A 55966-nucleotide genomic window follows, 5' to 3' on the forward strand; every position below is an offset into this window, starting at 1 on the left:
ACACGCCCGCGGCAATGTCAGGGCCGGCGATATACTAGTGGATTGTTGTGTTTCCCTAAGGGGTCCTTCAAAGCGCTTTCCCACTCGCCATCGAGGACTTTCAGGGAGCCCACGGATAAAGAGGTCTGACGCTACACGGAACAGCACGCCCTAACCAAGCGTACGTCCGGTGGCCGAAGCCCGGAACACAATAGTAAAGGTAGAACCACAGTGAAGACTTTCACTCCGAAGCCAGCTGATCTGACTCATGACTGGTACATCGTCGACGCCACCGACGTGGTGCTCGGCCGTCTTGCCTCCCAGGTGGCCACCGTGCTGCGTGGCAAGAACAAGCCCACCTACGCCCCGCACGCCGATTCCGGCAACCACGTCATCGTGATCAACGCCGACAAGATCGCGCTGACCGGCAACAAGCTGGGCAAGGAACTGTACTCGCACTCCGGTCGTCCCGGCGGTCTGCGTCGTGATTCCTACGCGCACCTGCTCGAGCACAACCCGGAGCGCATCATCACCTCCGCCGTCAAGGGCATGCTGCCGAAGAACCGTCTTGCCAAGGTGCAGCTCGGTCGTCTGCACGTCTTCGTCGGCTCCGAGCACCCGCACACCCCGCAGAAGCCGCAGGTCCTTGAGATCCAGCAGGTTTCTCAGCAGGCCAAGTGAACCGAAGGGAGATAGAGAACATGGCTGAAAACACCAACAACTCCGCGGTTCAGGAAACCGAAGAGGAGCTCACCAGCTACACCACCGAGACCAACGCCGGCGCCGGCACCGGCACCTCCGCGATCGAACCGGGCTACGGCACCGGCCGTCGCAAGGAAGCCGTCGCTCGCGTGCGTCTGATCCCGGGCACCGGCAAGTGGACCATCAACGGCCGCACCTTGGAGGAGTACTTCCCCTCCAAGCTGCAGCAGCGTGAGGTCAACTCCCCGATCGTGCTCCTCAAGCTCGAGGGCAAGTTCGACGTCGTCGTCCTCGTCGACGGTGGCGGCACCACCGGCCAGGCCGGCGCCATCCGTCTTGGCGTGGCCCGCGCGCTGAACGCGATCGACCGCGACGCCAACCGCGCCGCCCTGAAGAAGGCCGGCATGCTGACCCGCGACGCCCGCGTCGTCGAGCGCAAGAAGGCCGGTCTGCACAAGGCTCGTCGCGCCCCGCAGTTCTCCAAGCGTTGATTTTTCGCGCTGGTTCTGCGACCTGCGATACACGGAACCCCGTCACCGTTCGTTCGGTGGCGGGGTTCCGTCGTTTTCGGGATTCCGGTTTCAGCCCAGCTGCTTCATCAGGGTGATGCTCAGTGCCGGGAAGGTCCACACGTTCTCCTCCAACGGGGTCTCCTCGGCCTCGCCGTCGGCCCTGCCGTTCCCGTCGGCCGGTGACGTCGTCGCGGCGTGGTCATCGGAGAGACCAGCGGACGTCGGGGAGACGGAGGTCGGGGAGGCGGAGACCTTCCTCGCGGACGGCGACAGGATGGACCGGTCATGCCGCGTGACCGCCGATCGCGCGGCCTGCGCGGCTTCGGCCGCTTGGGCGGCCTGCGCCTCCGCATGGGCGATCGCCTTGATGTCGGCGTCGAATGCATCGATGAGCTGGCGTGTGGTGGCGCCGTCGACGCCGCCCTGCATGCGTTCCACCAGATCATGGATCTCGCTGGACTCGGGCACGCTGCGCGTCCACAGGGTCTGCTGCCCGCTGAGCTCCATGTCCACCACCTTCGCCCCGTGCCCGGGCATGTGGCCGGTGCTTTCCGCCGAACACCACGCCGGGGTCCAGTCGTTGTCCGAGGGCAGCCGGAACCGCATGTCCTCGGGCACGCCGTTGATGACGATGAGGATGTCGGTCTCGCTGGCGTCCAGCAGCTGCATGGCGAAGCTGCGCTGTCCCAGGTCGAACCAGTCGCGTTCCATCGGCGTGGTGCCGTTCGGCAGGAACCATTGGATGCGGCTCGAGGGTTTGAGCAGTCCCAGCTGCGTCAGGCGGGTGAAGAAGCCCTCCTGATGGTAGAGGTCCAGGGATTTGCGCAGGGCGATGAGCTTCGACGTCGTCTCCAGACGGTGCATGTGCCAGCTCTTCTCCGGCTGGTACAGCCAATCCCATTTGAGATAGCTGATGGGGCTGTCCTGGCAGTACGCGTTGTTGTTGCCGTCCTGCGAGTTGCCGAATTCGTCGCCGGCGAGCATCATCGGCGTGCCGAGGCTGAGCAGCAGCGTGCCGAGCATGTTCATCGCCGCGCGTTCGCGCCGCGCCACGATGGTCACGTCGTCGGTCTCGCCTTCCACACCGAAGTTGGTGGAGTGGTTCACGTTCGAACCGTCGTTGTTGTTCTCCCCGTTCGCCTCGTTGTGCTTGGAGACGTATCGGGTCAGGTCGGTGAGAGTGAAACCGTCGTGGCATGCCACGAAATTGATGGAGGAGGCGGCGCCGCGTCCCGGATCGGTGGCGTACAGGTCGGCGGAGCCGCACAGTCTGGTCGCCATCTCCTGCATGCCGATGCGTCCCACGCGGCCGCCGGCGTCCACGTCGGTCAGCCAGAATTCGCGGACCGTGTCGCGGAAGCGGTCGTTCCATTCGGCGAACGGCACGGAGAACTGGCCGGTGCGCCATCCGAGGTTGCCCAGGTCCCAGGGTTCCATGATGAGTTTGAGGTTGCCGAGCAGCAGGTCGGAGCGCAGGGCGTACAGGAACGGGTGGTGTTGCGTGAACTCGCCGTTGAGGCGTGCGAGCGAGACGCCCAGGTCGAAGCGGAATCCGTCGATGCCGATGCGTTTCGCCCAGTAGCGCAGCGAGTCCACGGCGAACGTGACCACGTGCGTGTTGGTGAAGTCGAGCGTGTTGCCGCAGCCGGTGGTGTCCTCGAGCCGTCCGATGTTGTTCTTCTGCCGCCGGTAGGTGGCGATGGCGTCGAGGCCGCGCCAGCAGACGGTCGGTCCCTCCACGCCGCCTTCGCACGAATGGTTGTAGACCACGTCCATGATGACTTCGAAACCCGCTTCGTGCAGGGCGCGCACCATGTCGATGACCTCCTGACGCACGGCCTCGGCGCCGGCGCGCTGCGCCGCCTCGGTGGCGTATGAGGGTTCGGGCGCGAAGAATCCGAGTGTGTTGTAGCCCCAGTAGTTGACGCGGCCGCGTTCCTGGAGGAAGACCTCGTTCTGTTTCGCCTGGATGGGCAGCAGTTCGATGGAGGTGATGCCGAGCCCCTGCAGGTAGGCGAGCGTGGTGGGGTGGGCGAGGCCGGCGTAGGTGCCGCGCAGCTCTTTGGGCAGCCATGGCGCCTGCGCGGTGAATCCTTTGACGTGGAGCTCGTAGATGACGGTCTTGCTCCATGGGATGTGCGGGTGCTTGGGGTCGGCGTCGTGCTTGCGGTCGTCGCGGTCGTCGATGGCCACGGAGATCGGCATGTGGCCGAGCGAGTCCACGGTGCTCATGTTGCCGAACGCCGAGCCGTGCACGCGGCCGTCCTTCACCTCGCATTCGTAGGAGAAGGCGGCGGGGGAGAGCTCCATCGTCCCGTCGATGCCCTTAGCGTACGGGTCGAGCAGCAGCTTGTACGGGTTGAATCGCACGCCGTGGCGCGGGTCCCATGCGCCGTCCACGCGGAAGCCGTAGTGCATGCCGCTCCACGCCTTGGGGATGTGCACGTACCACAGGCCGTAGTTGGGGCCCTGCATGCGGAACAGCGTTTCGCGCACATACTGGTCTTCGATGATGCGCATGCAGACGGGGAATTCCCGGATCTGGTCGACGAACGGGACGTTCGGCACGTCGAACAGCCGGATGGCGTCCTGATAGAACGCGGTGGGATCGTCGAGGGATTCGACGACGCTCAGCCACACCTGATCGGCCGTTTCGGAGCGGACGACGACGTCGGCTCCGCCGTCTTCGGTGAAGTAGAAGCCTGGGCGGGTGGCGTAGCGATGCAATGGCGGGTTTCTCATACACCCATTGTAGACGTGTCTGGTTTACGCGGGTTCCGCGGTGGTCCATCGGGGGCGGAACCCGCCGCAGAGGTCGTCGAGGTAGGGTTCCACGTATCGCAGGGCGGCACCGACGAGGCTCTGGTCCTCCGTGCCGCGGCTTCGGCGCAGGACGAATCGTTCGGTGCCGAACGGGCTTCGCGCCACGATGCGGCGACGGAGGTCCTCGAGGTCCGTGTCCTCGAGGTACAGCGCCGCCTCGCCGCCGACGACCACGTCTCCGGCGACCACGGTGCGTGCGTTGGCGATGGCCTGCGCCACGTGGTCCAGCCATGCGTCCATGCGCTCGCGATGGTTCGTCTCGCCTTGTTCGAGGACGCTGAAGAATCCGGGGATGCTTTCGTAGTCCTCCGGCAGCGTTTCGAGGGAGCAGTAGGCGTCCATGCAGCCGCGTCGTCCGCACAGGCACGGCCGTCCGTCCGGTACGAGCGTCATGTGCGCGATGGCGCCGTTGCAGCGGTTTTCGCCCTGATGCAGCCGTCCGCCGACGGTGAGCGCCCCTCCCGGACGGCGGTCGAGGTATATGCAGACGGCGTCGTCGAGCGTGGGGTCCGTCCAGAGTTCGGCCGCCGCCAAGGCGTCGCATTCGCCTACCAGCATGCACGGCCGATGCACGGATTGGGCGATGGTCTCCAGCGTGGGGCCGGCGTGGCCGGAGTCGTCGAAGACGATGGAGGCGCCGTCGGGGGAGACGATGCCGCGCACGCAGAACGCGACGCCCAGCACGCGTCCGTAGCGTTGTTCGATGCCGTCCATGAGATTGCCGATGATGGCGCCGACGCGTTGGTAGTACGTGTTCTGGTTCCGATAGGACATCGTCCGGTCGAGCGAGCCGATGACCTCGCCGTTGAGGTTGACGGCCCTGACACGGACCGTGTTGGGGCGCATCGTCACGCCGATGGCGATGCGATGGTTCGGGTCGATGCCGTAGGCGGCCGCCTTGCGTCCTCCGGTGGATCCGCGCATGGCGACGTTGCGTACGATCCCGTCCGCTTCGAGGCTCCGCAGGTTCCGGGTGATGGTGGGCAGGCTCATGCCGAGGTCGCGTTCGATGTCCTGCCGGGTGGCTTCGCGGCGTTCGATCAGGTATCGGGTCAGCGTGGTTCGGCCGGTTGTTCCGATTGCGGTGGGCGGCATTGCCTTCATGGGACCTCCAGTGACGTTACGTCACAGTGTAGCGGGGAACGGCGTGGAGGACAGCATTATTCGCATGACGTAATAAGAGAGACGTAAAAAAAACGGCATGCATATAACGACTTTCGGTAAATCCCTTTCTGAAAAGGGGTGCAGCTGATGCGCTTTTGGAAAGGTGTTTTATGGAAGTGTCGCCGAGCATGTTCCGTAAATGATGTGTCATTGCGTAAAAAGTGAACAAAAACTCTCAATTCAGGCATGGATGTGTGAATTTGTTTGATAAAACGCTCAATATCGCACAAAACACGCACGAAAACACACGTGAAACGCCGACTGTTTTGTGCATATGCAGGGCGTGATTCCCTCCGCTATATTGTGACCCAGGCCACATGCGGGCACCGTTCAGGAGTTGGAATGCCGCATGCTGGAAGCTAGGAAACCATCATTTGCATCGAGCATATCGAGGAGGATTCATGGCAGACGCAAAGAAGTCCGAGGCTCCCGCCAAGCCCAGCCCGGAGGAGAAGCAGGCGGCCGCCCAGGCCGAGGTTGACGCCCTCGTGCAGAAGGGCCTCAAGGCCCTCGCCGAGTTCGAGAAGCTGGACCAGAAGCAGGTCGACCACATCGTGGCCAAGGCTTCGGTCGCCGCGCTGAACAAGCACCTCGTGCTCGCGAAGATGGCCGTCGAGGAGACCGGCCGCGGACTCGTGGAGGACAAGGCCACGAAGAACATCTTCGCCTGCGAGCATGTCACCAACTACATGGCTGGCCAGAAGACCGTCGGCATTATCCGCGAGGACGACGTCATGGGCATCGACGAGGTCGCCGAGCCCGTCGGCGTGGTCGCCGGCGTCACCCCGGTCACCAACCCGACCTCCACCGCCATCTTCAAGTCCCTGCTGGCGCTGAAGACCCGTTGCCCGATCATCTTCGGCTTCCACCCGGGCGCCCAGAAGTGCTCCGTCGAGGCCGCCCGCATCGTGCGTGACGCCGCCATCGAGGCGGGCGCCCCCGCGGACTGCATCCAGTGGATCGAGCACCCGTCCATCGAGGCCACCGGCGCGCTCATGAAGCACGACGGCGTCGCCACGATCCTCGCCACCGGCGGCCCGGGCATGGTCAAGGCCGCGTACTCCTCCGGTAAGCCGGCCCTCGGCGTCGGCGCCGGCAACGCGCCCGCCTACGTGGACACGGACGTCGACATCGTGCGCGCCGCCAACGACCTCGTGCTCTCCAAGCACTTCGACTACGGCATGATCTGCGCCACCGAGCAGGCCATCATCGCCCACAAGGACGTCTACGCGCCGCTCGTCAAGGAGCTCAAGCGCCGCAAGGCCTACTTCGTGAACGCCGACGAGAAGGCCAAGCTCGAGCAGTACATGTTCGGCTGTACCGCGTTCTCCGGCGGCACCCCGAAGCTCAACTCCGTGGTGCCGGGCAAGTCCCCGCAGTACATCGCCAAGGCCGCCGGCTTCGAGATCCCGGAGGACGCCACCATCCTGTGCGCCGAGTGCTCCGAGGTCTCGGACAACGAGCCGCTCACCCACGAGAAGCTCGCCCCGGTGCAGGCCGTCCTCAAGGCCGACTCCAAGGAGCAGGCCTTCGAGATGTGCGAGAAGATGCTCAAGCTGGGCGCCGGCCACACCGCCGCCATCCACACCAACAACCAGGAGCTCGTGCGTGAGTACGGCCTCAGGATGCACGCCTGCCGCATCATCTGGAACCAGCCGTCCTCCCTCGGCGGCATCGGCGACATCTACAACGCGATCGCCCCGTCGCTGACCCTGGGCTGCGGCTCCTACGGCGGCAACTCGGTGTCCGGCAACGTGCAGGCCGTGAACCTGCTCAACATCAAGCGCATCGCTCGGAGGAACAACAACATGCAGTGGTTCAAGATCCCGCCGAAGACGTACTTCGAGCCGAACGCCGTCAAGTACCTGCGCGACATGTTCGGCATCGAGAAGGCCGTCATCGTCTGCGACAAGGTCATGGAGCAGCTCGGCATCGTCGACAAGATCATCGACCAGCTGCGCGCCCGCGCCAACAACGTCACCTTCCGCATCATCGACTACGTCGAGCCGGAGCCCTCCGTCGAGACCGTCGAGAAGGGCGCGGAGATGATGCGAGAGGAGTTCGAGCCGGACACGATCATCGCGGTCGGCGGCGGCTCCCCGATGGACGCGGCCAAGATCATGTGGCTGCTCTACGAGCACCCGGAGATCTCCTTCGGCGACGTGCGCGAGAAGTTCTTCGACATCCGCAAGCGCGCCTTCAAGATCCCGCCGCTGGGCAAGAAGGCCAAGCTCGTGTGCATCCCGACCTCCTCCGGCACCGGTTCCGAGGTCACGCCGTTCGCGGTCATCACCGACCACAAGACCGGCTACAAGTACCCGATCACCGACTACGCGCTCACTCCGTCCGTCGCCATCGTCGACCCGGTTCTGGCCCGCACCCAGCCGCGTCGTCTCGCCTCCGACGCCGGCTTCGACGCCCTGACCCACAGCTTCGAGGCCTACGTGTCCGTGTACGCGAACGACTTCACCGACGGCATGGCCCTGCACGCGGCCAAGCTGATCTGGGAGAACCTGGCCGAGTCCGTCAACGGCGAGCCGGGCCTGGAGAAGACCAACGCGCAGGAGAAGATGCACAACGCCGCCACCATGGCCGGCATGGCCTTCGGCTCCGCGTTCCTCGGCATGTGCCACGGCATGGCCCACACCATCGGCGCCCTGTGCCACATCGCCCACGGCCGCACCAACTCCATCCTGCTGCCGTACGTGATCCGCTACAACGGCCAGGTGCCGGAGGAGCCGACCAGCTGGCCGAAGTACAACAAGTACGTGGCCGACGAGCGCTACCGCGACATCGCCCGCAATCTCGGCATCGACACCGGTAAGAACGCCGCCGAAGCCGTCGAGAACCTGGCGAAGGCCGTCGAGGACTACCGCGACAACAAGCTCGGCATGAACAAGAGCTTCCAGGAGTGCGGCGTGGACGAGGACTACTTCTGGAGCGTGCTCGACCAGATCGGCATGCGCGCCTACGAGGACCAGTGCACCCCGGCCAACCCGCGCATCCCGCTCATCAACGACATGAAGGACATCGCCATCGCCGCGTACTACGGCGTCAGCCAGGCCGAAGGCCACAAGCTGCGCGTCGAGCGTGAGGGCGAGGCCGCCACGGAGGAAGCCTCCGAGCGCGTCTGATGACCTCATGACGATTCGGTGATCATCCAGGAGCCCCGATTCTCTGCCCGGGAATCGGGGCTCCTCCCATCTACGGCGTCGATTTCCGGTAGATATCTACCGGTCGCTCCGTCCGTCCCGTATGGTGGGGTCCATGAGCAACACCGGAAGCAGCAGGCGCGGCGTGCGCGCCACCGTCAAGTCCACCGTGCGCCGATGGGTGCCGGACCAGCCCGGCGCGTGGGTGATGGCCACCGCGCCGGCCCTCGCCGGCCTCGTCGCCGGTACCGAATACGGCCGGCCCACCGTCGCCGCGTTCTGGCTGCTGGTCTGTTGGATCCTGTGCTATTGCGTGCAGTTCACCGTCGCCCGATGGCTCAAATCCGGGTTCTCGCGTCGCTATCGCGGCCCCGCGCTCGTCTATTGCGCCGTCCTCGCGGCGACGGGCGTGCCGTTCGTCGCCCTGCATCCGGGCGTCCTCGCATGGGCGCCCGCGTTCGCGGCCCTCGCCGTCGCGTCGTTCGTCGCCGCGTACCGACGGCGCGAACGCTCCCTGTGGTCGAACGGCGTGGCCGTCGTCGCCTCCGGTCTGATGCCGTCGCTCACGTTCGCCTACGGCGCCCTCGGCGCGGACGATGCGGCCGGCGTCGGCCATGCCGCGTCCTTCTCATTCACGTCCGGAGGCCCGATGTCGTCGATTCCGCCCCTGACGGCCGTGGGGACGGCACTGTTCTTCTATTTCGTCGTCACGCAGTTCGGCTCCGTGCTCTTCGTCAAGACGATGATCCGGGAACGCGGCAGCCGCGCCTATCTCATCGCCTCGTGGATCTGGCATGCGGCGCTCGTCGTCTGGGCCGTCATGGCGCCCGTCGTCGCGCGCATCGGCGGATTCGGCAGGGAATCGCCGCTGGCATCCGCGATCGGTCAGGCCGGGCCGTGGCTCGTCGTCGTGGCCGTGCTGCTGCTGGCCCGGGCCGTCGTGTTCCCGATGCTCGCACGGTTCCGCCCGATCCGTCCGCTGGTGACCGGTGCCGTCGAGGGCGTGTCCAGCATCGTCGCGTTCGCCGGCGCCTTGGGCCTGACGCTCGCCTGAGCGGATGGACGCGGACGAGCCGGACCGGACCGGCTACGGTGCCGGCCGCGCGCCACGCCGTCGGGGCTACTTCGCCGTATCGCCCTCCGCGTTGGTGATGGCCTCGGCGATGTTGTCCCGTGAGAAATCGTGGTTGCGGTAGTCGGGGTTGTCCACCGGCAGGTGCGTGACGAGCGTGTCGAACACCTGGCTCAGGATCTCGCCCCGTTCGAGCACCGCGTCGAGCACATGCCCGCCGATGGAATGGTCGTCGGCGAGGAAATGCTCGTGGAATCCCGCGACCGCGGCGCCGTGGAACATCACCGGGGAGAAGTAGCCGAGCATCGTGCCGCGCACGTCATGGCCGAGGAAGATCGCCTGACGGTCGGCCACCTCCTCCAACGTGGGATAGGGGGCCTGCTGTTTGATGACCGCGCGCGTCTTGATGAAGCTGAACGTGCCCCGCACGATGACCGAGAAGAACGTGTTCGCACGCCCGTTGGCCTCTACGATGCGCCGGTTGAGCTCCTCGAGGCCAATGTCGCCGCGCTCGCACTGGTATTGGAACGCCGCGCGGTGCATGTTCGCGAACGGCAGCGTCAGGTCGTCCGGCACCGCCTCGACCTCGCCGGTCCGTCCGACCTTCCACGCCTTGCCTTCGAGGATGATGATCTCCCCGTCGAGGCCCTCCCCGGTGCCGATGCCGGTGTCGCCATGGGTGAGCAGCTCGCCCATCGTGGTGGTGCCCTCCAACAGTCCCGGCACCAGCAGCGCCAGCGTGCCGTGCTGGTAGAGCACGTTCGCCCGGTGTTCGTGGATCGGCTCGATGGCCTTGCCTTTGAGTTCGCTCACGATTCGTAATATAAGGAACGGTCCGTTTCCCCGGCAAGGGCCCGTTCGGGGCCGCGGACGTGACTTCCCTCACAGCGAACGGGCGCGGATGCGCTCCGGCGATTGTGCAGAGGTGGGTATAGCGTATTCGCGTGCTTTCCGGGGGCGGGAGACCATCGCAGCGGCGTGATGGATGGGCGCCCCGACGTATGGCACGGGAAGAAGTATGCGTCATATGGCAAGGCAGATGAAGCGGCATCCCGGCAGGACCCTGACCCGCGAGGAATCGTACGTCGACGGCAGGCTCACGCACGTCGCGTTCGTCTCGCTCGCCATCCTCACGTTCATCACGTTCGTCGGCAACTTCACGCAGCTGCAGCTGAGCGCCGCGCTGCCGTCCATCGTCGACGAGTTCCATATCAACGTCACCACCGGGCAGTGGCTCACCTCCGTCTTCCAGCTGGTGATGGGCGTGATGGTCCCGTTGACCGCGTTCCTCACGCGCCGCTTCTCCACCCGTCAGATCGTCATCGTCTCGATGGCGGTGTTCACGATCGGCTCGGTATGCGCATGGCTCGCCCCGTCGTTCCTGGTCCTGCTGCTCGGGCGTGTGCTCGAGGCGGTCGGCACCGGCGTGATGTGGCCGGTGCTGCAGATCACCGTGTTCTCCATCTACCCGTTGTCCCGTCGCGGCGCCGCGATGGGGATGGTCGGCATCGCGATGAGCGTCGCCCCGGCCATCGGCCCCACGCTCGGAGGCCTCCAGACCGACGCGAACGGATGGCGCTCCATCTTCCTGACGCTGACCGTCATCGGCGCCGTCTCCCTGGTGGCCGCATGCCTGTGGCTGCATGACTTCGGCGAGCACGACGCCACGGCCCGGGCCGACTTCTTCTCCGTGTCCCTTTCGATCTTCGGCTTCGGCGGTCTCATGTTCGGCTTCACCAACATCGAGAACTATCCGTTCGCCGACCCGATGGTCTGGGGGTCGATGCTCGTCGGCGTCGTCGGCATCGTCTGGTTCGTCATGCGGCAGGTCCGTCGCGCCCATATATATAAGGAGCACGTCGCGAAGGACGCCGCGTCCGTTCCGTCCGATGCCGCGGATGCCGCGGAGCCGTCGCGCGGAGGGCGCGCCTCCGCCGCCCCCGAGCCGCCGCTGCTCGACCTCGGCGTGCTCAGGAACCGTTCGTTCACCGTGGGCACGCTGACCGCGTCGCTCGCGTTCTTCGCGTTCAGTTCGATTCTGGTCATCATGCCGCTCTATATCCAGAACGACCGCGGTTTCTCCGCCACGATGAGTGGCCTCATCATGTTGCCCGGCGCGATCGGGCAGTGCATCTCCCAGCTGTTCGGCGGCAAGGCGCTCGACCGGTTCGGCGCGAGGCCGGTGGCGTTGTTCGGCGCCATCGTGCTCACTGTGGGTACGATCGGCATGAGCCTCATCTCGTCCGACACGTGGATCTGGTGGGTGTCGATCTGCCAGTTCGTGCGTCAGATTGGCATGGGCTCGCTGCTCATGCCGATCACCACGTGGTCGCTCAACTGCCTGGATCCGGAGGAGATCTCCGCGGGCTCCGCGGTGACGAATACCGCGCGTCAGGTGGCGGGCGCGATGGGCGCGCCGATCCTCGTCATCCTCATGGAGACGTTCACCGCCATGTATCACGCGGGCGGCATGGGCGCCGTCGCCGCCAACATCGCCGGCATCCAGTGGGCGCTGCGCATCTCCGCCGCCCTGTGCCTCGCCATGGTCATCCTCGTGGCCGCAGGCGTGCGCGGCAATGGTGCAGGCTCCGCGCATGACGCCGCCCGCCGTGCGATGGCCCGTCTGCGCCGCTAGCGGTCTGAGGCAGCAAGGCAGCCGTGAGGCAGGAAGACGGCATGCGGCGTACGACATTCGACTTGCGATACGCGACACGCCGCATTCCTTTAACCCCGACTTCGTCCAACCCCGGTGATTAGATACTCAAGTTGCCTGATTTGGGCTCGCACATTGGAAATAACAAAGCGAGCGCGGGCCGTGAACCGTGGAAGCGGGAAACGGAAGCCGCGCACTGATGTCGGATGACCGCCAGAGGACGTATGTCCAAGGGAGGCCATGCGCGCCGGTGCCCTCAAGAAAGCAGGCTGGTAACCAGTACACGAATCGCTAGAAAGGGCGGACGGCAATGGCGGGACAGAAAATCCGCATCAGGCTTAAGTCCTATGACCACGAGGTCATCGACCAATCGGCGAAGAAGATCGTCGAAACGGTGACGAACGCGGGCGCAACTGTTGTTGGCCCCGTTCCGCTGCCGACCGAGAAGAACGTCTTTGTTGTTATTCGTTCTCCTCACAAGTACAAGGATTCTCGCGAGCACTTCGAGATGCGCACGCACAAGCGTCTCATCGACATCGTGGACCCGACCCCGAAGGCCGTGGATTCCCTGATGCACATCGATCTGCCTGCGGACGTCAACATCGAGATCAAGCTGTAAGGGAGGAGGGAACCGCAATGTCGCAAAGGAAAGATTGCAAGGCGCTGCTGGGCAAGAAGCTCGGCATGACCCAGGTCTGGGACGAGAACGGATTCTTCGTGCCCGTCACGCTGCTGGACGTCTCCACCAACGTGATCACCGCTATCAAGACCCCGGAGACCGATGGCTACACCGCCATCCAGATCGGCTACGGCCAGATCGATCCGACCAAGGTGACCAAGCCGCTCGCCGGCCACTTCGCCAAGGCCGGCGTCACCCCGCGCCGTCACCTCGTCGAGGTGCGCGAGGACAACGCCACCGAGTATGAGGTGGGCCAGGAGCTCGCCGCCGACATCTTCGCCGAGGGCGCCGAGGTCGATGTGACCGGCACCACCAAGGGCAAGGGCTTCGCCGGCACCATCAAGCGTTGGGGCTTCAAGTCCTACCGCCGTACCCACGGCTCCCACAAGAACGAGCGTCGCCCCGGCTCCGTCGGTGCATGCGCCACTCCGAGCCGTATCCTCAAGGGCAAGCGCATGGCCGGCCGCATGGGCCACGTCACCGCCACCGCCCAGAACCTCGCCGTCGTCTCCGTCGACGCCGAGAACGGCATCCTCGCCATCAAGGGCGCCATCCCGGGCCCGAAGGGCGGCATCGTTCTCGTCCGTTCCGCGGTGAAGGGAGCCTGATAAGCCATGGCTAACGTTACTCTCAACATCACCGACGCCCAGGGTCAGAACAACGGCACCGTCGAGGCCCCTGTCGAGATCTTCGGCATCTCCGCCGAGGACGTGCAGGCCCACGTTCCGCTGATCCACCAGGTCGTCATCGCCCAGCTCGCGGCCGCCCGTCAGGGCACCCACGCCACCAAGACCCGCGGTATGGTCTCCGGCGGCGGCAAGAAGCCGTGGAAGCAGAAGGGCACCGGTCGCGCCCGTCAGGGCTCCATCCGCGCCCCGCAGTGGTACCACGGCGGTGTCGTGTTCGGCCCGCAGCCGCGTGACTACTCCCAGCGCACCCCCAAGAAGATGAAGGCCGCCGCCCTGCGCTACGTGCTGTCCGACCGCGCCAACGCCGGTCGCGTCGCCGTGGTCGACTTCGGCATCGGCGAGACCCCGTCCACCAAGGCCGCCATCGCCGCCCTGAACCCGGTCATCGGCGAGAAGTTCGCCACCATCGCGTTCACCCGCGACCAGGTCAACGAGTGGATGTCCGTGCGCAACCTTCCGTATGTCCACCCGATTTTCGTCGATCAGCTCAACACGTACGACGTGGTCACCGCGCAGTACGTCGTCTTCACCAAGGAGGCCTTCGAGGCCTTCGTGGCGGCGAAGACCAAGAAGGAGGCCTGATTTTCATGGTCGCTATTCACAAGCCGGCTCACGACATCATCCTCAAGCCCGTCGTGTCCGAGAAGAGCTACGCCCTGTCCGATCGCGGCCAGTACACCTTCGTGGTGGCCCCGACCGCCAACAAGGTGCAGATCAAGCAGGCTATCGAGCAGATCTTCAATGTCAAGGTGACGAACGTCAACACCCTCAACCGCGCCGGCAAGAAGCAGCGCACCCGCACCGGTTTCGGCCGTCGCGTCAACGAGAAGCGCGCGATCGTGACCGTCGCCGAGGGCCAGACGATCGACATCTTCGGTAACTGAAGGCTAGCCGAGAAAAGTTAAAGGAAGAACTACATTATGGCTATCCGCGTTTATAAGCCGACTTCCGCAGGCCGTCGTAACGCGTCCGTCTCGGACTTCTCCGAGATCACGCGCTCCACGCCGGAGAAGTCGCTCGTTCGCAAGCTGTCCAAGACCGGCGGTCGTAACTCCTACGGCCGTATGACCTCCCGCCACCGCGGCGGCGGCCACAAGCGTCAGTACCGTCTCATCGATTTCAAGCGCTGGGACAAGGACGGCGTGCCCGCCAAGGTCGCTCACATCGAGTACGACCCGAACCGTACCGCCAACATCGCCCTCCTGCACTACGCGGACGGCGAGAAGCGCTACATCATCGCCCCGAAGGGCATCAAGCAGGGCGACGTCATCGAGACCGGCGCCCAGGCCGATATCAAGCCGGGCAACAACCTGCCGCTGCGCAACATCCCGACCGGTACCGTCGTGCACGCGATCGAGCTGAAGCCGCTCGGCGGCGCCAAGATCGCCCGCTCTGCCGGTGCCTCCGTCCAGCTCGTCGCCAAGGACGGCGCCTACGCCCAGCTGCGTATGCCGTCCGGCGAAATCCGCAACGTCGACGCGCGCTGCCGCGCGACCGTCGGCGAGGTCGGCAACGAGGACCACGCCAACGTGCAGCTCGGCAAGGCCGGTCGCGCCCGTTGGATGGGCAAGCGCCCGATCACCCGTGGTGAGTCCATGAACCCGGTCGACCACCCGCACGGCGGTCGTACCCGCGGTGGCAAGCCGCCGGTTTCCCCGTGGGGCAAGGGCGAGGTTCGTACCCGTCGTCCGAAGAAGGCTTCGAACAAGATGATTGTCCGTCGTCGTCCGAATGGCAAGAACCGCAAGTAAGGAAGATTCGAAGAGATGACTCGTAGCATCAAGAAGGGCCCCTTCGTCGACGCCCACTTGCAGAAGAAGGTCGACGAGCAGAACGAGAAGGGCACCAAGAACGTCATCAAGACGTGGTCCCGCCGTTCGATGATCACCCCCGATTTCATCGGACACACGTTCGCAGTCCACGATGGTCGCAAGCATGTCCCGGTGTTCGTCACCGAGGCCATGGTCGGCCACAAGCTCGGTGAGTTCGCCCCCACGAAGACCTTCAAGGGTCACGTGAAGGACGACAAGAAGGCCCGCCGCTAAAGGAGAGCATGACTTATGGAAGCTAAAGCAATCGCTCGTCACGTCCGCGTGACGCCGCGCAAGGCTCGCCGCATGGTCGACCTCATCCGAGGCAAGCAGGCGACTGAAGCCATCACCATTCTCAAGTTCGCCCCCCAGGACGCGTCCCTGCCGGTTCGCAAGGTCCTGGAGAGCGCCATCGCCAACGCGCGCGTCAAGGCCGACAAGGCCGGCGAGCCGTTCCGCGAGAACGACCTGTTCATCAAGGAGACCTACGTGGACGAAGGCGTGACGCTCAAGCGTTTCCGCGCCCGCGCCCAGGGCCGTGCCGCTCGCATCAACAAGCGCACGAGCCACATCACGGTCGTCGTCGCCAGCAAGGAAGGAGCCCGCTAAAGATGGGTCAGAAGATCAATCCGTTTGGCTACCGCCTGGGCATCACCGAGAACCACCGCTCCAAGTGGTTCTCCGATTCCAACAAGGCCGGCGAGCGTTACTCCGACTTCGTGCTTGAGGACGACAAGATCCGCAAGGAGATGAACAAGGACCTCGAGCGCGCTGGTGTGAGCAAGATCGTCATCGAGCGCACCCGTGACCGCGTCCGCGTCGACATCCACACCGCCCGTCCGGGCATCGTGATCGGCCGCCGCGGCGCCGAGGCCGAGAAGGTCCGCGCCAAGCTCGAGAAGCTCACCGGCAAGCAGGTCCAGCTCAACATCTTCGAGGTCAAGAACGCCGCGCTGGACGCCCAGCTCGTCGCCCAGGGCATCGCTGAGCAGCTGACCAACCGCGTGACCTTCCGTCGCGCCATGCGCAAGGCCCAGCAGGACGCCATGCGCGCCGGTGCCAAGGGTATCCGCATCAAGCTCTCCGGCCGTCTCGGCGGTGCGGAAATGAGCCGTTCCGAGTTCTACCGCGAGGGTCGCGTCCCGCTGCAGACCCTCCGCGCCCTGATAGACTACGGCTTCTTCGAAGCCAAGACCACCTACGGCCGCATCGGCGTCAAGGTGTGGATCTACAAGGGCGACATGACCGAACGTGAGTTCGAAGAGCAGCAGGCCCAGCAGAACAACCGTCCCGGCCGTCGCGGCGATCGCCGTCCGCGCCGTGGCAACCGCAACGCCGGTGCCGCCCGTCAGCAGAACGAGGCCCCCAAGGCCGAGTCCGCCGCCGAGGCTCCCGCTGCCACGGAAACGAAGGAGTGAGCAAGAATGCTTATCCCAAAGAGGACCAAGTACCGCAAGCAGCACCGCCCCGTGCGTTCTGGCATGTCCAAGGGCGGCAACGAGATCAACTTCGGTGATTACGGCATCCAGGCGATGGCCCCGGCCTACGTGACCAACCGCCAGATCGAGGCCGCGCGTATCGCCATGACCCGCTACATCAAGCGTGGTGGCCGCGTGTGGATCACGATCTTCCCGGATCGCCCGCTGACCAAGCACGCCCTCGGCGCCCGAATGGGTTCCGGTAAGGGTACGCCTGAGTTCTGGATCGCCAACATCCACCCCGGTCGCGTCATGTTCGAGATCGGCGGTGTCTCCGAGGACGTCGCTAAGGAAGCTCTGCGTCGTGCCATCGACAAGCTCCCCATGAAGTGCCGTGTGATTGCTCGTGAAGGCGGTGACATCTGATATGGCAGTCGGAACCGAAGAATACTCGATCAAGAATCTCAACGAGAAGACCAACGCGGAGATCGAGGGCTTCCTGAAGAAGTCCAAGGAAGAGCTGTTCAACCTGCGCTTCCAGCACGCCACCGGTCAGCTCGAGAACACGGCTCGTCTCAAGGCCGTCAAGCATGACATCGCCCGCATGTACACCGTGCTGCGCGAACGTCAGCTCGGCATCACCTCTGAGCCGGCCGCCGAAACCGCTAAGGAGAACTGATCATGGCTGAAGAGCGCAACTTCCGCAAGGTTCGTCGCGGTTACGTCGTGTCCGACAAGATGGACAAGACGATCACCGTCGAGCTCGAGAAGCGTTCGACCCACCCGCTGTACGGCAAGGTCGTGCGCACCACCAAGAGGGTGAAGGCCCATGATGAACACAACGAGGCCCGAATTGGCGACCTCGTGAGTATCATGGAGACTCGGCCTCTGAGCAAGACCAAGCGTTGGCGTCTCGAATCCATTATCGAGCGCGCCAAGTAAAAACAAGTTCGGCAAGGCTCGCCGTCCACCGGGCGCGGTATGAATAGGTATTCTGTGCTTATTCCTCTACCGCGCCCGGTGTGCGGGGAGAACCAGCTCGGCTAAGGAGAATCAATGATTCAGCAGGAAACGCGGCTTCATGTCGCCGACAACACGGGTGCCAAGGAACTCCTTGCCATCCGCGTGCTCGGTGGTTCGAAGCGACGCTATGCCGGCCTGGGCGACGTCATCGTCGCCTCGGTCAAGGACGCGATCCCTGGCGGATCGGTCAAGAAGGGCGACGTGGTCAAGGCCGTCGTCGTCCGTACCGTCAAGGAGTCCCGTCGCGTGGACGGCTCCTACATCAAGTTCGACGAGAACGCCGCCGTCATTCTCGGCTCCGGCCGTGAACCGAAGGGCACTCGTATCTTCGGACCGATCGCCCGTGAGCTTCGCGACAAGAAGTTCATGCGCATCGTGTCCCTCGCCCCGGAGGTGATCTGACATGGCAGCCAAGATCAAGAGCGGCGACCAGGTGAAGGTCATCCGCGGCAAGGACCGCGGCAAGGAGGGCAAGGTCCTCCGCGTGCTGCCCAACGACCGTCTGATCGTCGAAGGCGTCCAGATCGTCAAGAAGCACGTCCGCGCCACCCAGCAGGGCCAGCAGGCCGGCATCGTCTCCGTCGAGGCGCCGATCCACCGTTCCAACGTGATGGTGATCGACCCGGAGACCGGCAAGCCGACCCGCGTGGGCATCATCGTCAAGCAGGAAGCGCGTGACGGCAAGGTCAAGAACGTGCGCGTCCGCGTCGCCAAGAAGTCCGGAAAGGAGCTGGCATGAGCGACACCACTACCGTCGAAGCGCCGGCCACCCCGCGCTTGAAGGTCCAGTACAACGAGCAGATCGTCCCCGAGCTCGAGAAGGAGTTCAAGTACTCCAACCCGATGCAGGTGGCCCGCGTGCAGAAGGTCGTCGTCTCCATGGGCGTCGGCGCCGCCGCGCGTGACTCCAAGCTCATCGAGGGCGCCGTCAAGGACCTCACCCTGATCACCGGCCAGAAGCCGAAGATCACCAAGGCCAAGAAGTCCGTCGCGCAGTTCCACCTGCGTGAGGGCCAGGCCATCGGTGCGTACGTCACCCTGCGTGGCGACCGCATGTGGGAGTTCCTCGATCGTCTGCTGACCATGGCGCTGCCGCGTATCCGCGATTTCCGCGGCATCAACGGCCACCAGTTCGATGGTCAGGGCAACTACAACTTCGGCCTGACGGAGCAGTCCATGTTCCACGAGATCGACCCGGATTCGATCGATCACCAGCGTGGTATGGACATCACCGTCGTGACCAGCACCAAGGACGACAAGGAGGCCTACGCGCTGCTCAAGCACCTCGGCTTCCCCTTCAAGGAGAACTGATATGGCAAAAACCGCTCTTAAGAACAAGGCGGCCGGCAAGCCGAAGTTCAAGGTGCGTGCCTACACGCGTTGCCAGGTCTGCGGCCGTCCCCACTCCGTCTACCGTAAGTTCGGCCTGTGCCGCATCTGCCTTCGCGAGAAGGCCCACCGCGGCGAGCTCCCCGGCGTTACGAAGTCCAGTTGGTAAACATCGACGCTGAAGGTCCGCGGCCCTAGCCCCCTCGCGGGGGCCGGCGGCGGAAACCACGGCGAGAAAGGGCACTAGCCCACATGACAATGACAGATCCGATCGCAGACATGCTTACGCGTCTGCGTAACGCGAGCGCGGCGAAGCACGAGACCGTGGACATGCCGTACTCCAAGTTCAAGAAGAACATCGCGGAGATCCTGAAGCGCGAAGGCTTCATCAAGGACTTCACCGCCAAGGAGGCCAAGGTCGGTCAGACCCTTGAGGTCACCCTCAAGTACGGCCCCAACGGCGAGCGTTCCATCCAGGGCATCAAGCGCGTCTCCAAGCCGGGCCTGCGTCGCTACGCGAAGTCCGACTCCCTGCCGATGCCGCTCGGTGGCCTCGGCATCGCCATCATCTCGACCTCGTCGGGACTGCTGACCCAGAAGGAATGCCTCGACCGAGGCATCGGCGGCGAGATCGTCGCCTACGTGTGGTGAGAAAGGAGAGCTGACACATGGCATCGCATATTGGTAAGCTCCCCATCGCCATCCCCGCTGGCGTTGAGGTCAAGATCGACGGTCAGAACTTCGAGGCCAAGGGCGCGAAGGGCTCCGACTCCTACGTCCTGCCGGAAGGCATCTCCGCCTCCGTGGAAGGCAACGAGATCATCGTCGTGGCCGCGGACGACCTCCGTCCGACCCGTGCGAAGCACGGTCTGGCCCGCTCCATCATGGCCGGCATGGTCAAGGGCGTGCACGATGGCTACTCCAAGACCCTCGAGATCGTCGGCACCGGTTACCGCGCCGTCGCCAAGGGCAAGGGCATCGAGTTCTTCCTCGGCTACTCCCACACCATCACGGTGAACCCGCCGGAAGGCATCACGCTGAAGGTCACCGACCCGACCCACGTGGTCGTCGAGGGCACCGACAAGCAGCAGGTCGGCCAGGTCGCCGCCAACATCCGCAAGCTGCGCGCCCCGGAACCCTACAAGGGCAAGGGTGTGAAGTACGCCGACGAGCATATTCTGCGCAAGGCTGGAAAGGCTGGTAAGTGATATGAGCGTCAAGATTCTCGGTAAGGGCAAGAAGGTCGCTCGTCTGCGCCGCCACGCCCGCATCCGCAAGCACATCATCGGCACCGCCGAGCGTCCGCGCCTGGTGGTCAGCCGTTCCAACCGCCACATGGTGGCCCAGATCGTCGACGACACCGTGGGCAAGACCCTCGTGTCCGCCTCGACCCTGACCGCCGACTTCGCCGGCTTCGAAGGCACCAAGGTCGAAGCCGCGAAGAAGGTCGGCCTGCTCGTGGCCGAAAAGGCCAAGGCAGCCGGTATCGAGGCCGTCGTGTTCGACCGCGGTGGCAACAAGTACACCGGTCGTGTCGCGGCCGTCGCCGAAGGCGCCCGTGAGGGAGGTCTGGCACTGTGAGCGAAGAAACGAAGGAAACCCAAGTGGCTGAAGAGACTCAGAACACTCAGGCTGCTCCGGCTGAAGAGAACAACAACGACGAGCGTCGTGGTGGCCGCCGTGGCGGTCGTCGCGGCGAAGGCCGCCGCGGTGAGCGTCGCAACCGTCGCGAAGAGAACAAGGGCGATGAGCTCCTCGATCGCGTCGTGACCATCAACCGCGTGTCCAAGACCCACAAGGGTGGCCGTACGTTCAGCTTCGCCGCCCTCGTGGTGGTCGGCGACGGCAACGGCACCGTGGGTGTCGGCTACGGCAAGTCCCGTGAGGTTCCGGCCGCCATCGCCAAGGGCCAGCTGGACGCCAAGAAGCACATGTTCAGCGTGCCGCGCGTCCGCGGCACCGTCACCCACCCGGTGATCGGCCACGACGCCGCGGGCACCGTCCTGCTGCGCCCGGCCGCCCCCGGTACCGGCGTTATCGCCGGTGGCCCGGTGCGCGCCGTCATGGAGTGCGCCGGCATCACCGACGTGCTGACCAAGTCCATGGGCTCCCCGACCGCCATCAACATGGTCCGCGCGACCGTCGCCGCCCTCAAGCAGCTTGAGGAGCCGGAGGAGATCGCCGCCCGTCGTGGACTCTCCCTCGAGGAGGTCGCCCCGGACGCCCTGCTGCGTGCCCGCGCCCTCGGCATCGCCGAGGCCCGCAAGGCCCGTGAAGAGGCCCAGGCCGCCAAGGCCGCCGAAGCGAAGGATGGTGAGTGAGCATGGCCAACCTGAAGATTACGCTCCACCACGGTCTCGTGAACCGTACGCCGAAGCAGCGCGCCACCGCCCAGACCCTGGGCCTGCGCAAGATCGGCCAGACGGTCGTCCGTGAGGACACCAAGTCCGTGCGTGGCATGGTGCTCGTCCTGCGTCACCTGGTCACCGTTGAGGAGGTCGACTGATTATGGCAGACAACGAGATCCTGCAGATGCATGACCTGAAGCCCGCCCCGGGCGCCAACAAGGATCGTACCCGCGTTGGCCGTGGTGAGGGCTCCAAGGGCAAGACCGCCGGCCGCGGCGCCAAGGGCCAGACCAAGCGCAACCACGTGCGTCCTGGCTTCGAAGGCGGCCAGCTGCCGCTGTACATGCGCCTGCCGAAGCTGCGCGGCTTCCGGAACCCGTTCAAGACCGAGTTCCAGGTCGTCAACATCGCCAAGCTCGCCAAGCTCTTCCCGGAGGGCGGCGAGGTGTCCGTGGCCGATCTGGTCGCCAAGGGCGCCGTGCGCGATGGCTTCCCGGTGAAGGTCCTCGCCGAGGGCGAGACCTCCGCCAAGTTCACGCTCAAGGGCGTGAAGGCCTCCGCCTCCGCCAAGGCGAAGATCGAGGCCGCCGGCGGCAGCATCGTCGAGGACTGATCCCCGACCTGACGCCACCGCAGGCATCATAGGAAATGACCCCCTTGCGTCTCGTACGCAAGGGGGTCATTCCGTATCGAAAGACGACCGTGTGACGGGTCACGTCGGACGGCCGACGTGACGTACGGGGGACGTGCGGAGGACATGCGGCGGATGTACGCCGGACACCGCGCGACGGTCCTCAGACGTGGAACACGGTGGCGCAAAGTAGGCACAATAGGCTATGCTCGTGCGTTAGCGTTCAAAAACGAGCATGCGTAGCCGTGCGCGAGGCACGGCATAGGAGGAACCCAGGTGAGGACGTTAATCCAGGCCCTGAAGACGAAGGAGCTTCGCAAGAAGATTCTCTTCGTACTGTTCATCATCATCATCTACCGCATTGGATCGTTCATCCCCACCCCGGGCGTGGACTACACCGTGGCCCAGAAGTGCATCGCCACCCTGCAGGGCAACCAGGAGAACTTCGTCGGCCTGGTCAACCTGTTCTCCGGCGGCGCCATGCTCCAGCTGTCGATCTTCGCGCTGGGCGTCATGCCGTACATCACCGCATCCATCGTGGTCCAGCTGCTGCGCGTGGTCATCCCGCGCTTCGAGGCCCTCCACAAGGAAGGCCAGTCCGGCGAGGCCAAGCTCACGCAGTACACGCGTTACCTCACCATCGGCCTCGCGGTGCTTCAGTCCACCACCATCCTCGTCACCGCACGCTCCGGCGCGCTCTTCAACTACTCCTGCTCCCAGGTCATCCCGGACGGCTCCGTCTGGAACCTCATCGTCATGGTGCTCATCATGACCGGCGGCACCGGCCTCATCATGTGGATGGCCGAGCTCATCACCGACAAGGGCATCGGCCAGGGTATGTCCGTGCTCATCTTCATGTCCATCTGCTCCGGCTTCCTGCCGCAGCTGTGGGAGATCGGCTGGGGCACCAACGGCACCGACGGCGACTGGACCAAGTTCGCCATCGTCGTCTCCGTCCTCGTCGTCATCCTCATCTTCGTGGACTTCGTCGAGCTGTGCCAGCGCCGCATCCCCGTGCAGTACACGCGCCGCATGATCGGCCGCAAGATGTACGGCGGCTCCTCCACCTACCTGCCGCTGAAGATCAACATGTCGGGCGTCATCCCGCCGATCTTCGCCTCGTCCATCCTGGCCATCCCGACCCTCATCGCCCAGTTCGGCAAGTCCGGACAGTCCTGGGTCGACTGGATCAACGCGAACCTGGCCGACACCACCAGCGTCTGGTACATCGCCCTGTACGCCCTCATGATCGTGTTCTTCTGCTTCTTCTACACGTCCATCACGTTCAACCCGGACGAGACGGCCGACAACATGAAGCAGTACGGCGGATTCATCCCGGGCATCCGCGCGGGCAACGCCACCAGCCGCTACCTGAACTACGTGATGAACCGACTCAACACGGTCGGCGCCGTCTACCTGCTCTTCGTGGCGCTCATCCCGACAGTCCTCATCATGGCGCTCGGACTCAACACCAAGCTGCCGTTCGGCGGCACCACCATCCTGATCATCGCGGGCGTCGGCCTTGACACGCTTCGTCAGGCCAAGGCCCAGACCGAACAGTTCCAGTACGCCGGATTCCTGTTCGAAAACACCGACCACGTCGAAGGAAAGTGAGGCAATAACATGCGTCTTCTCATCATGGGCCCCCAGGGCGTCGGCAAGGGCACCCAGGCCGCGCTGCTCGCCGAGCACTACGGCATCCCGGCCATCTCCACCGGCGACATCTTCCGCGCCAACATCAAGGGCAAGACCGAGCTCGGCCTCAAGGTCATCGCCTACACCGACAAGGGCGAGCTCGTCCCGGACGAGCTGACCAACTCCATCGTCAAGGACCGCCTCGCGCAGGACGACGCCAAGAACGGCTGGATCCTCGACGGCTACCCGCGCAACGCCGCCCAGGTCGAGGCGCTTGATGCCATGCTCGAGGAGCTCGGCACCCCGCTCGACGCGGTCGTGGCGCTCGACGCCGACCACGAGGTCCTCATGCACCGCATCGCCAAGCGCGCCGAGGAGCAGGGCCGTACCGACGACAACCCGGAGGCCATCGCCAAGCGCCTCGCCACCTACGCCAAGGAGACCGCGCCGCTGCTGGACACCTACAAGTCCCGCGGCCAGCTCGTCGAGATCGACGGCGTCGGCGACATCGACGCCATCCAGAAGAACATCGTCGCCGCGCTCGACGCCCGCTGACCCGATCGGCGGCCATCGACCCGCGACACGCAGGGGCCGGACCATCTGACACGCCATGTGTCGGATAGTCCGGCCCCTGTGTATTCTAGTAGTTTGGTGTGTCTTAGGATGCACCTCATGTAATGCAGCCAATCCAACGGAAGCGGGAGCCCATGGCAAAAGACGGTGTGATTGAAGTCGAAGGACGGGTGGTCGAAGCCCTTCCCAACGCGATGTTCCGCGTCGAACTCGAGAACAAGCACATCGTGCTCGCCACCATCTCCGGCAAGATGAGGAAGAACTACATCCGTATCCTTCCCCAGGACCGCGTGGTGCTCGAAATGAGCCCGTACGATCTCAACCGTGGCCGTATTACGTACCGTTACAAGTAAGGTACAAGCAAAGGAAAACCATGAAGGTCAGCCCTAGTGTCAAGAGGATCTGCGAGAACTGCCGCGTGATCCGTCGTCACGGCCGCGTCATGGTGATCTGCACCAACCCCCGCCACAAGCAGCGTCAGGGCTGAGAGCAGATTCTCCAGCGGCACAACCAATAAGGCACTCATTCACAGTGCTTCCCGCAAGGGAACGACACTGAACCACGGGTACGTAGGCCCGTGCCGGAACGCCGGACGAGTGGGTGCAAGACCTACGTCAACCAGAAGGAATCGCAATGGCACGTCTTGCCGGAGTCGACATCCCCAATGAGAAGCGCATCGAGATCGCCCTCACCTACATTTTCGGTGTGGGTCGCACTCGTGCCAAGGAAACGCTTGCCGCGACCGGTATCAACCCGGACATCCGCGTCAAGGATCTGACCGACGAGCAGCTCATCACGCTGCGTGACTACCTCGAGGCCAACTACAAGATCGAGGGCGATCTGCGTCGTGAGATCGACGCGGACATCCGTCGCAAGATTCAGATCAACTGCTACCAAGGCCAGCGTCACCGTAAGGGACTTCCCGTGCGTGGTCAGCGCACCAAGACCAACGCCCGCACCCGCAAGGGCCCGAAGCGCACGGTCGCCGGAAAGAAGAAGGCCACCAAGTAGTAGGTGGCGCGATCCGGGCCACGGGGTCACACCCATCGCCACGGACCATCCAATCAAGCAATTAGTTCGTTACAAGGAAACGAGGGTCAATGGCAGCGCCAAAGCAAGCCGCTCGTAAGCCCCGTCGTCGCGATCGCAAGTCGATCCCGGTCGGCCAGGCTCACATCAAGTCCACTTTCAACAACACGATCATCTCGATCACCGATCCGTCCGGCGCCGTGGTGTCCTGGGCCTCCGGTGGCGATGTCGGCTTCAAGGGCTCCCGCAAGTCCACGCCGTACGCCGCTGGCATGGCTGCCGAGTCCGCCGCCCGCAAGGCGATGGAGCATGGTGTGAAGAAGGTCGACGTGTTCGTCAAGGGCCCGGGTTCCGGTCGTGAGACCGCCATCCGTTCCCTGCAGTCCGCCGGTCTCGAAGTCGGTTCCATCACCGACGTCACCCCGCAAGCGCACAACGGCGTTCGTCCCCCGAAGCGTCGTCGCGTCTGAGCACTACTAGACAATATTCATCCAACCCGCTTTTCCCGGTGAGTGCACCACCGGTCAAAAGCTGAAAGGATACCACAGTGCTTATTGCACAGCGTCCGACTCTTAACGAGGAATCGCTGAACCCCCAGCGCTCCCGCTTCATCATCGAGCCGCTCGAACCGGGATTCGGCTATACGCTTGGCAACTCGCTGCGTCGCACCCTGCTGAGCTCGATTCCGGGTGCCGCTGTGACTTCGGTGCGTATCTCCGGTGCCCTGCACGAGTTCACCACTCTGCCGGGCGTCCAGGAGGACGTGACCGAGATTCTGCTCAACGTCAAGGGCATCGTGCTCACCAGCGAGTACGACGAACCTGTCGTCATGTACCTGCGCAAGAGCGGCAAGGGCGAGGTCACCGCCGGTGACATCACCCCGCCTGCGGGCGTCACCATCGCCAACCCGGACATGCACATCGCCACCCTCGCCGAGGACGGCGAACTCGAGATCGAGTTCACCGTCGAGCGCGGCCGTGGCTACGTCCCGGCGGCGATGAACAAGCAGGACACCGATGAGATCGGCCGCATCCCGGTCGACTCCATCTACTCCCCGGTGCTCAAGGTGAGCTACAAGGTCGAGGCCACGCGTGTGGAACAGCGCACCGACTTCGACAAGCTCATCCTGGACGTGGAGACCAAGCCGGCCATCTCCCCGCGTGACGCGGTGGCTTCCGCCGGTTCCACCCTGGTGGAGCTCTTCGGCCTGTGCCGTGAGCTCAACACCCAGGCCGAAGGCGTCGAGGTCGGCCCCGCCCCTGTGGTGGAGGAGTCCAACCCCGAACTCGCCGTGCCGATCGAGGACCTCAACCTCACGCAGCGCAGCTACAACTGCCTCAAGCGCGAGGGCATCCACACCATCGGCGAGCTGGTCTCCCACACCGAGCAGGATCTGCTCGATATCCGCAATTTCGGTATGAAGTCCATCGACGAGGTCAAGGAGAAGCTCCAGTCTCTGGGCATGTCCCTGAAGGCCTCCCCGCTCGGCGGCTTCGACACCAACAATCTCGAAGGCGGCACCTTCTTCTCGCCGGAAGACGAGTGAGAACGGTCCAGCCGATTTCGACCAACCGCTAGACCGGTTCGGACGTTCGGGCCTCTGCCCACCTGAACCGGCCAAGCAAAAGGAGTTACTATGCCCACACCCAAGAAGGGCCCGCGTCTGGCCTCCAGCCCGGCGCACGAGCGCCTGATGCTCGCGAACATGGCCACCAGCCTGTTCCAGAACGGCCGCATCACCACCACGCTGCCGAAGGCCAAGCGCCTTCGTCCGCTGGCCGAGCGCCTGATCACCTTCGCCAAGCGCGGTGATCTGCACTCCCGCCGTCGCGTGATGCGCGTCATCCGCAACAAGTCCGTCGTGCACGTGCTGTTCACCCAGATCGCCGAGCAGATGGAGCAGCGCGAGGGCGGCTACACCCGCATCGTGAAGATCGCCCCGCGTAAGGGCGACGCCACCCCGATGGCCATCATCGAGCTCGTCACCGAGCCGGTCGCCAAGAAGGCCGTCGTGAAGGAAGCCGAAGCCGCCGCCAAGGTCGAGGCCAAGGATGAGGCTCCGGCCGCCGAGGCTCCGGTTGAGGAGACCGCCGCCGAAGCCACCGAGGCTCCGGCCGAGGCCGCCGAGACCACCGAGGCCGAGCAGGCCGAGTGAGTCGTTAGCGTCAGCTGACTCGAAGCAAAGGGGTCGGGAATCCGTATGGATTCCCGACCCCTTTCGCATGCCCGCTCCCATCCATCGCATGGTGCGGTGACGACCGCAGGCAGCTACGGCAGGGTGCGGACGGCGCGGATCGCCTCGGCCCGGGAGGCGAGTTCGTCGTCGGGCGGGTAGGCGACGTGCTCCAGCGTGAGGCCCTGCGGTGCGATCGGTCCGGTCGAGCCTTCGCGCTTCGGCACGGCCATCTTGCCTGCGAACCAGTCGAGGTCGCGTTTGCCGATGCCCACCGCGACGCACGCGTTGACGAGCGAACGCACCATGTTGCGTGCGAACGCGTCCGCGACGATCGTGAAGCAGACAAGACCGGATTCCAGCGTCGGCGTCACGTAACCGGTCGCCGCGTCGTCGCCGTACCCGCCACCCGTCGTGCCGCTGTCTGACGTGTGCCCGCGCGCCGCGACGTCGTCGCGCGACGGCACCAGCGGACGCGACGGGACGCGCGTCCAGAACGCGCGCTTCACCTCGCGGATCGTCGTACCGCCCGGATTCGGCGTCGCGAACGAACCGAAGTCGTGCAATCCCAGCGTCATCGCCGCGGCACGGTTCATCGCGTCCAGGTCGAGCGTGTCGTCGATGTGCAGCACGCACCCGCGCAGCCGCGGATCAACTTCGCTCGCGCGGTCGGCGATCCGATACACGTACGTGCGTTCCAGCGCGGAGAACCGCGCGTCGAAACCGTCCGGCGCGACGGACACGCGATGGACGGTGACGTCCGACGGCAGCAGGCGCTGCAGCCGATGCTCGAGCGCGGTGACCGCCGGCACCCTCATGTGCCCGACGGCGCGTTCCAGCGTCGATTCGGCGACGTCGAGATGGCACACCTGATGACTGGCGTGGACGCCGGTATCGGTGCGTCCGGCGACGACGAGGCGCAGTGGCTCGTCCGGGTCATGTTCGGGCACGCGCAGCAGTTTGTGCAGCGCCGCCTCGATGGTGCCCTGCACGGTGCGGATGTCCGGTTGCGTGGCCCACCCGTAGAAGCCGCCGCCGTCGTATGCGAGGTCGATGCGCAGTCGTGTCTTGTCCGTCATAGCCAACGAGTATACGGTCCCGCGCCGATGCCCCGTACGGGAATCGTGGGAGGACGACGAGGCGGCGCCGAGGCGGGACAGTGACCTGCTCGTAACATTGCCGCGCCCTGCATGAAACGGGTGCCGCCTACGATGACGCGCGTATCGGCAAGGAGGCCCGCATGTCCGAAGGTCCGCACCGCAACGGACGGACGCGGGCTTCACGGCATGAGGCACGGAAGGCGGAAACACGATGATCGAATCGTCGGCAGGCAGGCTCGCGACGGAACTGGTGGAGCGGCGCGAGGACATCAACCGCGAGCTGAGCCGCAACGGCGTACGGTTCGGCGTGTACAAGGACGGCGTGTACAAGGACCGTCTGTTCCCGTACGATCCGATTCCGCGCATCATCGAATCCGACGAGTTCGACCGTCTCGAGGCGGGGCTCAAGCAGCGCGTCAACGCGCTCAACGCGTACCTGCGGGACATCTACTCCGACAAGCGCATCATCCACGACGGCGTCGTGCCCGAGGAGTTCGTGTACACGTCCGCCGGCTACTACCCGCAGGTCAACGGCGTGACGCCCCCGGCCGGCGTGTTCGCGCACATCGCCGGCGAGGACCTCGTCCAGGGCGAGGACGGCCGCTGGTGGGTGCTCGAGGACAACCTGCGCATCCCCTCCGGCGCCAGCTACCCGCTGTTCGCGCGCGACATCGAACGCCGCGCCAACCCGCGCCTGTTCCGCGAGGTGCACGTGCGGGACAACCGCGACTATCCGCGTCTGCTGCGCAAGGCCATGGACTTCGTCTCCACCGAGGGTATCGCCGTGGTGCTCACCCCCGGCCGCTACAACTCCGCGTTCTTCGAACACGCCTACCTCGCCGAGAAGACCGGCGCCACGCTCGCCTTCCCGGAGGACCTCGAAGTGGTGGAGAACAAGCTGTTCTTCCTCGACTACGCCGGCAACCGGCACCGCGTGGGCGTTGTCTACCGCAGGCTCGCCGACGACTACCTCGATCCGTTCGCCTTCAACCCGGACTCCGTGATCGGCGTGCCCGGACTGTTGTCCGCCTACCGCGCCGGCAACGTCGCCATCGTCAACGCGCCGGGCAACGGCGCCGCCGACGACAAAGCCATCTACTACTTCGTGCCGCAGATGATCAAGTACTATCTGGGCGAGGAGCCGATCCTGCACAACGCGCCCACGTACATGCCGATGTTCGAGCAGGACCGCAAGGAGGTCCTGAGCCGCATGGACGAACTCGTCATCAAGGACGTGGCGGAGGCCGGCGGCTACGGCGTGGTGTTCGGGCGCGACCTGAGCCGCGAGAAGCGCGAGGAGCTCGCCGACCGCATCAAGGCGGACCCGCGCCGGTTCATCGCGCAGGAGATCATCCAGTTCCGCGACATCGACGTGGTGGACCCCGCCACCGGCGAGCACAGCCCGCGCAAGGCCGACCTGCGCGCGTTCGTCGTGACCGGCCAGAACACGCACGTGTGGTATTCCGGTCTCACCCGCTACTCCTCGGTGCCCGGGCAGATGATCGTCAACTCGTCCCAGGGCGGCGGCTTCAAGGACACGTGGGTGCTCGCGCCCAAGGACCGCGTCATCCCGAACCACGGCGAGGAGATCGAATCGGTCAACCTCATGCCGCACGCGCGCAAGCATTCGCTGCAGCTCGTCACCGCGTCCAAGGCCGACAACCTGTACTGGCTCGGCCGCTACACCGAGCGCGCGTTCACCACGCTCGTCCAGTTCTACCCGTTCTACGACCGTGTGATGGACGACAATCCGGACGCCTTCCGTCCGTTCGCCCGCGCGCTCGACCTGCCGGAGGATTTCGAGGACTTCGACACGTTCATCCACTCGTTCCTCTACGACGGCACGAACCCGGATTCGGTGCGCTCCGCCATCGTCTCCGCGTTCAACAACGCGGTGGTCCTGCGCCCGGAGCTCAGCTCCCGTCTGCTGCAGTACGTCGAGCTGGCGGTGACGAACATCACCAGCGCGGCCGAGGCGTCCGCCGATTCGTCCGACATCTACGCCCAGCGCGACATCGCCGACAACATGCTCGCCTTCTGGGGCGGCATCGAGAACTCCGCCGCCGACATGACGCTCAAGGCGTTCATCTTCATCGGCAAGTACATCGAACGCCTCGACCTGTACACGCGCTTCGGCATGCCGGTGGAGGAGATGGACGCGCCGTTCCGTAAGCTCAGCACCTACTCGCATGCGTTGGACGGCATGCCGTTGCCGCAGTGCTTCGCCGAGGGCATCGGCTGGCTGCTCGGCCAGCTGCCGCAGCGCGGATACCCGGAGCTGACCGCGCGCCTGCAGAGCTTCCTCGACGACTTCGGCAAGCGTTCGATCACCGGCGACCGCAAGGATCCGGGGTCGTTCAGCGCGATGAACATGGACGCCCGCAGGCCGTGACAGGTCGAGCTGGTAAGGTGGAATGCGGTCTATATCACATCTTACGGAGCCGATTCGGAGCCTGATTCATGAAAAAACTGGTGTTTGACTACGAGATGAAGCTCAGCTTCAGCTCGCCCGTCACCGATCACCGTTTCCAGCTGCGGTGCATCCCCGCCACCGGCCCGCGTCAGCAGGTTGTGGACGTCGAGATCGACATCGAGCCGGACGTCGAGCTGGAGACCACCATCGACTCGTTCGATTCGGTGGTCAAGACCGGCTTCATCCCCGAGCCGCACGATGTGTTCAACTACAAGGTGACCGGCATCGCGTTCGTCGACAACGAGCACATCAAGACGGAGATCTACAAGCCGTTGTACCGCTTCGATTCCGCGTTGACGATCCCCGGCCCCGCCGTGGAGGCGCTGACCGACATCTGCCGTCGGCGTCTCGAGACGCTGCCGGAGAACGTCACGCCGGTCGAGAGGGCGCGCGAGATCATGGACGAGGTGTACAAGGCGTTCGTCTACACGCCCGGTTCCACCACCATCCGCACCACCGCCGAGGAGGCGCTCGTCCAACGCAAGGGCGTGTGCCAGGACTATGCGCACGTGATGCTGTCCGTGGCCCGCCACTGCGGGCTCGTCGCCCGCTACATCGCCGGCCTGCTCGGCGGGGAGGGTGCCACGCACGCCTGGGTGGAGGTCTACCAGGACAACCGGTGGATCGGTCTCGACCCCACCCACGACCGCATGGTCGACGACAACTACATCACCATCGCCCACGGGCGCGACTACCGCGACTGCATGCTCGACATCGGCATCTTCTCCGGATACAACGTCGAGCAGCACCAGTGGGTCAACGCCTCCGTGCACGAGCAGAGGCTGTAGGGGCGGAAGCCGTAAGTGCGACGGAACGGCGGCGTACGTCGGCGTGCGGCCGTGTCGCGACGTGCCGTGACGTGTCGCGACGTGTCGCGACGCGCCAACTTGCGTTCACGCCGTCACGGCTTATAATAAACAGGTTGCGTTTTCACGCGACGATGGATGAATGTCCGAGCGGTCTAAGGAGCACGCCTCGAAAGCGTGTGAGGGCGAACCCCTCCGCGAGTTCGAATCTCGCTTCATCCGCGATTGCAAAGGGTTCCGGGTTGTCCCGGAACCCTTTTTCGTATGTCCGTGAGCCGTCCGATGACGGTCCGCGCGCGTGACGTCGGGCACGTGACGTCGGTGGGGGGGGGCGTCAGTCGAACAGGGCGGCGTCGAAGGAGGGGTAGCCGAGCTCCATCGCGCGCCATGCGCGGGCGGAGGCCATGCGGGCCAGCCAGGCGAGCGTCTTGGGCGAGGGCGACGAGGATCCGTCGGCGCCGGTGACCTCCTTGCCGCCCACCGCGTCCAGATAGGCGCGTGCGCAGTTCATCTCGATGGAGGCGACCGTGTCGGCCGTGATGCCGTTGGCCGGGTCGGCGATCGTGTCCGGGTGGGCGATGAGCTGGTCCACCGCGTACACCTTGCGCCGTGGGTCCTTCGAGGAGCCGGACAGGGAGAACAGGCGCTGCGCGGCGGTCTTGTGGTTGTCGGACAGGGCCAGTGTGGCGCCGTCCACGCCGCGGGCGGCGAGCACCTCCACCGAGAATCCGGCGCGGTCCTCGCCGAGCGAGATCGCGTCGAGCGCGGATGCCTGCATGTCGAGGCTCACCACTTCGTCGTAGTCGACCTTCTCCGGGGAGGAGGCGTCCACCCCCAGACGTTCCGCCAACGTTCCGGCGACGAACGAGGCCTGCGCGGCGCGCATCGCGCCCTCGGCGAACCGGGAGTCGCAGGTGGAGGCCACGGTGAGCCACGCCGTGGCCGAGGTGCGGGCCGCAAGATACCGCATCATCAGCGGCGCTTCGGCGACGGCGGGGGACAGGGCGTGCGAGGCCGTCAGATACACGCTCTCGCATGCGCTCGGCTTCGTCGCCTCGTCGACCTGCGCTTCGAGACCCGGTGCGGCGCAGCCGGCGAGAGGCGCCGTCATCGCGCACAACGCGAGTACGGCCGCCAAGGGGGTGTGCGTCCAGGAATCCCGAAGTGTCTTCATAAAACAGTAGAGTAAACACTGACTATGACCATATGGGCCAACATAGGGGCCATTCGCCGCAATAACTTAAGGGAGGTCTTGCGAAATGGAACTGGACCTGACAGGAATTCACAAGCTCGCAGCAGAGCAGGGCATCGAGCCGGAGGCGCTTGACGACGCCCTGTCCGAGGCGCTGCGTCTCGCCTATCTCAAGACCCCGCACGCGGCCAAGCACGCGCGCGTCGAACTCGACGACCGTGCCGGCACCTTCACCGTGTGGGCCGCGGACGAGATCCCGGGCACGCCCACCGAGGACGACCCGCATCCGGCCCCCACGCTGGGCGAGGAATACGATGACACGCCGAAGGACTTCGGCCGTCTCGCCGCCGCCACCGCGCGCCAGGTCATCACCCAGCTGTTCCGCCATGCCGAGGACGAGCGCGTGTTCGGCGCGTTCTCCGGCCAGAAGGGCAAGCTCATCACCGGCGTCGTCCAGCAGGACGTCAAGGACTCGTCCAACGTGCACATCGCCGTGGGCGACGTCGAGGCCCTGCTGCCCCGCCGCGAGCAGGTGCCGGGCGAGCGCTACCGCCATGGCGAGCGTCTGCGCGTCTACGTGGTGAACGTGGGCCGCGGCCTCAAGGGACCGGAGATCATCGTCTCCCGCTCCCACCCGGAGCTCGTGCGCAAGCTCTTCGAACGTGAGGTCCCGGAGCTCGTCTCCGGCGCCGTGTCCATCATGGCGATCGCCCGCGAGGCCGGCGCCCGCACGAAGATCGCCGTCAAGGCGAACACCGACGGCGTGAACCCGAAGGGCGCGCTCATCGGCCCCGGCGGCGCCCGCGTGCGCGCCGTCATGGAGAACCTCGGCCCGGAGAAGATCGACATCGTCGACTACTCCGACGATCCGGCCAAGTTCGTCGCCTCCGCCCTGAGCCCGGCCGTGGCCACCGGCGTGCAGGTGATCAGCGAGAAGAACAAGACCGCCATCGCCTTCATCCACGACGACCAGCTGTCGCTGGCCATCGGCAAGGAGGGGCAGAACGCGCGTCTGGCCGCCAAGCTCACCGGCTGGAAGATCGGCATCGAATCGTCCGAGGCCCACGCCAGGAAGCTCGCCGAGCAGCAGCATGAGGCCGCCGCCGCGGACGGACAGGCGCAGGACGACTGACCTGTCTCCCGCGGACACGTGGATGGGGCGGGGAGCCGGACGGCATCCCGCCCCGTCGTCGGGCGTGGCACATCCAGCGTACTGAGTATGCTTGATGCGGTATGCCGGGCGTAAGCATGCCCGGCCGAAGAATGAGGAATCACGATCATGGTCGTACGATGAACAGGCTCGCCGTCATCGGGATTTGACCACGCCGGCGCGTGGTCACGATAAGGAGAACAAGTAGTGGCGAAACCACGCGTATATGAAATTGCCAAGGCCCTTGGCGTCGACAGCAAGACCGTGCTGGAGAAGCTCAAGGATATGGGGGAGTTCGTCAAGTCCGCCTCCTCCACCGTCGAACCTCCGGTGGTTCGCAAACTGAAGAACGCCTTCGCCGACAAGGGCGAACAGGGTGGTTCCAGGCAGGGGGCCAAGCCCGGCGCCCCGAAGCCGTCGCACAACGCGCACGGACAGTCCCCGCGTCCGGCGGCGCATGCCGGCGCACCCGCGCCCACCCCGGCCCAGGCCGCCAGGCCCGCGGCGCCGTCCCCTGCTTCCGCCGCTCCCGCGGCGCACGCCGGCGAGCATCGTCCGGCCCCCGTGCCGGGCGCCCATCCGGGCCCGCGTCCCGCGCAGCCGGGACCGCGCAACCAGTCCCAGCATGGCCAGTCCGGCCAGCGTCGCGACCGCAACGAGCGCGGTGACCGTTCCCAGGGAGCCCAGCAGGGCCATCGTCCCGGCCAGCAGGGCCAGGGCCGTCCGGGCGCACGTCCCGGCGCCCCGCGCCCGCAGGGCGAGCACCGCGGCAACCCCGGCCGTCAGGGCGCCCCGCGTCCCGGCCAGTCCGGCGGCGCCAACCCGCGTCCGGCGGCCCCCGGCCAGCAGGCGCACACCCCGGGCCCGCGTCCGGGCAACAACCCGTTCAGCCGCAAGCAGGGCATGCACACCCCCACGCCGGGTGACATCCCGCGTCCGCACCCGATGGCGCGTCCGACCGTGAACGACAGCCGCAACGGCGGCGGTCGCGGCCGTGGCGGCCGTGGCGGCTTCCGCAACGGCCGCCCGGGCCAGGGCGGCACCGGCGCTCCGCGTCCGGGCCAGTGGGGCCACAACCGTCCGGGTCAGGGCGGCGCCCAGTCCGGCGCAGGCCAGCGCGGCGGTTTCCGCGGCGGTCAGGGCGGCGGCTTCCAGGGCGGTTCCTCCGCTCCGAGCAACGGTCCCGCACGTGGCGGCGGCCGCGGTCGCGGTGGTGCCGCAGGCGCCTTCGGACGCCAGGGCGGCAAGAGCTCCAAGGCGCGTAAGAACCGTCTGGCGAAGCGCCGCGAGTACGAGGAGATCAAAGCGCCGACCATCGGCGGCGTGCGCATCCCGCGCGGCAACGGCCAGACCATCCGCCTGCGCCAGGGCGCGTCCCTCGCGGACCTCGCGGAGAAGATCAACGTCAACGCCGCGTCCCTCGTCACCGTGCTCTTCCACCTGGGCGAGATGGCCACGGCCACGCAGTCGCTGGACGAGTCCACCTTCCAGATCCTCGGCGAGGAGATCGGCTGGAACATCCAGATCGTCTCCGCCGAAGAGGAGGACAAGGAGCTGCTCCAGCAGTTCGACATCGACCTCGACAACGAGGAGCTGCAGGAGGACGAGGACCTCGAGCCGCGTCCGCCGGTGGTCACCGTCATGGGCCATGTCGACCACGGCAAGACTCGACTGCTCGACACCATCCGCAAGACGAACGTCATCGAGGGCGAGGCCGGCGGCATCACCCAGCGCATCGGCGCCTACCAGGTGACGGTCGACCTCGACGGCGAGAAGCGCAAGATCACGTTCCTCGACACCCCGGGCCATGAGGCGTTCACCGCCATGCGTGCCCGCGGCGCCGAGCTCACCGACGTGGCGATCCTCGTGGTCGCCGCCGACGACGGCGTGATGCCGCAGACCGTCGAGGCCATCAACCACGCGCAGGCGGCCAAGGTGCCGATCGTCGTGGCGGTCAACAAGATCGACAAGCCGGGCGCCAACCCGGAGAAGGTCCGCGGCCAGCTCACCGAGTTCGGCCTGGTGCCGGAGGAGTACGGCGGCGACACCATGTTCGTCGACATCTCCGCCAAGCAGAACATCAACGTGGACAAGCTCCTCGAAGCGGTGCTGCTCACCGCCGACGCGGACCTCGACCTCAGGGCGAACCCGAACATGGACGCCCGCGGCGCCACCATCGAGGCCAGGCTCGACAAGGGCCGCGGCGCCGTGGCCACCGTGCTCGTCCAGCAGGGCACCCTGCACGTGGGCGACGCCATCGTGGCCGGCACCTCGTACGGCCGCGTGCGCGCCATGCTCGACGAGAACGGCAAGCACATGAAGGAGGCCACCCCGTCCACGCCGGTCCAGGTGCTGGGCCTGACCTCCGTGCCCACCGCCGGCGACCTGTTCCTTGTGGCCGGCGACGACCGCACCGCGCGTCAGATCGCCGAGAAGCGCCAGGCCACCGAGCGCGCCGCCCAGCTGGCCAAGCGCCGCAAGATCGTCTCCCTCGAGTCCCTCAAGGAGCAGTTCGCCAAGTCCGAGGTGGACATGCTCAACATCGTCATCAAGGGCGACTCCTCCGGCTCCGTCGAGGCGCTCGAGGACTCCCTGATGAAGATCGAGGTGTCCGACGAGGTCGGCATCCAGGTCATCCACCGCGGCGTCGGCGCGATCACGCAGAACGACGTCAACCTGGCCACGGTCGACAAGGCCGTCATCATCGGCTTCAACGTGCGCCCGAACCGTCAGGTGCAGGATCTGGCCGACCGCGAGGGCGTGGAGATCAAGTACTACTCGGTCATCTACAAGGCCATCGAGGACATCGAGGCCGCCCTCAAGGGCATGCTCAAGCCGGAATACGAGGAGGTCGTCACCTCCCACTCCGAGATCCGCGAGATCTTCCGCTCCTCCAAGTTCGGCAACATCGCCGGCGTCATGGTGCAGGACGGCGAGGTCAAGCGCGGTACGAAGTGCCGTATCCTGCGCAACGGCGTCGCCACCGTCAACGACCTCGAGATCTCCTCGCTGCGTCGTTTCAAGGACGACGTGCAGTCCGTCAAGGAAGGCTACGAGGCCGGCATCAACCTCGGCTCCTTCAACGACATCGAGCTCGGCGACATCATCGAGACCTTCGAGATGCGCGAGGTCGAACGCAAGTAGCGCATCGGCGTGCCGCGTACGTCACGCACGTGACGTACGCCGCACGCGTCATCGAACGCGACATTGCACGCGTCATATGGCCGGCGGCCGGGACCAGACCCGTCCCGCCGGCCCGCATCATCCGCTCCCGCCGACAGTCCTCGCCAGCGGGAGCGCTTCATATCCGCACAGATTGTTTCGGACGATTCTTTGAAAAGGACTTCCCATGGCAGGAACCAACCCCCGCGCCGCGCGCATCGCGGCCCTGATCCAGCGCGTCATCGCCTCCTCCATCGAGCGTGAGCTGCATGACAAGCGCCTGATCAACATCACCATCACCGAGGTGCGCGTCACCAACGACCTGCAGATCGCCAAGGTCTACTGGACCCAGTACGGCCATCAGGGCAAGGAGGCCGGCGAACGCAAACGCGCCCAGCAGGCCCTCGACCAGGCCAAGGGCCATCTGCGTACGCTCGTCGGCCGCAAGGCCGGTCTGCGTCTGACCCCGCAGCTTCAGTTCGTGTTCGACGAGGTCCCCGGCGAGGCCCACGAGATCGAGGACATCCTCGTCATGGCCCGCAAGCGCGACGAGGAGCTCGCCAAGGCGCGCGCCAACGCCCAGTACGCCGGCGACGCCGACCCGTACAAGCATGACGACAAGCCCGCGCAGGACGCCGACGACGATGGTTTCGACGATGACGGCTTCGATGACGCCGACGACGGGTTCGGTGACGCCGAGGACTTCCGCATCGCATGAACGACGGACTCCTGCTCGTCGACAAGCCGCAGGGCGTGACCAGCTTCGACGCGGTGGCCGCCGTCCGCGGCGCGCTGCGCACGAAGAAGGTCGGCCACGCCGGCACGCTCGACCCGATGGCCACCGGCATGCTGGTCATCGGGTTCGGCAGGGCCACGCGCCTGCTGCAGTACATCGTCGAACATGACAAGACCTACGAGGCGACGATCCGACTCGGCGCCTCCACCACCACCGACGACGCCGACGGCGCGTTCGCCGCGACCGCGGACGGCGCCGCGGCCGGATGGCTGTCCGGCGGCGCCGACGGCCTGCGTCGGGACGTCGAACGCGTCATCGCCGAGACGTTCCTCGGCGACATCGAGCAGGTGCCGAACACCTTCTCCGCCATCAAGGTCAACGGCCAGCGCGCCTACGACCTGGCCCGCGAGGGCAAGGACGTGGCGCTCAAGGCGAGGGCCGTGCACATCGCCGGGTTCGACGTCCTCGACGTGCGTCCCGGGTACGCGTCCGCCGCGTCGCCGGCGGCGCCGCTCGAACCGGCGGGTACGACGTTCGATGGCCGGTCCGATGCCCGGTCCGACGGTCGCGTCGACGGTTCCTCCGATGCGACGGACCGTATTCCCGTCGTGGACGTCGACGTGCGGGTGAGCTGCTCGTCCGGCACGTACATCCGCGCGCTCGGCCGCGACCTCGGCACCGCGCTCGGCGTGGGAGGGTATCTCACGCGCCTGCGTCGCACCCGCGTGGGACGGTTCGCGCTGCCCGACGACCGTTCAGGCCTCGCCGTCGCCGCGGATGCGATCGTCGACGCCCACGCCGAACCAAAGACGTTCACCAACCGCGAGGGGGAGACCGTCACCCGCAACCGGTGCGTGCTGGACACCCCGGACGGCCTGTCCGGCGAGGAACGCGGCGACTGGCTGCGCGCCCGCGCCATCGGCATGGCCGACGCGGCGCGCGGCGCCATGACCGTCATCGACATCACCGCCGACCAGGCGCGCGAGCTGCGGTTCGGCCGCCGCATCGACGGGACGCTCGCCAAAGGCGTCCACTACGCCGCCATCGCCGGCGACGACGTCGCCGCCATCGTCGAACGGGCCAACCGCACGCAGGCCAAACCGGTCGTCGTGTTTCCCAAGGACTGAAAGGAACGAACGCAATGGCAATGAACATCACGTATCTGACCCCGGACGGGGACGGCGACGTCGCGTGGCCGTCCTTCGACAACGACAAGCGCGCCGTGGTCACGCTGGGCGCGTTCGACGGCATGCACCTGGGGCATCAGGCGGTCGTGTGCCGCGTGGTCGAGCTCGCGCACAAGCATGACGCGTTCTCCGTCGTGATCCTGTTCGACCCGCGTCCTGCGTTCGTGCACGGGTGGGCCGCCGCGCACGACGGCGCCGAACCCGGCGACGGCGTCATCGACGCGAACGCGCTCAATGGCGTGGACGATCGGCTGAGGGTGCTGGAGGAGCTCGGCGTCGAGCATGCGCTCGTCGTGCGGTACACGCTCGCCTTCGCCGCGAAATCGTACATCTTCTTCCTCGGACAGCTCACCGGCAAGCTCGGCATGCGCACGCTCGTGCTCGGCTCCGACGCCGCGATGGGCGCTGGCCGCAAGGGCGACGTCAAGTCGATCGCGAACCTCGCCGCCGCGACCGGCGTGTTCGAACTCGACGTGGTGGACGACCGCGGCCCCGGCGAAGTGCGCATCCCGCGCGACTGGAAGCCGGAGATGCCGGAGGAGTGGGGCGAGCCCGCCGACCCGCTGGCGGGGGCCACCAAGGCGGAACGCCGCGCGTGGAGCAAGAAGCGCCAGGCCAAGGCGACCCGCGCGTGGAGCTCCAGCAACGTGCGCTACCTGCTGGGCCATGGCCGCATCAAGGACGCGAACGCGATCCTGGGACGTCCGCACGCCGTCGAAGGCATCGTCGTCCACGGCGAGGAGCGCGGCCGCACCATCGGATTCCCCACCGCGAACCTGTCCGACGAGGTCGTGGGATACCTGCCGGTCGACGGCGTGTACGCCGGCTGGCTCGTCGACGAAGGCGAAGCGGGGGAGCACGACGCCTCCGAGGCGGCCGAGACCTCCGCTTCCGCCGAGACGGCAACTGAGCCCCGCCGCTGGGCCGCCGCCATCTCCATCGGCACCAAGCCGACGTTCAGCGAGAAGACCGGCCTCAACGAGCGCGTCGTCGAGGCCTACGCGATCACCGAGGACTGGCTGGAACTCTACGGGCACAAGGTGCGTGTGGAGTTCGCCGGATTCCTGCGCCCGCAGGTGAGGTTCGACGGCGCCGACGCGCTCGCCGCCGAACTCAGGCGCAACGTCGAGGAGACCAAGCACCTCACCGCCTGAGCGCGGTCCCGCACCCGGGTGCATTCCGGGGTGCATCCCCGCCGCCTTCCGGCCTTCGTGACGTCCCGTCCATCCTTGTGGGGTGGGCGGGACGCCGCATATCGGCGACCCGCGTCTCCGGCACTACAGCAGCACGTCGAGCGCGGCCTTGAGCGTCGTGGCCTCGACGATGCGCAGGCCGGGGATCTCGACGCGCTTGCGCAGCCTCGGCACCACGGCCGTGGTGAAGCCCAACCGTGCCGCCTCGCGCAGACGGTACTCCATCCGCGGCGCGGGCCTCACCTGTCCGGTCAGCGAGATCTCGCCGATGGCGCAGGTAGTGCGCGCGATCGGCGCGTGCTTCGCCGCGCTCGCCAACGCGGCCACGATGGCTAGGTCGCAGGACGGCTCCTTCGCGAGCCCGCCGGCGATCGTCGAGACGTACAGGTCGTTGCCCAGCAGGTTCACGTGCCCGTGACGGTACAGCACCGCCACCAGCATGGCGATGCGGTTGGCGTCCACGCCGTTCACCGCGCGGCGCGGCGTGGGCAGCACCGAATTCGTGACCAGCGACTGGATCTCCACCGGCAGCGACCGGTGCCCGTCCAACGTGAACGTCACGCACGTGCCCTCCACCGTCGTCTCGCCGTCGGCGTCGCCGTCACCGTCCGCGCCGCCGGGGGAGGAGAGGAACAGACCGGCCGGGTCGGTCACCTCCTCGATGCCCTCGCCGCTCATGTCGAAGCAGCCCACCTCGTCCGTGGGCCCGAACCGGTTCTTCACCGCGCGCAGCATCCTGAGCGCGGTCTCTCCATCGCCCTCGAACTGGCACACCACGTCCACCAGATGCTCCAACGTGCGCGGGCCGGCGATCGAACCGTCCTTCGTGACGTGCCCGACCAGCAGCACCGGCACGTCCAACGTCTTGGCCACGTCGATGAGGGCGCTCGCCACCTCGCGCACCTGCGTGGAGCCTCCGGAGATGCCATCCACGTCCTGGGAGATGATGGTCTGCGCCGAATCGACGATGGCCAGCGTGGGACGCTCCCGCTCGATGAGCCCGAGCACGGTGGCCAGGTCCGTGGTGGCGGCCAGCAGCAGGTTCGGCTCCACCGCGTCGATGCGCGTGGCGCGCATCCGCACCTGCCCCTGCGACTCCTCGCCGGACACGTACAGCACGCGCCCGCCGTCCGCCGCATGGGCGCGGGCGATGTTGCCTGCCGTCTCCAGAAGCAGCGTGGACTTGCCGATGCCCGGCTCGCCGGCGACGAGCACCACCGACCCTGGCACGATGCCGCCGCCGAGCACCCTGTCGAACTCCGAGAAGCCCGTGGGCAGACGCGTCACGTCCTCGGTGCCGACCTCCGTGATCGGACGCGCCGCGCCTTCCGCCACGACGCCGGCACGCGTATGGCCCATACGCCCCGCCGGCCCTGCGGACACGCCGCCCCGCCTCGCCGCCGCGGAGGGACGGGCCTCATGGAACTCCTCGATGGTGCCCCACTGCCCGCATTCGGGGCAGCGGCCGAACCATTTCCCGCCGCTCCAGCCGCATTCGCCGCATACATACTGCACATTCGTCTTCGCCATGCCTCGACGGTACGTCCGCGAACGGACCACCGGTAGATATCTACCGGTTCCTCGTGCCCGTCGGCGCGTCACGCGGCTGTGCCACAATCGAAGGCATGTCGAATACACGTAGTTCCGTTCGTTCCGCGCAGCAAAGCCCCTCCCACGGCAAGCTCATCGCCGTGATCGTCGCGGCCGCCCTGGTCATCATCCTCGCCCTGCTCTCCGCCTTCGTCTGGCCGGGTTGGGCGCTGAACAAGACGGAGGCGTCGAAGCCCGCCACCTCCCAGCAGCAGACGCAGGAGCCGACCACGCCGACCATCAAGGCCACGGATCTGCCGGACGGCGCCACGGAACTGCTCAAGGCCATGCCGGACAGCGTGCTCAACTTCGCACGCACCAAGGCCGACGCCTCCACCACCTGGAACTCGGCCACTCCCCTCGAGGAGTACACGCTCACGTACTCCACCGGCAAGAAGGGACAGGACATCACGCTCATCGTGGCCCAGTGGAGCTCCTCCGACGACGCCACCACGCAGTACAACGCGCTCACCGGCGCCTTGGACGGCAAGAAGATCGCGTCCGGCGCGGTGAAGGTGCAGGGCGACAACACCGGCGAATACGTGGTGAAGACCGACAAGGACCAGCCCAAGCAGGGCACGGCCGTCTGGCGCAATGACACCGTGGTGTTCCAGGCCACCGGCACGAAGGACGAGCTGCAGCGCTTCTACCAGAAGTTCCCGCTGTGACGCCCGTCGTGACGCCCGTCATATGGACGTCATCGGGCCGGAACATGACGACATCGTGACGTGCCGGTGACATCGTCCTCAAGAGTGTGTATACTCGTGCGAGTTGCAACTTTTACGATTAATCGGAATGGAGGCTTCAGATGGGTTCCGTCATCAAGAAGCGCCGCAAGCGGATGAGCAAGAAGAAGCACCGCAAACTGCTGCGTAAGACCCGCCACCAGCGCAAGTAGTCTTACCTGCACGAAGGCATGAAGGACCCCGCGCACCGAACCGGTGCGCGGGGTCCTTCCATATCCGCGTCCGCCCGCGGCGTCCGGATGCCCGCGGGCGTCCCGCCGAAGACGACGAACGCCGCATCCGTACGGGACGGATGCGGCGTCCATGCGTGCGCGCCGGTGAAGGACCGGGTTATGCGCGGCTCACTTGTTGGAGTTGGTCAGCACGCGCGGGCCGTTCGGGTCGCCCACGATGACCGTGTCCACCATGTTGAGGAACAGGCCGTGCTCGACGACGCCCACCGTGTTGATGAGGTCCTCGGCCAGGTCGAACGGGTGCTCGATCTTCTCCAGGTGCAGGTCGACGACGTAGTTGTTCTCGTCGGTGCGCACCTCCTTGCCGTCGGCGTCGAGACGCAGCACCGGCTTGTAGCCCTTGGCCTCGAACTTCTTGATGACGTGGCCGGCGCCGAACGGGATGACCTCGACCGGCAGCGGGAACTTGCCGATGGTGTCGACGACCTTGGACTCGTCCACGATCCACACGATCTTGTCGGAGTTGGTGGCGACGATCTTCTCCCACAGGAGGGCCGCGCCGCCGCCCTTGATGCCGTTGAAGTCCTTGTCGACCTCGTCGGCGCCGTCGATGGTCACGTCGATGTGGTCCACATCGTCGATGTCGACGATCTTGATGCCGTAGCTTTCCGCCTGGGCCTGGGTGCGGCGGGACGTGGTGACGCCGGTGAACTGGAGGCCTTCCTCCTTGACGCGGCGGCCGAGCTCGTCCACGAGGAACTTGACAGTGGAACCGGTGCCGAGGCCCGCGATCATGCCGTTCTCGATGAGCTTGGCGGCCTCGATGCCGGCGGCCTTCTTCAGGGCGTCCTGCTGTGCCTTATCCATGGTGCTTCCTTTCCGTACGGATGAAAAATCCGTACTTATCCTAACGCGGGTGGGCGATGCTGTGAGATGGTGTCCGCTTCTGTTCACGGCGTGTTCAGCGTAGGAAGTCGGCGGCCGTGAGCGTGAGGTTGCCGTCGCCGTCCACGAAGCCGTCCACGGCGATCCAGCCGTGCACGTGCATCGCCTCGCCGTTGTAGAACGGGCTGGTCTTCGGTGCGGGGGAGAAGCGCACCTCGCCCGACACCTTCAGTCCGCTCGGCGTGAGGCCCGGCATTGCGGCCTGCGGCGCGGTCTGTTGCGCCGCCGACGGCTCCGCGGCCGATGACGCCGCCCGTGTGTCCGCCGCCGATGCGCCCGTCGTGTCCGACGCGTCCGCCTTCGCCGCGCCGAGGTCGTCCGGCACGCCCTCCGGTTCGGCGAGCAGGTCCGCGAGCTTCGGCTTCGACGCGCGTGTCGCAGCCGTCCGCGACGCCGCGTCGCGACGCGCGTCGGACTTGCCGTCGTTCGCGTGCGTCCCGCGCAGACCGGACGCGTCGGCCTTGCCGTCGAGGACGAGCTGCACGTCCGGCGGCACGTCGGTGCCGCGCGAGTATTCGGAGTTCAGCAGCGAGCGCCAGCCTTCGATGGGCAGGTATCCGTCCTGTGCGCCCGAGCGGCAGTCGCCGGCGTAGGTGCGCGCGAGCTCGTCGACGAGCTCGTTGCCCGCGTTGCCGGCGTGTCCCTTCACCCACTTGAATTCGACCGGTCCGGGACGGTTCGAGATCGCCTCGTCGATGGCCTGGATGAGCTCGCGGTTCTTCACCGGCTTCTTCTGCGAGTTCTTCCAGCCGTTGCGCTTCCAGCCTTTGACCCATTTCGTCGAGCAGTTGATGGCGTATTGGGAGTCCGATTCGATGATGAGTTTCTGCGGCCCCGGATGCGCGCGCAGCGCCTCCAGGACGGCGCACAGTTCGCCGATTTGGTTGGTGCCGTTCGTGGCGCCGCCGGCGTCGTAGCCGCGCGAATCGTGCTCGTGTCCGGGCTCGCCGCCGTCGCCCGCGTCCTTCGCGTGGTCGGCCCACGCCCATCCCATCGGCCCGTTCGGGTTGCCGAGCGCCGAACCGTCCGTCGATACCACAATCGTGTCAGTCATGCCTCCACCCTAACGGCACCCGGCACCCGCATGCGGGACGGAAGGGCGTCCCCCAGGCGGGCGCATGCCGGTCGGGGCGTGGGAATACGGCCGTGGATATGACTTGGCCCCTCGTCTTGAGGGGCCAAGTCATATCCGCCTCACCTGCGGCGAGGCTCACCGTGTCCGGCGGGTGATTGCGTCAGTCGTGCCTGCGGGTGGCGAGCGCGAGGATGCCCGCTCCGGCGAGGAGCATGCACGCCACGACGGCGACGAGGACCGAGGCGCCGGTGCGCGCGAGCTCGTGCTTCGGCTGGCCGGCGACCGCGCCGTCGTCGTGCTTCGGTGTGGCCGGGTTCGTCGGCTTGTTCGGTTCGCCCGGCTTGACGGAGGGGGCCTTCCAGCTGTTCACGAAGCTGATGATCGGCGGAACGCCGTTCTCGGATTCCAGCTCCTTGCCGTCGACGGTCGTGGTGACCGTGAAGCCGGTGTCGGACGTGTCGTCCTTCGTGACCGTGATGACCACCTTCCTCGGAGCACTGTCGTTGGTGTAGCCGGCCGCGGCGTCACCGGGGACGTGCGATTCGGCGATGTTGTACACGTAGGTGCCGGCGTTCTCCGGAGTGAACTTCAGGGTGAGGGGCTCCGCCAGGTTGACGGCACGGCCGGATTCGCTCTTGGGCGAGTCGTAGGTCCTGCCGGTGTCGATGTCGGCGGCGTCGAGGCCGAGCATCGTGGCGGCGGCCGTACGGTCGGCCTCGGGGATGGCGTTGCCCTGCGCGTCCGTGTCGGCGGGCTTGACGGTGAACTGGTAGTCGCCGTCGTTCATCGCCTTGCCGTTGAGCACGTTGGAGACCAGCAGCGTGTAGTCGGAGGAGAGCGCGGTGACGTCGAGGTTCGTCGTCACCTTGATGTCGGCCTCGTCGGTGTGGCGCTCCATGTAGAAGAAGTCGAAGCGGTAGGTCTTGCCGTCCTGCAGTCCGAGGGACTTCGCCTGCGCGTCGAGGTCGACATCCTTGCTGGCCGCCGTATGCGCGCCGCCGAGGTCGATGGCGAGCTTGTTGTTGACGAACAGGTACACGTCGTCGTCGCCGGTGAAGTCGAAGAACTGGCCGGCGCCTTGATGGTAGGTGAAGACGCCGTTGCTTTTCATGGCGTAGTGGTAGTTGTGCTGCTTCCTGACGTAGACGTTCCTGCCGTCCTTGACGACCGGCTTGCCGTTCTCGTCGCGGATGCCGATGTTGCCTTCGGTCATCTCACCGCCGTCGATGCCGTCCAGCGGGAAGAAGCCGAAGTTGCCGTCCGTCTCGCTCTTCGTCGCGGTCGGATCGTAGGCGACGCTGCCCGGGGCGTCCTTCGTCCCCGGCTGGTAGGTGACGTCGCCCTCGACACTCGTGTTCGCGGCGAAGGTGTACTTGTCGATCTGATGGCCATGCGCCGACTTGGACCCGTCATAGGCGAGGACCATCTTGTCGTAGCCGAAGTACGGCGTGCCGGCGTTGCCGGTGAACAGGTTGTTGAGCATGTAGTAGGCGTATGCCATCGGGCTCTGGAAGACGCCGATGCCGTTGTCCGTGCTGTCCGAGGAGAGGTCGATCTTCTTCTTGAGGTCCACGGAGGCGACGGCCTCCGCGTACGTCTGGGACTTCAGCGTGTTGTGCTTCGGCTTGATGGTGATGTTGCCCGCACGGTAGTGGAGGTCCTTGTCCTTGCCGGCGAGGATGAAGAGCGTCACGGCGCCGTTCGAGTCCTTCGGCACGGTGAGGTCGAAGGAGCTGATCTCGCCCGTGTCGTTTTTGGCGACCGGGTCGATCTGGTCGACCGTGTTGGCGCCCTTGTTCGCGTCGGTTTCCGGAACCGTGAGCGGGATCGTCGTGCCGGCGGCGTCGGTCGCCTTGATGCCGGCGTAGGCCGCCTGCACGAAGCCGCGCGCGTAGGAGACCGTGTAGGTCTCGCCGGGCGTGAGTCCGGTGATGGTGCGGGTCAGCGGCTTGACGGCCGTGCCGGCCATGCTCAGCACGCTGTCGCCGTCCTGGGACCACATCATCGTGCCGGTGACCTTGGAGGCCTTGCCTTCGGCGTACTCGGTGTCCTTGCCCGTGCCGGAGACGGTCCACTTGCCGAACTTCGTGTTGTCGGCGGCGTCCGGGTTGCCTGCGTAGAAGTAGTGCGTGCCGTCGCCGAGCATGCCGGTGTAGGCGGCGTCGGCGGCGTCATACGCGTTGTTGGCGCCCGCGGGGACGAGCTGGGCTCCGGCGATGCGCACGGTCTTCGCGTCGGCGGCGGGGGTCAGCGCGATTGTGATGGCCTTGGCGTCGCCGCTGTTGAAGTAGAAGTCCTGCCAGGCGCCGGCGTCCTTCGCGACGCTGTCGCGCGTGGTGCGCGCGGCGTCGGAGGGAGCGGCGTTGTACGCCGTGATGGCGTCGCTCTTGCCGTTCCTGATGGCGACGTTCATGTCGGCTGCGGTGGTGCCGCCGTTGTCGGCCCAGACGCTGAACTTGTATTCGGTGTTCGGGGTGACCGTGAACGCGCCGCTGGTGAGCGTGGAGGCCTTGCTGTAGCCGTAGACGCCGTTGCCGTTCTGCTCCCATAGCGTGGTGACGGACGGGGCGGTGCCGTCGGCGGCGGGGGTCATGCAGGTGTCGTCGACGATCGCGGAGCCGTCGCCGCAGCTCCACTTGCCGAACGCGCCGGCGACGCCGTCACCGGGGTCCGCCGGGTTGAGCACGGTGGACTTGGTGGCCGCCTTCGTCATGAACTGCGCGAGCAGGCGCTGGAACATGGTGCGCTGCGCGGGGTCGGACGGGATGTCGGATGCGTCCGCGCGTCCCAGTTCCGTGTCGATGCCCTTCGCGATCTGCTCGACGGCGGCCTTGTCGTACTGCGGCATGCCGTTCTTGCCGAGCGTGTCGGCGACGAGGCCGGTCCTCGCCGTGTCGTTCTTGCCGTTGTTGAGCGAGAGGTCGTCGGCGCCGGTGCCCGCGCCCATCGCGTATTCGAACAGCAGGTTGTCCTTGTCGTAGTCGATGAACTGAACCGGCAGGGTCAGCGTCTTGCCTTCGTCGACGGAAGCGCTGGAGGGGGTGGCGGACGCCGGTGCGATGCCGACCGCCATCAGTGTGGCCGAAGCGGCCGTGGCGCATATGGCGGCTCGGATGACGCGCGCCATGTGGTTCTTCTCCTGAGATGCCAAAAGTGGTCCTTTCCTGTGGGATTCGGAGGACCGGTCGGGGGGTGTCCCGTGCGGTGAATCCCTATTCGGGGGCTTTATTGCCCCTATCAGGGGCAGTGTATGTCCTGCAGGACGGCGGCGCGCGGAGTTATTTAAATAATGACAAGTTATTTACAAACAAATATTTTATTCAATAAAAACAGGTTGTTGGTCGAAATAGGGGGGTGTTCCTATGTTTTTGTCAATTCCGTAGGGGGTTGATGTGTCGGGTTTTGTTTGGTTGTCGTGGGCGTGCTTCGCCTTGCCGGTGGCGGCTGGTGTGTTCGTTCTTCGTGGTGTTCAGGCGGCGAGGGTCGGTTCCTGGTAGAGGGTGCCGTTCTTGAGCATGCTGTAGATGACATCGCAGCGGCGTCGGGCGAGGCAGATGACGGCGGCGTTGTGGTGTTTTCCTTGTTCGCGTTTGCGGTTGTAGTAGGCGATGGAGGGCGGGTGCTTGGTGGACGCGACGAACGCGGATTGCCATAATGCGTTCTTGAGCTGTTTGTTGCCGCCCCGGGCGGGGCGTTCGCCCTTGATGCTGGTGCCGGATTGGCTGGTGACGGGGGCGATGCCGGCGTACGCGGCGAGGTGGGCCGCGCTTTTGAAGCGGGTGACGTCGCCGCCTATGCCGAGGAGGATGTTGCTCGCGGTCCTGACGCCCACCCCGGGCATCGACGTCAGGACCCGGAGAAGAGGGTGGTCCTCCAGGAGCTTCTCGACCTGCGCGGCGAGGTCGCGCCGCCGGTCCTTGATGGTCTTGACGTCATGGGCGATCGCGGGGATGATGGTCTCGGCTGTGAGCGTGCCGGGCACGGTGACGGTCTGCTGGCCGATCGCCTTGAACATGTCGTCGATGATGGTCCCGGCGCGCAGCTTGTTGTCCTTGGCCCACGCCCTGACCTGGTCGATGCCGGCCTTGCTCATGCCTGTGGGGCCGCCGTAATGCTCGAGCAGGGCGAGGGTCGCGTCGTGGGCGATGCGGTCGCCCTTCAGGACGCGTTCGAACGCGGGGTGGGTCTGCAGGAGCAGGCTCCGCAGGCGGTTGATGTGGCGGGTGGATTCGTGGGCGAGGTCCTCGTCGTGGCCGGCGAGCAGCTTCAGGGCGGCGAGGGTCTCGTCGTCCGGGCCCGCGTCCCTGAGGCTCTCGGGGAGCCTGAGCGCGGCCCACGCGATCACGTGCGCGTCGCGCTGGTCGGTCTTCGCGGCCCCGGGAAGGAGCTGCGCGGTCCGGCGCATCGCCGTTCCGGGCAGGTACGCGGCCGTGACGCCCATGCTCCGGGCCACGGTCAGGGGCAGGGAGCCGATGGTGTTGGGCTGGTCGACGACCAGCAGCACGCGGCCGTGTTCGCGGAGGCGTTCCAGCATCGTGCGGATGGCCTGCTCGTCCTGTTTCAGCGGCCTGTCGTACAGGGTGTTCCCGTCGCGGTCGAGGGCGCACGCGTGGTGCGCGCTCTTGCCGACGTCCAGGCCGACCCACACGTCGATGTCGTCCGGTCCCATCATCGTTCCTCCCGTCATTGAGGATGTTCCGTCGGCCGCCGCGACTCTCGGTTGGCGAGTGAGTCCGGGCGCCCGCGCCGCACCCACATTACGGAGAGACCTGGGCCATGCGCCCCTACGCGTCCATGCGGCCGGCCTGGTTCCTATCAGCGGTCATCGGATGCCCCCGCTCCCGGCGACAACACCCCCCGGATCATCAACGACAGGGCGAGACAGTCATACCGGAACCGGCGACCCGGCCCCGACCACCGGGACCTACCAAACATGGTAATGGGCACAACGAAGGCGCCCGAACCCCGTGGAGGGGATTCGAGCGCCTTCATCATGCGCTCCGTTGGAGGAGGCTGGGTGATGTCACTCGGATGTCACTCGGCGAGAGCCTTGTCGACCACCTCGGTGGCTTCGGCGAGGACCTTGTCGAGGGCCTCGGGGCTCTCGAAGGACTCGGCGTACACCTTGTAGATGTTCTCGGTGCCGGAGGGGCGGGCCGCGAACCAGTTGTCCTTGGTGGTGACCTTGAGGCCGCCGATCTTGGCGTGGTTGCCCGGCGCCTCGGTGAGCTTGGCGGTGATGTCCTCGCCCGCGAGCTGCGTGGCGGTGACATCGTCGCCGGTGAGCTTGGCGAACTTCTGCTTCTGCTCGAGCGTGGTGGGCGTGTCGACGCGCTTGTACCAGGACTCGCCGAAGCGGGCCACCTGGTCCTTGTGCAGCTCGGCCGGGTTCTTGCCGGTCTTCGCGGTGATCTCCGCGGCGAGCAGGTCGGGGATGAGGCCGTCCTTGTCGGTGGTCCACACGCGGCCGTCACGGCGCAGGAAGCTCATGCCGGAGCTCTCCTCGCCGCCGAACGCGACCTCGCCCTTGAACAGCGGGTCGACGAACCACTTGAAGCCGACCGGCACCTCGATGACCTTCGCGTCGATGGACGCGGCGACACGGTCGATGAGGGAGGAGGAGACGAGAGTCTTGCCCACGGCGGCGCCTTCCGGCCAGCCGGGACGGTTGCCGCCGAACAGGTACTCCACGCACACGGCGATGTAGTGGTTCGGGTTCATCACACCCCAGTCCGGGCAGACGATGCCGTGGCGGTCGGCGTCCGGGTCGGTGCCGCCGACGAGGTCGTACTTGTCCCACGCGCCGGCGTTGAGCTGGTCCACGAGGCCCTTCATCGCGTACGGAGAGCTCGGGTCCATGCGGATCTTGCCGTCGTGGTCGATGGTCATGAAGCGCCAGGTCGGGTCGACCTCGGGGCGCACCACGCCGATGTTCAGGCCGTACTTCTCGTTGATGAGCGGCCAGTAGTTGACGGATGCGCCGCCGAGCGGGTCGATGCCGAGGCGCACGCCGGAGTTGCGGATCACGTCGAAGTCGATGACGTTCTCCAGGTCGGACACGTAGTGCTCGCGGAAGTCGAAGCCCTCGACGTACTCGGACTTGATGGCCTCCTCGTAGGGCACGCGCTTGACGTTCTTGTAGTCGCCGAGCAGCTCGTTGGCACGGGCGGCGATGGCGTTGGTCACGTCGGCCGGGGCGGGGCCGCCGGTGACGGGATCGTACTTGAAGCCGCCGTCGGTGGGCGGGTTGTGGGACGGGGTGACGACGATGCCGTCGGCCAGGCCTTCGCCGGTGAAGCGCTGGGTGCCGTCGGCGGCGCGGTTGTGGGTGAGGATTGCCTGGGAGACGACCGGCGTGGGCACGAAGTCGTCGCGGGAGTCGATGCGCACGTGCACGCCGTTGGCGACGAGGACCTCGATGGCGGTCTTCTTGGCCGGGCCGGAGAGCGCGTGGGTGTCGGAGCCGAGGTACAGCGGGCCGGTGACGCCGGCCTGCTTGCGGTATTCGGCGATGGCCTGGGAGATGGCGACGATATGGGCCTCGTTGAACGAGGTCTTCAGGGACGATCCGCGGTGGCCGGAGGTGCCGAAGATGACACGCTGCTCCGGGACGGACGGGTCGGGGACGAGGTCGTAGTACTTGCCGATGACCTCATCGACGTTGATCAGATCTGCTGGGGTGGCGGGCTGGCCCGCATTGTTAGCTACCATGCTCCCATTGTACGGCCGGACGCGTGCGCAACACGTAACATTTTGTGCTTAATTGTTCTGAAATGTGAGTGAATTGTCGGTGACGCTTCCGGGACATGGCGTGTCGTTCGCTGGGCGTCCGCCGAGAGCGTTCCGAGGGTCCGCCGAACGGACCATGAAACATGCCGTGACATTTCCCTCCCTATGCTCTCCCTCGGGAAGGAGTCCCGTCCGTCGCTTCCCATGCCTCCAGGCATGCTTCGGACGGGCGGAAGCAGAGGAAGGACATCGGGAATGACATTCTCGAACCATGCACGCAGGGCCGTCGCGGCCCTTGCGGGCGTCGCCGCCATGGCCGCCATGGCCGTCGCGCCGCTCGCGGCCAGCGCGGCCGACACGACGCCGTCGGCGAACGGATCGCAGGCGGCCGTCACGCCGAAGGACGACGTGAAGGCGTCCATCAAGGGGGGGTGACCTTCGTCGGTTCCATCACCGGTAAGAAGGTCGACGGCACCGCCTACAAGGATGCGATCAAGTACACCGTCAAGCAGACCAACAACACCACCGACAAGACGATCGTCGGCTCGTCGTTCCCGTTCATCGGATCCAACGACGCCGACGGCACGGTCACGTTCCGCGGTTCGGTGGACCCCGACTATCTGGGCCTGAGCTTCCAGCCCGGCTACCTCCACGGCAAGCAGTCCGTGGACTTCGACTACACGGTGACCCAGGAACCCCTGTTCCCGTCCAAGCTCACCGACGTCACCCTCGACAAGGACGCCAACAAGACGTTCACGCTGACCCTCAAGGACAATCAGGACGGCACGATGAGCGTGTGGAGCGGCAGCGACAAGCTGGCCCTCTGGACGCTCGGAACGAAGCACGACCCTCTCCTCGGTGACCGCACCGTGTGGGTCCCCACCGCCCCCAGCAAGAGCCTGTTCTCCTTCACCAACACGGTGAAGGAGACGCCGATCGCGCCGAAGCATGACGCGAAGGCGTCCATCAAGGGCGGCGTCACGTTCACCGGAGCCGCCTCCGGCAAGGCCATGGACGGCTCCGCCTACGCGGGCGCGCTCAAGTACACCGTCACGCAGGTCGGCGACACGGCCGACAAGACCATCGTCAGCCCGTCGTTCCCGTTCACCGGCTCCAACGAGGCCGACGGCACCGTCTCGTTCCGCGGCGTGGTGGGAGACAAGGACTATCTGGCGATGAGCTTCCAGCCCGGCTATCTGGACGGCGCCGCGTCCAGGGACTTCACGTACCAGGTGACCCAGGAGGCCCTGTACCCGAACAAGCTCGCCGGCGTCACGCTCGACAAGCAGGCCACCAAGACGTTCACGCTGACCCTCAAGGACAACCAGGATGGCACGATGAGCGTGTGGAGCGGCGACGAGCAGCTCGCCACCTGGAAGCTCGAGACCACGTCCGGCCCCTTCGGCTCCAGCAGCAAGTGGGTCTCCGTCGCCCCGAGCAAGAGCCTGTTCACCTTCGACAACACGGTGGACGCCGCGCCCGTGACCGCCGCGCCCGCGGCCTCCGTAAGCCTGTCCGGCCGCGCCGCCAAGGCCGGAGAGTTCGCCTTCGCGCTCAAGTCGGCCGACGCCGATGGCGTCGCCACCGCGTCGGACGCCACGGACGGTTCCGATGACGTCGTCGCCACCGCGACGAACGCCGCCGACGGCACCGTCGCGTTCGACCCGCTGACGTTCACCGAACCCGGCGTCCACACGTACACGCTCACGCAGGTCAAGGGCGACGCCGAAGGCGTCACCTACGACGACACCGTCTACACGGTCACCGTCACCGTGACCGGCAACGACAACAACACGCTGACCGCCGCCGTCGCCTACGAGAAGGACGGCGAGCCCGTGGACGCCGCCACGTTCGCGAACACCTACCAGGCCCCGACCAAGCCGGGCGAGCAGGGTAAGCCGGGCGAATCCGACAAGCCCGCCGCCCCGAACGCCGGCAAGCCGGGCGCCAAGGCCGCGCCGCGCGCCGCCGCGCTCTCCCGCACCGGCGCGTCCGTGCTCGCCATCGCGGCGCTCGCCTCCGCGTGCATCATCGCCGCCGGCAGCATGCTCGCCGCGCGCCGTCGCAGCTGAACCGGCCGGGCCGGCCGAACCGACCGAACCGGACGTGACGTCGTGACGTCCCCGCGGAACCTGTGACGGGGCCGCGGGGACGACGGCGTCGCAAACCCATGCAGGAGCCGTCCGCAGGGAAATCGATTTCCCTACGGACGGCTCCGTCGTTCCCGGGGAGAACGGCGGAACGCCGGCGCGTCGCGCGAAAAACGTTGGAACGAAGCCGTTTTGGGGGGTTGTTTAGAAAACGTTTGCTGATTGAATGGCGACGTGTTACACTGACGGACGTCAGTTTCCTTAGCAGGGTTGCTACTCAAGATTTCGAGGCAAGACCTGGGGCGTGAGCCGAGCCACAAGCATATTCGCTTGCGACCTCACAGGCTTAGCCCCGGGTCTTTCTTGTTATCTCGGGTCGATGACGATCACGCAAGGTAACTACTTCACTGGAGAACAACAGGAATGGAGAATTTGATGTCGCATCAGGACGATGTCAAGGCGATCATCACCGCCGTCGGTGGTGCCGCCAATGTCAAGTCGTTGACGCACTGCGCCACCCGACTGCGTTTCGAACTCAAGGACGGGGGCAAGGTCGACCAGGCCTCCCTCGACTCCAACAAGGTCGTGCTGGGCGGCGTGCCGCAGTCCGGCGACCGCTACCAGGTCGTCATCGGCGGCCAGGTCGCGTCCGTGTACGACGAGATCATGCACCTGCCGGAGATGTCGGGCCTCGGCGCCGGCACCGTGCCGGACGACGACGGCGAGATGAGCAACGCGGACCTCAAGGCCGCGGAACGCAAGAAGGGCATCCGTGGCAAGGTCGCCTGGCTCGACAACTTCTTCGAGTACCTGGCCGACTCCTTCCGCCCGATCCTGGGCGTGCTGCTCGGCGCCTCCATCATCATCGCCCTGGTGAACCTCTTCATCTCCCTCGGCGTGATCCCGAACGACACCGCCACCACTGGCCTCGTGTTCATCCAGGCCATCTGGAAGGGCGTGTTCTACTTCCTGCCCATCATGGTCGCCTACAACGCGGCCAAGAAGCTCAAGGTCGACCCGTGGCTGGGCGGCTCCATCATGGCCATGCTCCTGACCCCGCAGTTCATGACCACCCTGCAGGACACCAAGCAGTGGGGGGACGCCGTCAAGTGCGTCGAGGTGATGGGCAGCAAGCAGTGCACCACCACCGTGTTCGGCCTGCCGATGCAGATGTCCGACTACTCCGGCAACGTGTTCGTGCCGCTGCTCATGGCCGCCGTGCTTGCCCTCGTGTACCACGGGCTCAAGAAGATCATCCCCGAAAGCGTCCAGCTCGTCTTCCTGCCGTTCTTCTCGATGATCATCGTTGGCGCCCTGACCGCCTTCATCATCGGCCCGATCGGCGTCTGGGCCGGCAACGGCGTCGGCGTCGGCCTGTCCTGGATGAACTCGCACGCGCCGTTCATCTTCGCCATCGCCATCCCGCTGCTCTACCCGTTCCTCGTGCCACTGGGTCTGCACTGGCCGCTCAACGCCCTCATGCTCATGAACATCCAGACGCTCGGCTACGACTTCATCCAGGGCCCGATGGGTACGTGGAACTTCGCCTGCTTCGGCGCCACCGCCGGTGTGCTCTTCCTCTCCATCCGTGACAAGGACGACCAGATGCGCCAGACCTCCATCGGCGCCCTCGCCGCCGGCCTCCTCGGTGGCGTCTCCGAGCCGTCCCTCTACGGCATCCACCTGCGCTACAAGCTCATCTACTCCCGCATGCTGGTCGGCTGTGGCGTCGGCGGTGTCGTGATCGCCGTCCTCGGCTGGCTGTTCCCGTCCTCCGCCGGCGTGCACGGCGTGACCACTACCACGTTCGCCTTCACCTCCCTGCTCACCATCCCGGTCTTCGATCAGATGTGGGTCTACGCGGTGTCCATCGCGGCCGCCTTCCTGACCTCGATGTTCCTCATCATCACCTTCGACTACCGCACCCCGGAGCAGAAGGCCGAAGTGAAGGCCCGCGCCGCCGCCGCTGCCAAGGCCAAGAACGGCGAGTCCGCCGCTCCGGCCGTCGAGACCGCTCCGGCCCCGGCCGCCACGCCTGCCGCCGCTGCCGCTCCGGCCGAGACCGCCGCCCCGACCACCTCCGTGCTCGCCCCGGTCGACGGCCACGTCATCACCCTCGATGAGACCGGCGATCCGGTCTTCGCCTCCCGCGCCCTCGGCGAAGGCGTCGGCGTCCAGCCGGCGGCCTCCGAGGTCAAGGCCCCGGTCTCCGGTGAGCTGCAGA

57 protein-coding genes and 1 tRNA gene (1 of these 58 running past the window's edge) are annotated in these 55966 nt (G+C 66.1%); 47 read left to right on the forward strand and 11 right to left on the reverse strand.

Features of this window, described 5'->3' with window-relative positions:
* Positions 1–210 precede the first annotated feature (210 nt).
* Together rplM and rpsI are read left to right on the forward strand one after the other, a co-directional pair.
* Positions 211–660 (forward strand): 50S ribosomal protein L13, encoded by a 450-nt coding sequence (gene rplM, locus KIH78_RS06510; RefSeq protein ID WP_214314014.1) that lies wholly within the window; start codon positions 211–213, stop codon positions 658–660.
* Between the two features lie 20 nt (positions 661–680).
* Positions 681–1172 carry a 30S ribosomal protein S9 gene (rpsI, locus tag KIH78_RS06515; RefSeq protein ID WP_214314016.1) on the forward strand — a complete coding sequence of 164 codons (492 nt, stop codon included), beginning with the start codon at positions 681–683 and terminating at the stop codon, positions 1170–1172.
* 90 nt (positions 1173–1262) lie between these two features.
* Here the strand turns inward: rpsI and glgX are convergent, their stop codons facing one another.
* Both glgX and KIH78_RS06525 read right to left on the reverse strand, forming a co-directional pair.
* Complete coding sequence (glgX, locus tag KIH78_RS06520; protein ID WP_219131725.1) at positions 1263–3935, reverse strand: glycogen debranching protein GlgX; 2673 nt, start codon at positions 3933–3935, stop codon at positions 1263–1265.
* Between the two features lie 24 nt (positions 3936–3959).
* Positions 3960–5120: an ROK family transcriptional regulator gene (locus KIH78_RS06525; RefSeq protein ID WP_219131726.1), complete on the reverse strand. Its 1161-nt coding sequence runs from the start codon at positions 5118–5120 to the stop codon at positions 3960–3962.
* A gap of 461 nt (positions 5121–5581) precedes the next feature.
* Here KIH78_RS06525 and adhE point away from each other — a divergent pair, with 461 nt between their 5' ends.
* Entirely contained in the window at positions 5582–8314 is a 2733-nt protein-coding gene (gene adhE / locus KIH78_RS06530; RefSeq protein WP_219131727.1) for a bifunctional acetaldehyde-CoA/alcohol dehydrogenase, read from the forward strand.
* Between the two features lie 133 nt (positions 8315–8447).
* A complete protein-coding gene (locus KIH78_RS06535) occupies positions 8448–9386 on the forward strand; it encodes a YwiC-like family protein (RefSeq protein WP_219131728.1) in 939 nt (312 codons plus the stop codon).
* 66 nt (positions 9387–9452) lie between these two features.
* Here the strand turns inward: KIH78_RS06535 and budA are convergent, their stop codons facing one another.
* Positions 9453–10217, reverse strand: a complete 765-nt coding sequence (budA, locus tag KIH78_RS06540) for an acetolactate decarboxylase (protein ID WP_214314032.1) — start codon at positions 10215–10217, stop codon at positions 9453–9455.
* Positions 10218–10431: 214 nt separating this feature from the next.
* On the opposite strand from budA, the gene KIH78_RS06545 reads away from it, so the two are divergent.
* The 30 genes from KIH78_RS06545 to rplQ all read left to right on the forward strand — a co-directional run bounded on the left by KIH78_RS06545 (position 10432) and on the right by rplQ (position 27377).
* Positions 10432–12039 (forward strand): MDR family MFS transporter, encoded by a 1608-nt coding sequence (locus KIH78_RS06545; protein ID WP_236034477.1) that lies wholly within the window; start codon positions 10432–10434, stop codon positions 12037–12039.
* 328 nt (positions 12040–12367) lie between these two features.
* On the forward strand, positions 12368–12676 hold the full coding sequence (gene rpsJ / locus KIH78_RS06550; RefSeq protein WP_003808013.1) for a 30S ribosomal protein S10: 309 nt from the start codon (positions 12368–12370) through the stop codon (positions 12674–12676).
* Positions 12677–12693: 17 nt separating this feature from the next.
* Positions 12694–13344, forward strand: coding sequence for a 50S ribosomal protein L3 (gene rplC / locus KIH78_RS06555; RefSeq protein WP_214314036.1), 651 nt, complete (start codon positions 12694–12696; stop codon positions 13342–13344).
* Between the two features lie 6 nt (positions 13345–13350).
* On the forward strand, positions 13351–14007 hold the full coding sequence (rplD, locus tag KIH78_RS06560) for a 50S ribosomal protein L4 (protein ID WP_214314038.1): 657 nt from the start codon (positions 13351–13353) through the stop codon (positions 14005–14007).
* A 5-nt stretch (positions 14008–14012) separates the two neighbouring features.
* Complete coding sequence (gene rplW, locus KIH78_RS06565) at positions 14013–14309, forward strand: 50S ribosomal protein L23 (RefSeq protein WP_214314040.1); 297 nt, start codon at positions 14013–14015, stop codon at positions 14307–14309.
* Between the two features lie 36 nt (positions 14310–14345).
* Positions 14346–15176 (forward strand): 50S ribosomal protein L2, encoded by an 831-nt coding sequence (gene rplB / locus KIH78_RS06570; protein WP_214314054.1) that lies wholly within the window; start codon positions 14346–14348, stop codon positions 15174–15176.
* A 15-nt stretch (positions 15177–15191) separates the two neighbouring features.
* Positions 15192–15470: a 30S ribosomal protein S19 gene (gene rpsS / locus KIH78_RS06575; RefSeq protein ID WP_003814508.1), complete on the forward strand. Its 279-nt coding sequence runs from the start codon at positions 15192–15194 to the stop codon at positions 15468–15470.
* Positions 15471–15485: 15 nt separating this feature from the next.
* Positions 15486–15845: a 50S ribosomal protein L22 gene (gene rplV / locus KIH78_RS06580; RefSeq protein WP_214314056.1), complete on the forward strand. Its 360-nt coding sequence runs from the start codon at positions 15486–15488 to the stop codon at positions 15843–15845.
* A gap of 2 nt (positions 15846–15847) precedes the next feature.
* Positions 15848–16654, forward strand: a complete 807-nt coding sequence (gene rpsC, locus KIH78_RS06585) for a 30S ribosomal protein S3 (RefSeq protein ID WP_214314064.1) — start codon at positions 15848–15850, stop codon at positions 16652–16654.
* 6 nt (positions 16655–16660) lie between these two features.
* The gene (gene rplP / locus KIH78_RS06590; RefSeq protein ID WP_214314066.1) at positions 16661–17080 is read left to right on the forward strand and encodes a 50S ribosomal protein L16; all 420 of its coding nucleotides are present in this window, start codon (positions 16661–16663) and stop codon (positions 17078–17080) included.
* Between the two features lies 1 nt (position 17081).
* On the forward strand, positions 17082–17333 hold the full coding sequence (rpmC, locus tag KIH78_RS06595) for a 50S ribosomal protein L29 (protein ID WP_214314068.1): 252 nt from the start codon (positions 17082–17084) through the stop codon (positions 17331–17333).
* A 2-nt stretch (positions 17334–17335) separates the two neighbouring features.
* Positions 17336–17596: a 30S ribosomal protein S17 gene (gene rpsQ / locus KIH78_RS06600; RefSeq protein WP_214314070.1), complete on the forward strand. Its 261-nt coding sequence runs from the start codon at positions 17336–17338 to the stop codon at positions 17594–17596.
* Between the two features lie 114 nt (positions 17597–17710).
* The gene (rplN, locus tag KIH78_RS06605) at positions 17711–18079 is read left to right on the forward strand and encodes a 50S ribosomal protein L14 (RefSeq protein WP_163197700.1); all 369 of its coding nucleotides are present in this window, start codon (positions 17711–17713) and stop codon (positions 18077–18079) included.
* 1 nt (position 18080) lies between these two features.
* Positions 18081–18416 carry a 50S ribosomal protein L24 gene (rplX, locus tag KIH78_RS06610; RefSeq protein ID WP_214314072.1) on the forward strand — a complete coding sequence of 112 codons (336 nt, stop codon included), beginning with the start codon at positions 18081–18083 and terminating at the stop codon, positions 18414–18416.
* Entirely contained in the window at positions 18413–18988 is a 576-nt protein-coding gene (gene rplE, locus KIH78_RS06615; RefSeq protein WP_219131730.1) for a 50S ribosomal protein L5, read from the forward strand. The genes rplX and rplE overlap by 4 nt, the downstream gene beginning before the upstream one ends.
* 1 nt (position 18989) lies before the next feature.
* A complete protein-coding gene (locus KIH78_RS06620) occupies positions 18990–19175 on the forward strand; it encodes a type Z 30S ribosomal protein S14 (protein ID WP_003814530.1) in 186 nt (61 codons plus the stop codon).
* A gap of 83 nt (positions 19176–19258) precedes the next feature.
* The gene (rpsH, locus tag KIH78_RS06625) at positions 19259–19657 is read left to right on the forward strand and encodes a 30S ribosomal protein S8 (protein WP_214314082.1); all 399 of its coding nucleotides are present in this window, start codon (positions 19259–19261) and stop codon (positions 19655–19657) included.
* Between the two features lie 17 nt (positions 19658–19674).
* Complete coding sequence (gene rplF, locus KIH78_RS06630) at positions 19675–20214, forward strand: 50S ribosomal protein L6 (protein WP_214314084.1); 540 nt, start codon at positions 19675–19677, stop codon at positions 20212–20214.
* A gap of 1 nt (position 20215) precedes the next feature.
* Positions 20216–20587, forward strand: a complete 372-nt coding sequence (gene rplR / locus KIH78_RS06635) for a 50S ribosomal protein L18 (protein WP_214314086.1) — start codon at positions 20216–20218, stop codon at positions 20585–20587.
* Positions 20584–21327 (forward strand): 30S ribosomal protein S5, encoded by a 744-nt coding sequence (gene rpsE / locus KIH78_RS06640; protein WP_214314088.1) that lies wholly within the window; start codon positions 20584–20586, stop codon positions 21325–21327. The genes rplR and rpsE overlap by 4 nt, the downstream gene beginning before the upstream one ends.
* Before the next feature lie 2 nt (positions 21328–21329).
* Positions 21330–21512: a 50S ribosomal protein L30 gene (rpmD, locus tag KIH78_RS06645; RefSeq protein ID WP_214314090.1), complete on the forward strand. Its 183-nt coding sequence runs from the start codon at positions 21330–21332 to the stop codon at positions 21510–21512.
* Positions 21513–21514: 2 nt separating this feature from the next.
* Entirely contained in the window at positions 21515–21967 is a 453-nt protein-coding gene (gene rplO, locus KIH78_RS06650) for a 50S ribosomal protein L15 (RefSeq protein WP_214314092.1), read from the forward strand.
* 294 nt (positions 21968–22261) lie between these two features.
* On the forward strand, positions 22262–23599 hold the full coding sequence (gene secY / locus KIH78_RS06655; protein WP_219131731.1) for a preprotein translocase subunit SecY: 1338 nt from the start codon (positions 22262–22264) through the stop codon (positions 23597–23599).
* Between the two features lie 9 nt (positions 23600–23608).
* Entirely contained in the window at positions 23609–24175 is a 567-nt protein-coding gene (locus tag KIH78_RS06660) for an adenylate kinase (RefSeq protein ID WP_214314096.1), read from the forward strand.
* Positions 24176–24327: 152 nt separating this feature from the next.
* A complete protein-coding gene (gene infA, locus KIH78_RS06665; RefSeq protein WP_004268611.1) occupies positions 24328–24546 on the forward strand; it encodes a translation initiation factor IF-1 in 219 nt (72 codons plus the stop codon).
* A gap of 20 nt (positions 24547–24566) precedes the next feature.
* A complete protein-coding gene (gene rpmJ, locus KIH78_RS06670) occupies positions 24567–24680 on the forward strand; it encodes a 50S ribosomal protein L36 (protein WP_003814578.1) in 114 nt (37 codons plus the stop codon).
* Between the two features lie 146 nt (positions 24681–24826).
* Entirely contained in the window at positions 24827–25204 is a 378-nt protein-coding gene (rpsM, locus tag KIH78_RS06675) for a 30S ribosomal protein S13 (protein ID WP_014484255.1), read from the forward strand.
* Between the two features lie 89 nt (positions 25205–25293).
* Positions 25294–25692, forward strand: coding sequence for a 30S ribosomal protein S11 (rpsK, locus tag KIH78_RS06680; RefSeq protein ID WP_003814580.1), 399 nt, complete (start codon positions 25294–25296; stop codon positions 25690–25692).
* A 77-nt stretch (positions 25693–25769) separates the two neighbouring features.
* Positions 25770–26768, forward strand: a complete 999-nt coding sequence (locus KIH78_RS06685; RefSeq protein WP_219131732.1) for a DNA-directed RNA polymerase subunit alpha — start codon at positions 25770–25772, stop codon at positions 26766–26768.
* Between the two features lie 90 nt (positions 26769–26858).
* Complete coding sequence (gene rplQ, locus KIH78_RS06690) at positions 26859–27377, forward strand: 50S ribosomal protein L17 (RefSeq protein WP_219131733.1); 519 nt, start codon at positions 26859–26861, stop codon at positions 27375–27377.
* Between the two features lie 113 nt (positions 27378–27490).
* Here rplQ and KIH78_RS06695 read toward each other — a convergent pair whose 3' ends face one another.
* Complete coding sequence (locus tag KIH78_RS06695; RefSeq protein WP_219131734.1) at positions 27491–28474, reverse strand: tRNA pseudouridine synthase A; 984 nt, start codon at positions 28472–28474, stop codon at positions 27491–27493.
* A 232-nt stretch (positions 28475–28706) separates the two neighbouring features.
* Between KIH78_RS06695 and KIH78_RS06700 the strand changes: the two genes are divergently transcribed.
* The 3 genes from KIH78_RS06700 to KIH78_RS06710 all read left to right on the forward strand — a co-directional run bounded on the left by KIH78_RS06700 (position 28707) and on the right by KIH78_RS06710 (position 31996).
* Entirely contained in the window at positions 28707–30887 is a 2181-nt protein-coding gene (locus KIH78_RS06700; protein WP_219131735.1) for a circularly permuted type 2 ATP-grasp protein, read from the forward strand.
* A 68-nt stretch (positions 30888–30955) separates the two neighbouring features.
* Positions 30956–31756, forward strand: a complete 801-nt coding sequence (locus tag KIH78_RS06705; RefSeq protein WP_219131736.1) for a transglutaminase family protein — start codon at positions 30956–30958, stop codon at positions 31754–31756.
* Positions 31757–31910: 154 nt separating this feature from the next.
* A tRNA-Ser gene (locus KIH78_RS06710) sits at positions 31911–31996 on the forward strand.
* Between the two features lie 112 nt (positions 31997–32108).
* On the opposite strand, the gene KIH78_RS06715 is transcribed toward KIH78_RS06710, so the two are convergent.
* Positions 32109–32912: a hypothetical protein gene (locus KIH78_RS06715; protein ID WP_236034478.1), complete on the reverse strand. Its 804-nt coding sequence runs from the start codon at positions 32910–32912 to the stop codon at positions 32109–32111.
* Between the two features lie 121 nt (positions 32913–33033).
* Between KIH78_RS06715 and nusA the strand changes: the two genes are divergently transcribed.
* The 5 genes from nusA to KIH78_RS06740 all read left to right on the forward strand — a co-directional run bounded on the left by nusA (position 33034) and on the right by KIH78_RS06740 (position 40355).
* A complete protein-coding gene (gene nusA / locus KIH78_RS06720) occupies positions 33034–34098 on the forward strand; it encodes a transcription termination factor NusA (RefSeq protein ID WP_219131737.1) in 1065 nt (354 codons plus the stop codon).
* 225 nt (positions 34099–34323) lie between these two features.
* Positions 34324–37260 (forward strand): translation initiation factor IF-2, encoded by a 2937-nt coding sequence (gene infB, locus KIH78_RS06725; RefSeq protein ID WP_219131738.1) that lies wholly within the window; start codon positions 34324–34326, stop codon positions 37258–37260.
* Positions 37261–37465: 205 nt separating this feature from the next.
* Complete coding sequence (rbfA, locus tag KIH78_RS06730) at positions 37466–37996, forward strand: 30S ribosome-binding factor RbfA (protein WP_219131739.1); 531 nt, start codon at positions 37466–37468, stop codon at positions 37994–37996.
* The gene (truB, locus tag KIH78_RS06735) at positions 37993–39141 is read left to right on the forward strand and encodes a tRNA pseudouridine(55) synthase TruB (RefSeq protein WP_219131740.1); all 1149 of its coding nucleotides are present in this window, start codon (positions 37993–37995) and stop codon (positions 39139–39141) included. The genes rbfA and truB overlap by 4 nt, the downstream gene beginning before the upstream one ends.
* Positions 39142–39161: 20 nt before the next feature.
* Positions 39162–40355 carry a riboflavin kinase gene (locus KIH78_RS06740; protein ID WP_219131756.1) on the forward strand — a complete coding sequence of 398 codons (1194 nt, stop codon included), beginning with the start codon at positions 39162–39164 and terminating at the stop codon, positions 40353–40355.
* 123 nt (positions 40356–40478) lie between these two features.
* Here KIH78_RS06740 and radA read toward each other — a convergent pair whose 3' ends face one another.
* Complete coding sequence (radA, locus tag KIH78_RS06745; protein ID WP_219131741.1) at positions 40479–41924, reverse strand: DNA repair protein RadA; 1446 nt, start codon at positions 41922–41924, stop codon at positions 40479–40481.
* Positions 41925–42019: 95 nt separating this feature from the next.
* On the opposite strand from radA, the gene KIH78_RS06750 reads away from it, so the two are divergent.
* Together KIH78_RS06750 and KIH78_RS06755 are read left to right on the forward strand one after the other, a co-directional pair.
* Positions 42020–42652 (forward strand): hypothetical protein, encoded by a 633-nt coding sequence (locus KIH78_RS06750; protein ID WP_214314123.1) that lies wholly within the window; start codon positions 42020–42022, stop codon positions 42650–42652.
* Between the two features lie 140 nt (positions 42653–42792).
* On the forward strand, positions 42793–42882 hold the full coding sequence (locus KIH78_RS06755) for a 30S ribosomal protein bS22 (protein WP_004268639.1): 90 nt from the start codon (positions 42793–42795) through the stop codon (positions 42880–42882).
* Positions 42883–43071: 189 nt separating this feature from the next.
* Here KIH78_RS06755 and rpiA read toward each other — a convergent pair whose 3' ends face one another.
* From rpiA to pgm, 5 genes are all read right to left on the reverse strand, one after another.
* Entirely contained in the window at positions 43072–43770 is a 699-nt protein-coding gene (rpiA, locus tag KIH78_RS06760; RefSeq protein ID WP_214314130.1) for a ribose-5-phosphate isomerase RpiA, read from the reverse strand.
* Positions 43771–43864: 94 nt separating this feature from the next.
* On the reverse strand, positions 43865–44842 hold the full coding sequence (locus KIH78_RS06765; protein WP_236034485.1) for a ribonuclease H family protein: 978 nt from the start codon (positions 44840–44842) through the stop codon (positions 43865–43867).
* A gap of 241 nt (positions 44843–45083) precedes the next feature.
* The gene (locus tag KIH78_RS06770; protein WP_214314134.1) at positions 45084–48074 is read right to left on the reverse strand and encodes a fibro-slime domain-containing protein; all 2991 of its coding nucleotides are present in this window, start codon (positions 48072–48074) and stop codon (positions 45084–45086) included.
* 318 nt (positions 48075–48392) lie between these two features.
* On the reverse strand, positions 48393–49595 hold the full coding sequence (locus tag KIH78_RS06775) for an IS110 family RNA-guided transposase (protein ID WP_219131757.1): 1203 nt from the start codon (positions 49593–49595) through the stop codon (positions 48393–48395).
* Positions 49596–49957: 362 nt separating this feature from the next.
* A complete protein-coding gene (gene pgm, locus KIH78_RS06780; RefSeq protein ID WP_219131743.1) occupies positions 49958–51634 on the reverse strand; it encodes a phosphoglucomutase (alpha-D-glucose-1,6-bisphosphate-dependent) in 1677 nt (558 codons plus the stop codon).
* A gap of 273 nt (positions 51635–51907) precedes the next feature.
* Between pgm and KIH78_RS06785 the strand changes: the two genes are divergently transcribed.
* The 3 genes from KIH78_RS06785 to KIH78_RS06795 form a co-directional block, all read left to right on the forward strand.
* Positions 51908–52087, forward strand: coding sequence for a hypothetical protein (locus tag KIH78_RS06785; RefSeq protein WP_219131744.1), 180 nt, complete (start codon positions 51908–51910; stop codon positions 52085–52087).
* Entirely contained in the window at positions 52084–53724 is a 1641-nt protein-coding gene (locus KIH78_RS10810; RefSeq protein WP_338024126.1) for a Spy0128 family protein, read from the forward strand. Before KIH78_RS06785 ends, KIH78_RS10810 begins: the two co-directional genes overlap by 4 nt.
* Before the next feature lie 453 nt (positions 53725–54177).
* A protein-coding gene (locus KIH78_RS06795) for a glucose PTS transporter subunit IIA (RefSeq protein WP_214314142.1) crosses the window boundary here: on the forward strand, positions 54178–55966 show its 5' portion. 302 nt of this gene lie beyond the right edge of the window; 1789 of the gene's 2091 nt are visible here — the first part of the coding sequence; its start codon is at positions 54178–54180; the stop codon falls past the right edge of the window.

Source organism: Bifidobacterium saguinibicoloris (assembly GCF_019331725.1).
Lineage (GTDB): Bacteria > Actinomycetota > Actinomycetes > Actinomycetales > Bifidobacteriaceae > Bifidobacterium > Bifidobacterium saguinibicoloris.

Coding starts and splice junctions, on each gene's coding strand:
- rpsC (WP_214314064.1), top strand. CDS start 15,848: ATGGGTCAGAAGATCAATCCGTTTGGCTACCGCCTGGGCATCACCGAG.
- rpsK (WP_003814580.1), top strand. CDS start 25,294: ATGGCAGCGCCAAAGCAAGCCGCTCGTAAGCCCCGTCGTCGCGATCGC.
- KIH78_RS06765 (WP_236034485.1), bottom strand. CDS start 44,842: ATGGGATGGGCGTGGGCCGACCACGCGAAGGACGCGGGCGACGGCGGC.
- KIH78_RS06775 (WP_219131757.1), bottom strand. CDS start 49,595: ATGATGGGACCGGACGACATCGACGTGTGGGTCGGCCTGGACGTCGGC.
- KIH78_RS06620 (WP_003814530.1), top strand. CDS start 18,990: ATGGCAAAAACCGCTCTTAAGAACAAGGCGGCCGGCAAGCCGAAGTTC.
- rpsI (WP_214314016.1), top strand. CDS start 681: ATGGCTGAAAACACCAACAACTCCGCGGTTCAGGAAACCGAAGAGGAG.
- KIH78_RS06700 (WP_219131735.1), top strand. CDS start 28,707: ATGATCGAATCGTCGGCAGGCAGGCTCGCGACGGAACTGGTGGAGCGG.
- rplX (WP_214314072.1), top strand. CDS start 18,081: ATGGCAGCCAAGATCAAGAGCGGCGACCAGGTGAAGGTCATCCGCGGC.
- rpsM (WP_014484255.1), top strand. CDS start 24,827: ATGGCACGTCTTGCCGGAGTCGACATCCCCAATGAGAAGCGCATCGAG.
- adhE (WP_219131727.1), top strand. CDS start 5,582: ATGGCAGACGCAAAGAAGTCCGAGGCTCCCGCCAAGCCCAGCCCGGAG.
- KIH78_RS06785 (WP_219131744.1), top strand. CDS start 51,908: ATGACATTCTCGAACCATGCACGCAGGGCCGTCGCGGCCCTTGCGGGC.
- infA (WP_004268611.1), top strand. CDS start 24,328: ATGGCAAAAGACGGTGTGATTGAAGTCGAAGGACGGGTGGTCGAAGCC.
- nusA (WP_219131737.1), top strand. CDS start 33,034: ATGGAACTGGACCTGACAGGAATTCACAAGCTCGCAGCAGAGCAGGGC.
- KIH78_RS06545 (WP_236034477.1), top strand. CDS start 10,432: ATGGCAAGGCAGATGAAGCGGCATCCCGGCAGGACCCTGACCCGCGAG.
- rpiA (WP_214314130.1), bottom strand. CDS start 43,770: ATGGATAAGGCACAGCAGGACGCCCTGAAGAAGGCCGCCGGCATCGAG.
- rpmD (WP_214314090.1), top strand. CDS start 21,330: ATGGCCAACCTGAAGATTACGCTCCACCACGGTCTCGTGAACCGTACG.
- rpsS (WP_003814508.1), top strand. CDS start 15,192: ATGACTCGTAGCATCAAGAAGGGCCCCTTCGTCGACGCCCACTTGCAG.
- rpsQ (WP_214314070.1), top strand. CDS start 17,336: ATGGCTGAAGAGCGCAACTTCCGCAAGGTTCGTCGCGGTTACGTCGTG.
- truB (WP_219131740.1), top strand. CDS start 37,993: ATGAACGACGGACTCCTGCTCGTCGACAAGCCGCAGGGCGTGACCAGC.
- rplW (WP_214314040.1), top strand. CDS start 14,013: ATGGTCGCTATTCACAAGCCGGCTCACGACATCATCCTCAAGCCCGTC.
- glgX (WP_219131725.1), bottom strand. CDS start 3,935: ATGAGAAACCCGCCATTGCATCGCTACGCCACCCGCCCAGGCTTCTAC.
- rplR (WP_214314086.1), top strand. CDS start 20,216: ATGAGCGTCAAGATTCTCGGTAAGGGCAAGAAGGTCGCTCGTCTGCGC.
- rplC (WP_214314036.1), top strand. CDS start 12,694: ATGTCGCAAAGGAAAGATTGCAAGGCGCTGCTGGGCAAGAAGCTCGGC.
- rpmC (WP_214314068.1), top strand. CDS start 17,082: ATGGCAGTCGGAACCGAAGAATACTCGATCAAGAATCTCAACGAGAAG.
- KIH78_RS06535 (WP_219131728.1), top strand. CDS start 8,448: ATGAGCAACACCGGAAGCAGCAGGCGCGGCGTGCGCGCCACCGTCAAG.
- KIH78_RS06525 (WP_219131726.1), bottom strand. CDS start 5,120: ATGAAGGCAATGCCGCCCACCGCAATCGGAACAACCGGCCGAACCACG.
- rplN (WP_163197700.1), top strand. CDS start 17,711: ATGATTCAGCAGGAAACGCGGCTTCATGTCGCCGACAACACGGGTGCC.
- KIH78_RS06705 (WP_219131736.1), top strand. CDS start 30,956: ATGAAAAAACTGGTGTTTGACTACGAGATGAAGCTCAGCTTCAGCTCG.
- KIH78_RS06740 (WP_219131756.1), top strand. CDS start 39,162: ATGAACATCACGTATCTGACCCCGGACGGGGACGGCGACGTCGCGTGG.
- KIH78_RS06660 (WP_214314096.1), top strand. CDS start 23,609: ATGCGTCTTCTCATCATGGGCCCCCAGGGCGTCGGCAAGGGCACCCAG.
- rplD (WP_214314038.1), top strand. CDS start 13,351: ATGGCTAACGTTACTCTCAACATCACCGACGCCCAGGGTCAGAACAAC.
- rplV (WP_214314056.1), top strand. CDS start 15,486: ATGGAAGCTAAAGCAATCGCTCGTCACGTCCGCGTGACGCCGCGCAAG.
- rpsJ (WP_003808013.1), top strand. CDS start 12,368: ATGGCGGGACAGAAAATCCGCATCAGGCTTAAGTCCTATGACCACGAG.
- rpsH (WP_214314082.1), top strand. CDS start 19,259: ATGACAATGACAGATCCGATCGCAGACATGCTTACGCGTCTGCGTAAC.
- rplP (WP_214314066.1), top strand. CDS start 16,661: ATGCTTATCCCAAAGAGGACCAAGTACCGCAAGCAGCACCGCCCCGTG.
- rplB (WP_214314054.1), top strand. CDS start 14,346: ATGGCTATCCGCGTTTATAAGCCGACTTCCGCAGGCCGTCGTAACGCG.
- KIH78_RS06755 (WP_004268639.1), top strand. CDS start 42,793: ATGGGTTCCGTCATCAAGAAGCGCCGCAAGCGGATGAGCAAGAAGAAG.
- rplE (WP_219131730.1), top strand. CDS start 18,413: ATGAGCGACACCACTACCGTCGAAGCGCCGGCCACCCCGCGCTTGAAG.
- pgm (WP_219131743.1), bottom strand. CDS start 51,634: ATGGTAGCTAACAATGCGGGCCAGCCCGCCACCCCAGCAGATCTGATC.
- radA (WP_219131741.1), bottom strand. CDS start 41,924: ATGGCGAAGACGAATGTGCAGTATGTATGCGGCGAATGCGGCTGGAGC.
- KIH78_RS06750 (WP_214314123.1), top strand. CDS start 42,020: ATGTCGAATACACGTAGTTCCGTTCGTTCCGCGCAGCAAAGCCCCTCC.
- rbfA (WP_219131739.1), top strand. CDS start 37,466: ATGGCAGGAACCAACCCCCGCGCCGCGCGCATCGCGGCCCTGATCCAG.
- rplO (WP_214314092.1), top strand. CDS start 21,515: ATGGCAGACAACGAGATCCTGCAGATGCATGACCTGAAGCCCGCCCCG.
- rplQ (WP_219131733.1), top strand. CDS start 26,859: ATGCCCACACCCAAGAAGGGCCCGCGTCTGGCCTCCAGCCCGGCGCAC.
- KIH78_RS06695 (WP_219131734.1), bottom strand. CDS start 28,474: ATGACGGACAAGACACGACTGCGCATCGACCTCGCATACGACGGCGGC.
- rplF (WP_214314084.1), top strand. CDS start 19,675: ATGGCATCGCATATTGGTAAGCTCCCCATCGCCATCCCCGCTGGCGTT.
- rpmJ (WP_003814578.1), top strand. CDS start 24,567: ATGAAGGTCAGCCCTAGTGTCAAGAGGATCTGCGAGAACTGCCGCGTG.